The following is a 55,656-nucleotide window of genomic DNA, read 5'->3' on the forward strand; positions in this document are numbered from 1 at the left end:
GACAAGCCGGCGCATCAAGCCCTGCTGCGGCACCTGGCGTCAAGCGCGCGCGACAAGGTGGCGATCTACAACCCCAAGCTGCTGAGCTCGGGAGATGCCAGGTGATGCCAGCAGCACCGCGGCGCCGGCGCCTTTATCTGGTGCGGCATGGCCACGTCAGCTATTTCGATGCTGACGGGCGGCCCTTGCACCCGGTGCATGTCGCCTTGTCGCCGCAAGGGGTCAGCCAGGTGGAAAGCCTGGCGGCTGCGCTGAACGATGTCCGCGTTGACCGCGTCGTCTGTTCCGACCTGGAGCGAGCAAGGCAGACGGCGCAGATTTTGGCGGAGCGGATGGCGCCCAAACTTGTGCCGGAACCGAACCCGGGATTGCGGGAAATCCGTGCAGGCAGGTTGCGCGAAATCGTCGCGGAGCAGCGCGAGGCCAGGCTTGCATATGCCTATGACCACGCCGCCGACGACAATGCCGATTTTATCGGTGGCGAGCGTTTTGCCGACTTCGAGCGCCGCATACTCGACGCACTTGAGGCATTGCTCGCCGATCCGGATTGGGACAGCGCGCTGGTGGTCAGCCACGATGCCGTCAACCGGGTTTTGCTGTGCTGGGCTGCCGGGGTTGGCCGCCATGCCATGGTGGCCTTCGAGCAGGACATGGCGTGCCTCAACATCATCGATGTCGACTGGGCCGATGCCAGGGTAGTGCGGCGGCTGATCCGCACAGTCAATTTCACGGCCTACGATGCCGTGAAAGCCCGCGCCAGCCTGACCGTGATGGAACAGGTATTCCGGGCCTACCGGTCCGATGACAAATAAATCCAAGAGCCGCACTTGACGGCCATTTCATCCTTGATTCCCCGTTTGACCAATCTGCGAAGGAGACGCATCCCATGAAAAATTATTTGCTCACTGCCATCTCGATTTTCTGCTGCATCAATTCCGTCGAAGCACGGGATATCAAGATCGCCCATGTGTATGACAAGACCGGCCCGCTGGAAGCCTACGCCAGGCAAAGCCAGACTGGCCTGGTGCTGGGCCTTGAATACGCCACTGGCGGCACCATGGCGGTCAATGGCAACAAGCTGGTGCTGATTGAAAAAGACAACCAGGGCAAGCCGGATGTCGCCAAGGCGCAGCTGGCCTCCGCGTACGAGGATGACAAGGCCGATATCGCCATCGGCCCGACCTCCTCCAATGTCGCACTGGCGATGTTGCCGGTGGCTGCAGAATACAAGAAAATCCTGCTGGTCGACCCGGCTGTGTCGGATTCGATCACCGGTGAAAAATGGAATCGCTACATTTTCCGCACTGCCCGCAATTCGACCCAGGATGCGATCGCCAACGCCGTGGCGCTGGACAAGCCGGGCACGATCGTGGCGACGCTGGCGCAGGATTATGCATTCGGGCGCGATGGGGTCAAGGCATTCAATAGCGCGCTGAAAAACGCCAGGGTGGTGCATGAAGAATATCTGCCGCCCAGCACGTCGGATTTCACTGCCGGCGCCCAGCGCATCATCGAGGCGCTGAAAGACAAGCCGGGCAAGAAGATCGTGTGGATTCTGTGGGCTGGCGCGGGCAATCCCTTGAAGATCGCCGATCTCGGCCTGAAGCGCTATGACATCGAAATCGGCGCCGGCGCCAACATCCTGCCGGCCATGGTCGCCTACAAGCAGTTCGCCGGCATGGAAGGCGCCGCTTATTATTACTACGGCATCCCGAAGAACAAGGTCAACAACTGGCTGATTTCGGAGCATTACAAGCGCTTCAAGACGCCGCCTGACTTCTTTACGGCCGGCGGCATGATTGCCGGCATCGCGGTGGTGGAAGCGCTGAAGAAAACCAATGGCGACACCAGCACCGAGAAGCTGATTGAGGCGATGGAAGGCATGAGCTTCGAGACGCCCAAAGGCAAGATGACTTTCCGCAAGGAAGACCATCAGGCGCTGCAATCGATGTACCACGTGCGTTACAAAAACGATCCCGCATTCGCCTGGGCCGTGCCGGAACTGATTCGAGAAATTCCGATCGAGGAAATGAATATTCCCGTCCGTATCAAGCGATAAGGCGTAACAGGCAGCTGCGGCGCGGCTAGCCTATTGCTGGGGCTGATTCAAACGCCGCCACAGGGTCGAGCGGCTGATGCCCAGCCGCCGGGCGGTGTGCTCAAGGTTGCCGCCGCATTCGTCCAGGACCTTGCGAATGCGGATCAGTTCGGTGGTTTTTGCCAGGGACTTGAGATTGATTCCGGCGCCGTCATCGTCGGTGATCGGGATGTTCTCTTCGTCGAACAGGTCGCCCAGGATGTTGCGCAACTGGCGCGCATCGGCAGATGCATCGCCGCGCCCGTCCAGCGACAGCACGGCGCGTTCGATCACGTTTTCCAGTTCGCGGATATTGCCCGGCCAGGAATAGCTTTCCAGGTAAGGCAAGAGCGGCTGCAACACCTGTTGCGGCATTTGCGCGGTGCCGGAACGCTTTTGTACCTGGGCCAGTATGTGGCTGGCGATGGCGTGGATATCTTCCTTGCGGTCGCGCAGCGCCGGCAGCTTCAGGCGCAAGATGTTGAGCCGATAATACAGGTCTTCGCGAAAGCCGCCTTCAGCAATGCTCTGGCGCAGGTTGCGGTGGGTGGCGGCAATGATGCGCACATCGATCGGCGTCGGCTCAGTGCTGCCCAGGCGTACCACCTCGCGTTCCTGCAGCACGCGCAAGAGTCGCGTTTGCAGCGGCAGCGGCATGTCGCCGATTTCATCGAGGAAGATGGTGCCGGTATGCGCGGCTTCGAACAAGCCAGGCTTGCCGCCCTTGCGCGAGCCGGTGAATGCGCCTTCCTCGTAGCCGAACAATTCGGACTCCAGCAGGTTTTCAGGAAAGGCCGCGCAATTGACGGCCACAAAAGGCCCCTTGCGCCGGCGGCTGGCATTGTGAACGCCTTGTGCCAGCAGCTCCTTGCCGGTGCCGCTTTCCCCCTGGATGAGTATGGTGGCATCGGTTTGGGCGCAGCGCTCGGCCAGCGCCAGCAATTGCTTCATTGGGGTGGAGTCGCCGACGATGTGCGCAAGCCGGTATTTCGCGACAAAGCGTGTCTGGCGCGTGCTGCTGCGCAGCTGGCGGTCGGCACGCTGGACCGCGCCGGCATCCTGGCACGTCAGCACGGCGCCGGTTTGCTCGCCATCCTCGTAGATCGGAATGATATTGGCCAGCACCGTTTGCGTCCCCAGCCGCAGGATGCGGTTTTCCACTGCGATGCCAGTACGCAACACCTGCTCGATGTCGGGATGGGCATCCAGCTCGGCAACCGGGCGCAGCTGCGCCCATTCCGCCGAGACACCGAGCAATTGCGCCAGTGCCGGATTGATGGTTTGTACCTTGCCTGCCATGTCGACTGCCAGCACGCCATCGGTCAGATGTTGCAGCAGTGTGTTCAGGCTCTGGCGCTTGGCGGCTTCGGCCCGGGCGCTTTTGAAAATCACCAGCGCGTCGTCGAGTGCCTGGCGCGCTGCGCTGGAAGAGGTCACCAGTATGCCGGTCATGCCGGCCTGTTCTGCCAGTTCGGTCACCATCGACGAGCCGATGATGACTTCGTAGCCCTCGCTGGCGAATTGCCTGACCGCTTCTTCCGCCTGCTGCAAGGTGGTGTAGGCAGCCTGCTGCAGGGCTACGGTGAAAAGTGTCTGGACCTCTTCCAGCTTGGGATGGATATTGCGGTAGCTGAGAATGGCCACCCTGTCCGACACGCGGCGCGCGCGTTCCAGTGCATGCAGGATGTCATAGTCGGCCAGCGGCATCAGCACGACCGGTGTCGCCAGGTGCTTGCGCAGGTAAGCGCCAGTGGCGCCGGTGCAGATGAAGACATCGACCTTTTTTTCCCGCTCGAGCTCTTGTGCCTGTTGCAGGGTGTCGGAAATCGGCAAATCGATGATGCGTATATCGGCGGCGCCGGCAAATGCCGGCAGCACGCCTTGCAATTCCAGGGCAAGACGGCTCGGCGGCGACAGCATCTGCAGATGGCTTAGCAGGATGACGATGCGGGCACTGTGCTGCGCTTGCTGAAGCGGATTTGCCATGAAAGGACACAGGAAAAATGGAGTCCTGATCTTAGCATGGGTGTTTTCATTCTGAAACAGTTATGGTTCAGAACTGAATAGGGGATGCTGCGGACGTCCTGCCTTATCGCGGCGGCGGAGGCGGATAAAAATCCCGTGGCATCAGGGGCTGTTCCGCCATGAAGCCGGAGGAGAATCTCCCGCCGGAAGGAATGCGGTGCCCCTTCGCATACATGCATTGCATGAAGCCGACATCGTAACGCTGCTGCGCGCCATAGGCGGAAGCCTGTGCTGTCTGCGTCCCGCTCAGGCCTCCCATTGCCATGCCGGCGCCGGCGCCGACCCTGGCGCCATGGCCGCCATTGATCGCAGCGCCCGCCGCCGCCCCGAGGATCGTGCCCACTGCGGCGCTGCGCACGCCGCTGTCGCTGGCCATTCCGGTGGCCGTTGCCCCGCCGATTTGCTGTGAAGCAAATTGCCTGCAGAGGTGATCGTCGATACGGAATTGCTCGAAGTTTTTGCCTGTGCCTGGCAGCACCATGACACTGGGACCATCGGGCAACGATACGCAGGCGCCCAGCAGGAGAAGGGAGAGCACTGCGGCAAGCTTGCAAATGATTTTGCGCATGTATAGGCCTCACTCGGGCGGTTGTGCCGGCACGCGTTGCCAGCCACCGGGACATCGCTTGACGTAGGGGTAGTAACCTTCCGGCTTCTTGCAGTAGTACCAGTCCTGCGGCGCGGGTTGTGCCGGTTGCGTGCGTTGCCCATAATCAGGCGAGGTTTGCTCGATATAGCCGGCGGGCGCCGACGGCACGACGACCACATTTGGAGAAGACGGGTAGTAATAAGGCGGGTAAGCGTAATAGGGCGAGTAGGCGTAGGGGTTGTACGGGTAGGGCGCCACATGGTTCCAGCCCTGCAAGCTCCAGCCGAGCGCCGGTCCGACATACACGCCGACGTGAGCGCGCGAGCGGCCATGATGGTGGCCTGGGCGCGCCTGCGCGCTGTCGCATGCGCCAGCAAACATCAGCGCCAAAAACAGGTAATGGAACAGTTTCACCATGAGCCCCGCGCGAGGATGACCTGAAAATTAGACTGGCGCCGTCAGGCATCGTTCAGCCGGTGCAACTATCGAGTCGCAGGCGGGCGTGGTAAATTGTTGTGATGAAAGCATTTCTTCGTTCCAAATGACAGCCAAAAGCCATGCAAAAACGGTGTCGCTCGTGCTCGGCAGCGGCGGCGCGCGCGGCTATGCGCATATCGGCGTAATCCAGTGGCTGCTTGAAAACGGCTATGAAATCAAGTCGATTGCCGGCTCCTCGATTGGCGCGCTGGTCGGAGGCATCTACGCCACCGGCAAGCTCGAACGCTATTCCAAATGGGTGAGTGCGCTGGAAAAGATCGATGTGCTGCGCCTGCTCGATCCAGCCCTGAACCGCGCCGGCCTGATCAAGGGCGACCGCATCATGGAACAGTTGCGCAAGCTGATTGGCGACATCAATATCGAGGAGTTGCCGATCTCCTTCGTTGCAGTGGCAACCGATTTCCAGAGCGGCAAGGAAGTCTGGCTGCGCCGGGGCGACCTGTTCGATGCCATTCGCGGGTCGATTGCCATTCCCATGGTTTTCACGCCCTTCAAGGTCGGCGGGCGTTACCTGATCGACGGCGGCATCGTCAACCCTGTGCCGATAGCCCCGACCCTGAACGACCACACCGACCTGACGGTGGTGGTCGGTCTGAGCGGGCACGAAGAGAGCCAGCTTGCCCACCCGGCCACCGTGCCGCAGCACTCGCCCAAGCCGAAGCCGGCATCGCCGGCAAACCCCTATCGCCAGCGCATCCTCGGTTTCCTGGAAAACCTGGCGCCGGCTGCGGTAACGGCGCGCGTCCGCCCGCCGTTTGGCATGGTGGATGTCGCCCTGCGCGCGATGGATACCATGGAGGTAGCGATTACCCGCTTCAAGCTCGCCGCCTATTCGCCGGATGTCGTGATTGAAATTCCGCATAACGCTTGCCAACTCCATGAATTCTGGCGTGCCGAAGAATTGATTTCATTGGGCAAGGCGCGCGCCGCCCGCGCGTTCAGCCGCCAGCAGGTCGATCATGATCCGGATTACGGGCACGATGGCCCGCCGGGGAAAACGGGCAAGGCAGTCTGACCGGCTTGTGCCGGATCAACCAGGCGCCAGGCGGCAACCTTTAGGATGCATCGACCACCAATACATCTGATCGACGGGCTTACGATGGCAAAACGCATACTCCTGCTGCAAGGTCACCCCGATGCCAGCCAGCGTCACTTCGGTCACGCCCTGGCGAGCGCCTATGCCGCCGGCGCTGCCAGCGCCGGCCACGAGGTACGCAGCATCGACGTGGCGACGCTGGAGTTTCCCCTGTTGCGCAGCCAGCAGGAATGGGAGCATGGCGCCTTGCCTGCCAGCCTGCAGGAAGCGCAGGATGCAATCGCCTGGGCCGAGCATCTGGTGCTGTTTTTCCCGCTCTGGCTCGGCGACATGCCGGCGTTGTTCAAGGGCTTCCTGGAACAGGTTGCGCGTCCGGGTTTTGCCTTCAAGGGCGAGGGCAAGAATCCTTTTGCGCACAAGGGCCTGGCCGGCCGCTCGGCGCGCATCGTTGTCACCATGGGCATGCCTGCGCTGGTCTATCGCTGGTACTTTCGGGCCCACAGCGTCAAGGCGCTGGAGCGCAATATCCTTGGCTTTGTCGGCATTGCGCCGATCCATGAGACGCTGATTGGCATGGTCGGCGGCCTGTCGCCGGAAGCTGCCGGCAAATGGCTGGCCAGGCTGGAAAAACTGGGGCGGCAGGGCGCTTAGCCGCGATCCGGTTCCGGATGCGTGAATACCTGGCTTTCCGGTACGATGCCGCGGATGCTGCGTTCAATTTCATCGAGCAGGTCATGGGTCTGGACGATGGTCCAGGCCGGCGGCACCAGCACATCGAGATAAACAAAGCTTTGCGCCCCGGCGCGCCTCGTGCGCAGGTTGACGAAGCGGGCGCCACTGCCGGCTTGCTGCTGCAGGGCTGCCTCGATTTGCGCCACGGTTTCGTCCGGCAGCGCCGCATCCATCAAGCCGTCGGCGGAGGCGCGAACCAGGCGGCCGCCCTCCAGCAGTATGTGCAGGCCGACGGCAATCGCGATGACCGCATCCAGCCATAACTGACCGGTCAGCCAGACCAGAAACACGCCGACGATCACGCCGGCGGAAGTCCATACGTCCGTCATCAGGTGCTTTGCGCCACCTTCCAGCGCGATTGAACGGAATCGCACCGAGGCGCGCCGCATGGCTTGCGCCACGCCGAGGTTGACGAAGCTGCTGGCGATGGAAAACGCCAGCCCGAGGCCGACTGATTCCAGCGGCTGCGGGGCGAACAGGCGCTGCGATGCTGTCCAGATGATGGCGGCGGCCGCGCAGAAAATCATGAAGCCTTCGACGCCGCTGGAAAAATACTCGGCCTTGCTGTGGCCGAGCGGATGCTGGGCATCCGCTGGCGCGTTGGCAATCGTCACCATGGCCAGCCCAAATATCGCGGCCGCCAGATTGACGAAGGATTCCAGCGCATCCGACAGCAGTCCCATCGAACCGGTCAGCCACCAGGCGATGGTCTTGAGGGCGATGGTGAGGACAGCTGCCGCCGTCGAAAGCCAGAAATAATGGCGGACTTCCATGGTCATGGTCTGTCGGGCGCATTGAAGCGCGCTGTGGTATTACCCGGCAGTATACCTTTTGCGCAGGCCGGCTACCGCTTCATGGTTATTCGGGCACGAGCGGAGCGCCCAATTGCTTCCTGGCGGCGATGGCGCCGATGGCTTGCGCCAGGACGGCGGGCGATTCCGGCGAAGCCGGCGGAATCGCAATGGTTTGCCAGAAGCCTGGTGCCTTGTCGATTGCGTAGCCTGCACGTGCGAGCAGGTACAAAGCAAGCTTTCTTGCGCGTAGCTCCTGCTCTGGCGAGGTCGGGGCAAGAGACGCAGCGTTCGCTGCATCGCCTGGCAGCGGCGTGAGCGTATGCAGGCGGTCGATGATGGCAGCCTGGGCGGGCCGGGGTTGCGGCGCCAGGATGTTGTGGGCGATTTCGCGCGCCAGCACGTACGCGAGTTCGTCATCCGACGGCGCCGCTTCCAGCAAGCCGCGTGTGACCATGACGCGCTGGCCGTCGGCAAAGCTGCCGGCAACGTCGGCGTTGCCCAGATCGATCACCATGGCGCATGCCGGCGTCAGGGTGATGTTGTGGGCGACGCGCTCGCCGCCGCGCAAGACGGTCAGGCTGACACTGTTGCGTCCGCGTAGTTCTGTGCCGATGATCGACGCGCTGGCGCTTTCTGCATTCGGCCCCTGGGGCAGGGGCTCGATTTCCACGGCAAACAGGGCGTCGCCTTGGCGCAACCCTGCAGTTTCAGCACCGCTGCCGGGAAGCACGTTCATGACATGCAGGCGTTCTTCCAGGCCGAGCGCGCTGGAAGCCACATCAGCGAAGCCCTCGGTGTAGGAATAGCGGTTCTTGGCGGTAAAGCCGAGCAGGTTGCGCGCATGTTGCGGGCATAACTCATTGCCGTTGATTAAAAGCGGCGCGGCGACACGGTAAAGCCGCGCTTGCTGATCCACCCATGTGCGCAGGAGCGCTGCCTTGTCGATTTTTGCAATGTCCGGCGGCGCTGGCGGCGGCGCGACAGCTTGCGCCGGTGGCGCCGGGACAGCCGTGGGCGGCGTCGATGCGGCAGGCGCAGGCGCGGCTGCTGGACTGGCAGCGGGGGCGGGTGCTGAAGCCGGCGCAGGCGCCGTTGCTTGCCGCTGTCCCGGCGAGGAAACGCACGCTGCCATTAGTGCCAGTAGCGCGACTGCGGCAGGCAGTCTGGCGCATCGCAACAATCGCAACAATCTTAATGCCTGTCCGGTGCCGGTGTATGGGTTCACTGAATTTCTTTCCTGAGTTTCCATTTTGGAAATGGCAAATAAGGCATTTTAGGAGGCCCTGCTTAGTTCAGACTTAAGCCGACGCCTGGCGCCGGCCTCGCGCTCGATGACGGCATTTACCTCTGCGCCGAACAGGAATGCCGCTGCGGACAGGTAAAGGTAAAGCAGCAGCACGATCACCGCGCCGATGCTGCCGTACATGACGCTGTAGTTGCCGAAATTCTGCACGTAATAACTGAACCCCAGGGAAGCGGCAACCCAGATGACGACGGCAAGGATCGAGCCTGGCGTAATCATCCTGAAGCGATGCGCCACATTCGGCGCAGCATAATAGGCAAAAGCGATCACCAGGCTCAGCACCAGCAATGCCGCCGGCAGCCGCAGCCAGGCCCACAGGGTGACAAAAAGCTGTTCGAGGCCTGCCAGCTGCGCCAGCCATTGCATTGCTTGCGGGCCGACGATCAGCAGGCTGGCGGCAAGCAGCAACAGCAAGGCAATGCCCGTCGTATACAGGATCGAAAGCGGGTACAGCTTCCAGGCCGGACGCGACTCGGGCGTATCGTAGGCGACGTTCATGGCCGCCATGATGGCCCGGATGCCTTGTGAAGCAAGCCACAATGCCGTGATTGCCCCGAATGACAGCAAACCCTTTTGCGGCAGCTGGAGTTCATTGATGACGCGGTTGACCTGGTCCATTGCCAACGGCGGCAGAAAGGATTTGGCCTGTTGCCGCAGCCATTCGAACATCTCGGTGAGTTCGAAAAAGCCGGACAGCGCGATGAGGAACATAATGAATGGAAATAATGCAAAGAGAATGTGGTAGGCCAGCGCTGCGGCATAGGTCGCCATGTCGTCGTCGATGAAATGGCGGATCGACGAGGCGAGGACCTTGAAGGGATCGAGATCTTGAAAACCATGAATGCGCATGTCGGGCCCTCCCACGGAATCGGCAATCTTGTGGCAGCGGGAGTCTATCTTGGCCAAAGGCGGGAAGCGACGATAGCGAGTTTCGCAACATACCGGTAAATTTGCGCGCAATGCAGCGGCAAATCATGTTGCAAGCGCAAATTGCCATCAATGGCAGGCGGGCATGGCAGTTAAGCTGCAACTGAAATGGCCTCAAACCAGGCGAATGGATCGTCCTGTCTCATTCTGTCACAGCCCTGACACACATTTGAGATTTATCCGTACAATAATCCTCGTTTTGATTCAATTTTTTGGATGCCGATGCGATTGCTGCTGGTTGAGGATGATTCGATGGTAGGCGACGGCTTGCGCAAGGCATTGCGCCAGGATGGCTTTACCGTCGACTGGGTGCAGGATGGCCGCGCAGCGGAGCTGGCTGTGGAAAGCGAAAACTACGACCTCATGCTTCTGGACCTGGGCTTGCCGAAGAAGGGCGGCCTGGAAGTGCTGGCGTCTATTCGCCAGGGCGGCAACCGCTTGCCGATCATGGTGCTGACCGCGCGCGACGCCGTGTGCGAGCGCGTCAAGGGACTGGATGCCGGCGCCGACGACTACCTGGTCAAGCCCTTCGATTTCGAGGAGCTCGAGGCGCGAATCCGCGCGCTGCTGCGGCGCCGTGCCGGGCGGACCGATTCGGTGATCCGGCAGGGCGAACTGACGCTGAATCCGGCCAGCCGCGAAGTCTGTTTCAAGGGGCTGCCAGTGGCGGTGTCCGGGCGCGAGTACTCGTTGCTGGCCGCATTCCTCGACCGTCCTGGCGCCGTGCTGTCGCTGGCGCAGCTCGGCGAGAAAATCTATGGCTGGGACGACGAGGTCGGCAGCAATACGGTCGAAGTGTATATCCATTCGCTGCGCAAGAAATTCGGCGCTGATTTCATCAAGAACGTGCGCGGCGTCGGTTACATGGTGCCGCGCCAGGCATGAATTCCATCCGCAATACGCTGCTGGTGTGGCTGATGTTCGGCGTGCTGACCGCCATCGGCCTGGCTGCCGCAGTCGTCTATGAGCGCGCGCGGCGGGAAGCCAGCGAGCTGTCGGACAATCAGATGATGCAGCTGGTGGCATCGTTGCCGCAGCCGCCCGGGCCGGTGGCGACGACCCGCACCAACGAGACCAGCAAGCGCGACGATTTCGTCGTGCAGGTCTGGGATAGCGCCAACGGCTTTCGCCTCTACAATTCGCACGGCATCGTCAACCTGCCGGAGCCCCGGCTGCCGGGTTTTCACGACCAGTATGTCGAGGGCACCGAATGGCGCATCTATAACACGCGCCTCGGTGAAACTGTCGTGCAGGTGGCGCAGCTGGCCAGCGCCCGTCACGAGGTGGCGGCTTCGGTCGCCTTGCGCACCGTGGCGCCGCTGATCCTGCTGCTGCCGTTTCTGGCGCTGATGATCTGGATTGCTGTGGGCCGCAGCCTGGCCGCGGTCAAGATCGTCGCGGCGCAGGTGCAGTCGCGCGACGCCAATTCCCTCAACGATATTCCGGACTATGAATTGCCGCGCGAGATACAGCCGCTGACGCATGCATTCAATGCCTTGTTGTCGCGCCTGCGCCGCGCGTCCGCGGCGCAGGGCGCCTTCATCGCCGATGCCGCGCACGAATTCAAGACGCCGCTGACCGCGCTCAAGCTGCAGGTCCAGCTGGCCGAGCGCGCCAGCAGCGATGAAGAGCGGATCCAGGCGTTTGCCGATCTCAAGGGCGGGCTGGAGCGTACCAGTCATCTGGTGCACCAGCTCCTCACCCATGCCCGGCAAGACCCGTCTGTGCCGCGCCGCGTCAGCGACCGCATCGATCTGGCGTCTCTCGCGCGCAGCGTCGTGGCCGATTTCGCGCCGATTGCCGCCGACCGCCGCATCGACCTGGGTGTGAAGGCCGGCGACCCGGCCACCGCCTATATACACGGCAATCCCGAATCGCTGCGCATCATGCTCAACAACCTGGTCGACAATGCCATCCGCTACACCCCCGTTGGCGGCCTGGTCGATATCACGGTGCGCCAGCGTCCCGGCTGCATTGCGGTCGCGGTCGAGGATACCGGGCCCGGCATTCCCGAAGAAGAGTTGACGCGGGTTCTGGATCGCTTCTACCGGGTGCCTGGCACGCCCTCGGAAGGCAGTGGCCTCGGTCTGGCGATCGTGCGCCAGATTGCCCGTGCGCATGGTGCCAAACTCAGCTTGCGCAATGCGGCGCGGGGGTTGCATGCGGAAGTTTCATTCCAGGTGGCAACATAACGTGTGTTGAATTTTTGACACAACGTTTTCTTTTGTACAAAATTTTAAGTCTGTTTTAAATCTCCGCACCTAAGATGGGTTTGCCTGGCTTATGCATTCCTGCAGGCAAGATACGTTTTGGACTGACAGTCAGGAGCGAAGAGATCTTGCTGACGGAACACGGCGCTTAAAAAATAATCATTAATTTGGAGATAGCATGCGCAACACGATGAAAGTCATGACCGCCGCCATTTGCGGTACCCTGGCATTTGGCATTACCGCTTCCGCCTCGGCGCAGATTTCCGGCGATACCGTCAAGATCGGCCTGATCACCGACATGTCCGGCGTGTACGCCGACGTCGACGGTCCTAACGGCGCTGAAGCCGTGCGCATGGCGATTGCCGACTTTGGCGGCACCATCAACGGCAAGAAGATCGAATTCGTCTCCGCCGACCACCTGAACAAGGCCGATATCGCCGCCTCCAAGGGCCGTGAATGGATCGACCGCGAAGGCGTCGACATGATCCTGGGCGGCACCAACTCCGGCGTGAACCTGGCGCTGGCCAAGCTGGCCGCGGAAAAGAAAAAGCCCTTCATCTCGATCGGCGCAGGTTCTTCCCGCCTGACCAACGAGGATTGCACCGGCTTCACCGTGCACTATGCCTATGACACCGTGGCGCTGGCCCGCGGCACCGGCGGCGCCATCGTCAAGAACGGCGGCAAGGACTGGTTCTTCCTGACCGCCGATTATGCTTTCGGCGCATCCCTGGAAAAAGACACCGCTGAAGTTGTCAAGGCGCAGGGTGGCGTGGTCAAGGGCCAGGTCAAGCATCCGCTGAACGCATCCGACTTCTCGTCGTTCCTGTTGCAGGCGCAAGCGTCCAAGGCACAGATCCTGGGCATGGCCAATGCCGGCGGCGACACCATCAACACCATCAAGGCGGCCAACGAATTCGGCATCACCAAGACCATGAAGCTGGCCGGTCTGCTGGTGTTCATCACCGACATCCACTCGCTGGGTCTGAACCTGACGCAGGGCATGTACCTGACCGATGGCTGGTACTGGGACCTGAACAACGATACCCGCGCCTGGTCGAAGAAGTTCTTTGCCAAGACCAAGAAAGAGCCGACCATGCTGCACGCTGCCGACTACTCGGCAACGCTGCACTACCTGAACGCGGTCAAGGCCGTGGGCAGCGACGATGGCGAGAAGGTGATCGCGCAGATGAAGGCCACCAAGATCAACGACATGTTTGCCAAGAACGGCGTGATCCGCCCGGACGGCCGCATGGTGCATGACATGTACCTGATGCAGGTGAAGACGCCTGCCGAGTCGAAGTATCCGTGGGATTACTACAAGGTGGTGCAGACCATCCCGGGTGACCAGGCCTACATGAGCAAGGCCGAGTCCAAGTGCGCCCTCTGGAAGTAAGTTTGCAGTGCGCGGCGCACCGTTTCGCGGGCGCCGCTTTTTCAGTCTGTCTGTTTTAACCCAAACAAGGATATTAATAAAATGAGACGTTACGTACTTTCCGCCCTGGCCATCATGTGCGCTGCCACATCCGTGCAAGCCAAGGACATCAAGATCGCCCACATTTACTGCAAGACCGGTATCCTGGAAGCTTACGCCAAGCAAACTCAGGTCGGTCTGCAACTGGGCCTGGAATACGCTACCAAGGGCACCAACGAAGTCAGCGGCAACAAGCTCGTGCTGATCGACAAGGATGACCAGTGCAAGCCCGACGTCGGCAAGGCCCAGCTGACCGCCGCCTACCAGGATGACAAGGTCGACCTGGCTGTTGGCCCGACCCACTCGGGCGTGGCCCTGGCCATGCTGCCGATCGCTGAAGAATTCAAGAAGATCCTGCTGGTGGAGCCGGCCGTGGCCGACGCCATCACCGGTGAAAAGTGGAACAAGTACATTTTCCGTACCGGCCGCAATTCTTCGCAAGACGCCATCTCCAACGCCATCGCCATCGACAAGGCTGGCACCACCGTGGTGACCTTTGCGCCGGACTCGTCCTTCGGCCGCGACGGCATCAAGGCGTTCAAGGGCGCCATCAAGAATGCCAAGCTGGTGCATGAAGAATACGCGCCGCCAACTTCCACCGACTTCACCGCCAGCGCCCAGCGCATCATTGAAAAGCTCAAGGATGCACCAGGCCGCAAGATCATGTGGCTGGTGTGGGCAGGTGGCGGCGACCCGTTCGGCAAGTTTGCCGACATGAACCTCAAAGAGCGTTATGGCATCGAAATCTCCACCGGCGGCAACATCCTGCCGGCGATGGCTGCGTTCAAGAAGTTGCCAGGCATGGAAGGCGCGCTGTACTACTACTACGGCATCCCGAAGAACCCGGTCAACAACTGGTTGAACACCGAGCACTACAAGCGCTTCAAGACCCCGCCTGATTTCTTCACCGCTGGCGGCATGGCAGCAGGTATCGCCGTGGTTGAAGCCCTGAAGAAGACCGGTGGCGACACCAACACCGACAAGCTGATCGCCGCCATGGAAGGCATGAGCTTCGATACGCCGAAGGGCAAGATGACTTTCCGCAAGGAAGACCATCAGGCAATGCAATCGATGTACCACTTCAAGATCAAGAACGACCCGGCATTCGTCTGGGGCGTGCCTGAGCTGGTGCGCGAAATCAAGCCGGAAGAAATGGAAGTTCCTATCCGTAACAAGCGTTAATGCTTGTTCCAGGCCAGTCTGTTTCGACGGACTGGCCATTCAGGGACGAAATGACTTCGCCCCTGACTTCAAGCCTCCCAAAACGGGAGGCTTTTTATTTGAACTGCGAATTGTTGTCCGGATTGGCGATCGCACGCATTGCGTCAATCAGCCAGTATGCCTGCCGCGCCGCTCGCCGAATGCATCCCCAGTTCGCCTGAGCGTCCGGGAATCTCCCCCCACGCAAACGGACAGACTGGCAATGCGTCCTGGCTTACTTTCTGATAGTAGTCGGCCATCGCTACCAGTTGATAGCCTTGCGCCAGCCATCCCCGTAACAATTCCTCAAACGCGTTGGCCAGCTTCTGCCCTTCTAGTTCCGCATGCAAGGTGAATACATGGTCGCGTGGCGCGGCCGTAAGCGCGAGTATTCTGGCGGCGACGTTGGATGCATCGACCAGGACGCCATCGATGCGGCGTCCGAGCAATTCATCCAGGGTCGGCAGCGTGGTGGGCAACTGAACGCAATCCAGTGTCTTGCCGGCGACGCTTAAGCGATGCGGCCCGGCATCGGTATCGGCCAGCGCACCCTCTTCGGTCAGACGGCAACGGCCGTCGGAGGCGTAGCGGATGCCGAGCGCATCGAGCTGCGCCAGTGCGTGCACATTCATTTGCCAGCCAGCTGCGCCATGGGTGCGCGGTGCTGCTCCGAAAATCTGCGTGAAACGCGCTATCGACTTTTGCATCTGTCCGATGGTCCATTCGGCATCGCGTCCGCGCACATGGTCTTGCCAGACCACGTGGTCCCAGGTATGGATGCCGCATTCAAAACCGGCATCCCTGACCGCACGCATCTCGGCCGCGCAGGCTTTGCCGATATCGGGCGCCGGCAGCAGTACCCCATACATCAGGGTTTTGATGCCGTAATGCTCAACCACGGAAGTGCGCGCCACTTTCTGGAAAAAGCCGGGACGGAAGGCTCGCCGTAAGGCCCAGCCGGTATGGTCGGGACCGAGCGAGAACAGGAAGGTTGCGTGCGCCCCGTGCGTGCGCAGCATGCGCACGAGGTTGGGAACACCTTCGCGGGTGCCGCGGAAGGTGTCGACGTCGATCTTGAGCGTAAGTAACGGGCCCAAGCGCTTAGTCCACCAGTGCTTTAGCTTCGCCGACCTGGGTGCGGTAGGCGTCGAAGATATGGCGCAATGCGTCTTGCATCGTGGTGGTTGGCGACCAGCTCAGTTCGTCGCCCGTATTGGTGATCTTCGGCACGCGGTTTTGCACGTCCTGGTAGCCCTGGCCGTAGTAGGCACCCGAGGTGGTCTCGACGATCTTCACCTGTTTTGCGCCATCGGCGTATTCCGGGTAGCTGGCCGCCAGATCGAGCATCATGTGCGCCAGCTCGCGGATCGAGTAGTTGTTTGCCGGGTTGCCGACGTTGTAGATCTTGCCGGTCGCGTTGCCATTCTTGTTTTCAATGATGCGCATCAGCGCGTCGATGCCGTCGTCGACATAGGTGAACGAGCGTTTTTGCGCGCCGCCGTCGACCAGCTGGATATTTTCACCGCGGGCGATATGTCCCAGGAACTGCGTCAGCACGCGCGACGAACCTTCTTTCGGGGTATGGATCGAGTCCAGACCTGCACCGATCCAGTTGAACGGACGGAACAGCGTGAAGTTCAGGCCTTCCATGCCGTAGCCCCAGATCACGCGGTCCATCAGCTGTTTGGAGCAAGCGTAGATCCAGCGCGGCTTGTTGATCGGCCCGTAGACCAGTTCCGACGCTTCCGGGTCAAACTCGGCATCCCGGCTCATGCCATACACTTCCGAGGTCGATGGAAACACAAGGTGCTTGCCATACTTGGCGGCGGAGCGCACGATCGGCAGGTTGGCTTCGAAGTCCAGTTCGAACACGCGCAGGGGCTCGCTGACATAGGTTGCCGGCGTGGCAATGGCGACCAGCGGCAGTACCACGTCGCACTTCTTGACATGGTATTCGACCCACTCCTTGTTGATCGTGATGTCGCCTTCGAAGAAGTGTATGCGCGACTTGTAGGCGTCGTTTTCGAGCAGTCCTTCGATGCGGTTGGACTGCATATCCATGCCGTACACATGCCAGTCGGTGGTTTCCAGGATGCGTGTGGACAGGTGATGGCCGATAAAGCCGTTGACGCCGAGTATCAAAACCTTTTTCATTGTATTTCGACTCCTTTTTTCGGGGGAATTGGCAAGGCAGGGTGGGTTGCCAGCGCATGTTGCAGATCAATCGGTGAAACCGCCCGGCCGCCGTTCAGCAAGGCATGGATATGGAGTACGCGGCCATCGCCGCCGATGCCGAGAATCCGGCCGTCCGCCACGGCCAGGCCGGGCGCCAGGTTCTGGGCGAAATCGCGTGCGGAGCGTACCTCCAGGCGTGCCTTGGCGATGGTATAAGTCTCTTCCCCGATCACGGTCCAGGCGCCGGGGTAGGGTGGTGCGACGGCACGATGCAGGTTGTAGATGACTTGTGCCGGCTGGCGCCAGTCGATGCGGCCATCGGCCGGCGTGCGGCCGCCGAAGTAACTGCCGCTGGCAAGCGCATTCGGCAACCTTGGCGCGCTGCCGGCCAGCAGCGCCGGCAACACCTGCCACAGGGCTTGCTCGGCGGCGACCGTGACCTTGCCGAAGACCTCGTGCGCGGTATCGTCCGGCAGGATCGGCACCGCTACTTGCGCAATGATCGCGCCGGCATCCGGCTTGGCCGTCATTTCATGCAGGGTGGCACCGGTTTCGGTTTCACCGTGCAAAACTGCCCAGTTCACCGGCGCGCGGCCACGGTACTTGGGCAGCAGGGAACCATGCATGTTGTAGGCGCCGCGCGGCGCCAGCGCCAGCAGGGCGGCGGGAAGCATGTGCCGGTAGTAAAAGCTGAACAGGTAATCCGGCGCTGCGGCACGGACTTGCGCGAACAGTTCCGGCGAGGCGGGATCGGTCGGCGTGATATAGGGAATGCCGCGTTCTGCGCAGAGTGCCGCCACCGAATCGAACCAGATTGCCTCGGCCGGATTGTCGGCATGGGTGACGACGAGCGCGACATCGACGCCGCGCGCCAGCAATACCTGCAGGCAGCGCACGCCGACATTATGATAGGCAAACACCACCGCCCGCATCATCGCTTGCCCTGCGCCATCGCCTGCGCTGCGAGCGCCTTATGTTCATTGTCTTGTTCCAGGATCGCCTCCACCACGTAACGGGGACGTCCGCGCACCTGCTGGTAGATGCGGCCGACATATTCACCCACCACGCCGATGCCGAACAGGATCACGCCCATCAGGAAAAATTCGATTGCAAACAGAGTGAACAGGCCTTGCACTTCCGAGCCCAGCACAAAGCGGCGCACCATCAGCACGACAAACAGCGCTGCCGAAAAAAACGCCAGCACCACGCCCAGCATCGAGAGGAATTGCAGCGGCACCAGTGAAAAGCCCGTGACCAGGTCGAAGTTCAGGCGGATCAGGCTGTACAGCGAATACTTCGATTCGCCCGCTGCACGTGCTTCATGCTCGACCTCGACCTCGACCGGGTTGCGAGCGAACGAATAGGCCAGCGCCGGTACGAAGGTGTTGACTTCAGTGCATTGGTTGACCAGGTTGATCACGTCGCGACCGTAGGCGCGCAGCATGTTGCCCTGGTCGGTCATCTTGATGCGGGTGATTTTTTCGCGCAATAAATTGGTCAGCCGCGATGCCCAGGCGCGCCAGGCCGTATCCTGGCGCGCACGCCGGATCGAACCGACATAGTCGTGCCCTTCGGCCATTTTCGCCAGCAGCTTGCCGATTTCTTCCGGCGGATTCTGCAAGTCGGCATCCAGCGTGACGATGATGTCGCCACGGGTTTCGCGGAAGCCGGCGAGAATCGCCATGTGCTGGCCGTAGTTGCCGTTGAACAGGATCACGCGCGTCACATCGGGGCGCTGCCGGTACTGGTCGGCCAGCAGCGCCGCGGAGCGATCCCTGCTGCCGTCGTTGACGAACAGGATTTCATAAGCCATCCCCAGCGCATCCAGCGCCGGATAGAGCCGCGCAAACAATTTGGCCAGGCTGGCTTCTTCGTTGTAGACCGGGATCACGACCGATAGCATGGGTTTCATCGGTGGCGCCCCTTATCGCACGAGTACCGACTTGACCGCGTCCACGACGCGTTCGACATCCTGCTTGCCCATTGTCCGAAACAGCGGCAGCGTCACGATTCGCCGTCCCACCCGTTCGGCAACCGGGAACATGCCCTCCCGGAAACCCAGCCGGCGATACAGTGAAAACAGGTGAATCGGCGGATAGTGATAGCCGATGCCGATGTTTTTTTCCTTCATGGCTGCCATGAAATCAGACCTTGTCATATGCTCTGGCAGCACGATCTCGAACAGGTGCCAGTTGGTCGTGGTGAAATCGGCGGGCGGCAACTGGACGCCGTACTGCGCTTCGAATTCTGTCCCGAAAGCGGCGAAATAGTGGCGCGCCAGTGCGTGCCGCGCGCTAGTGATTGTCTGTAATTGCGCGAACTGGCCGATGCCGATGGCAGCCGCAATGTCGGTCATGTTGAACTTGCCGCCCAGGACATCGACGTCGATGCCGTCGAAGCCGCTGCGGGTGACCCCTTGCAGCCGGTATTTTTCCGCGAGGGCCGCTTCTTCCGCATTGTTCAGCACCAGGCAGCCGCCTTCGCCGGTCGTGACGTTCTTGTTGGCCTGGAAACTGAAGGACACCAGATCGCCGAAGCTGCCGATCGGCTTGCCCTGCCAGGTTGAACCGAGCGCCTGGGCGGCATCTTCGATCACGCGCAGCTGGTGCTTTTTCGCAATCGCGTACAGCCTGTCCATGTCGACCGGCAAGCCGGCCAGGAAGACCGGGATGATGGCCCGGGTGCGCGGCGTAATGGCGGCTTCCAGCAAATCGAGGTCGATATTGCGCGAAGCCGGATCGATATCGACGAACACCGGCGTGGCGCCGACGGTCAGGATCACGTTGGCAGTGGCCACCCAGGAAATCGGCGTGGTGATCACTTCATCGCCGGCGCCGACGCCGGCGATGCGCAAGGCGATTTCCATCGTGCCGGTGCCGGAATTGAACGTGCGTACCGGGCGGCCGCCGAAGTATTCCGACAGCTGCGCTTCGAATTGCGCGACCTTGGGGCCGCTGGTGATCCAGCCCGAGCGCAATACTTCCGCTACTGCGGCGATGGTGGCTTCGTCGATCGACGGTTTGGCAAATGGCAAAAAGGGTTCGGTCATGGAGAAATTTTTGAAAAAATTAGCTTCGCACCAGCAAGGCGACGCCGACGATGATGATGCCGATGGCGAGCAGGCGCTGGATCGATACCGCTTCCCCCAGGAAGTACCAGGCACCCACTGCATTGATGATGTAACCCAGCGACAGCATCGGATAAGCGATGGTGACATCGACTCGTGACAGGCCGATGACCCAGACCAGCACTGACACTACATAGCAGGTCAGGCCGGCGATCACCGGCCACTGGCAGGCCACGCTGATGCCGGTCGAAAGCCAGTTTTCGGCAGTCAAATGAATGGCGCCGACCGCATTGGTGCCGGCCTTGAGCAGCAGCTGTGCGAGTGCATTCAGGCAGATGCCGGTCAGGATGAAGCCAAAAGTGGATACGGTCATGGATGGCCTGGTTTCCCGATATCATTGGTGACGATGATGCGGCGCGGGTCTTGTGCAATGATGTGCATCGGCACGCCCTTTCCTTGCAAGTCAGTGTAGATGTTCGTCCGCAGGATCGCGACTGCCTGCTTGCCGCGCGCGTGATCCGCGCGCCAGCGGGCAACGAAATCATCCTGGTTCGGCAGCCACAAACCGGGTTCCAGCTGCAGGCCGAATGCCATTTCATCGGCGTACCCGACCAGCATCATGGTCCGTTGCAGGTAGAACGGCAGCGCCTGTTCATACAGGCCGACGGTATATAGCGGCGTGTCCGGCGTCAGCGCGGCCTGGATGGCCGGCACATGGGCGATTCCCGCCTTGTAACGCCCGAGCGGTTCATGGCCGAGCATGGCCAGCTGGCCGGCGAGAAAGCCGCCGGCTGCCAATGCCAGCAGCGCCCAGTCGCGCTGGCGCCGCGCCAGCCATACGGCGAGCAAGCCGCCTGCCAGGCCGACTCCCAGCGCCGCCGCGATCCAGGGAGCGTTTTGCTGGTACAACGGCAGTTCATAAGCGTTTTTGGCCATCGCCGGCACCTTCGATACCAAGACCAATCCGAGCGCGCAGCATGCACTGAACAATCCTGCCGTCCACGCCAGGGTCTTGCCGGACGCGCGATCGAGGTGGTGTGCGATCAGCAGCGCCAGCGCCGGAAAGATCGGCAGGATATAGGAGGGCAGCTTGGAGCCGGACAGGCTGAAAAAGGCAAAGATGAATATGCTCCAGATCAGCAGCAATCTGCCCGGCTGGAAGCGGGTCGGCGCCGGGCGCCAGCCGTGCCACAGGCCCTGCGCCAGCGTACCCAGCCAGGGCATGCTGCCGGCCAGCAGGATCGGGATGAAGTAATGCCAGTTCCCCTCGCGGCGATGCACATTGCTGGTGAAGCGCTGGAAGTGCTCGTGAATGAAGAAGAAATGCGGAAATTCCGGATTCTTGATCGACACCAGCACGAACCAGGGGGCGGTGATCGCAAGAAACAGGGTCAGGCCTCCGCCGGCATGCAATCGTCGCCACAAATTGAAGTCGCGCTGCAGCAGCGCATAGAGAACCAGCACCGCGCCCGGCAGTACGATGCCGATCAATCCCTTCGATAATACCGACAAGGCCATGCCGGCCCAGCACAGCAGCATCCAGTTGCGGCGCGCGCGCGGCGGCGTGTCATCCTGTTGGGCCAGCAGGAACGAGCACAACGCCAGCGCCATCATTGCCGCCAGTCCCATGTCGAGCGAATTGAGATGGCCGGACATCGACCAGTACAAACTCGAGGCCAGCACCACGCCGGCAGCAAGGCCGGTGCGCGCATTGAAGATGCGGCGTCCGGTATAGCTGACCAGCGCGATACCGAACAAGCCGCACAGGCCGGTCCACAAGCGGGCTTGCCATTCGCCCAGGCCGAATGCCTGGAAGGTCAGCGCATTGATCCAGGTCTGGAGCGGCGGTTTTTCGAAATACTTGATGCCGTTCAGGCGCGGGGTGATGAAGTTGCCGCTGGCCGCCATTTCACGGGCCATTTCAGCGTAGCGGCCTTCATCGGTTGGCACCAGCGTGCGCGCCTGCAAGGTATAAAACCAGATAATGCAAAACAGGAGAAAAAGTAGCCAGAAAACGACGGTCGATTGGGGTAGCTCCGCCGTTGCCGGTCTTTCCTTTGCGCTGAAGCCATTGGTGAAGAATGAATTGGTCGGCATTTTTTCCATGAGAAAAATGAGAGGCAAATTGTATGCATCGTGTGGTTTCAATTTCCTGACGCCACTGATGCCGATCATCGATTCAAGTCATCTCACCCTGAGTTGCCCGGCATATTTTAAAAAGGCAGTGCCTCCTCGTACATGCGCGCTGACATTTTATTGTCAAATTATTATACTAAATGAACTGTCTCAGTGTCCGGGAGGCTATAAATTTTTGTCGCCTCGCCGCAGCTGCGACGCCTGTGGCCGGCAGTCAGCCGTCTAGCGTGGCCACCACCGGGGTATGGTCGGAGGGCTGCTCCCACTTGCGCGGCGCCTTGTCGATCACGCAGGCGCTGCAGCGCGCCGCCAGCGGGGCCGACAGCAGGATATGGTCGATGCGCAGGCCCATGTTGCGGCGGAAGGCCATCTGCCGGTAATCCCACCAGCTGAAGAGCTTATCGGGCTGTTCGAACAGGCGGAATGCATCCTTCAGGTCCATGTCCTGCAACTGGCGGAACGCTGCGCGCTCGGGTGGCGACACCAGCACATTGCCTTCCCAGGCTGCCGGGTCGTGGACGTCGCGGTCTTCCGGCGCGATGTTGTAGTCGCCCAGGATGGCCAGCTTGTCGTGCGCCGCCAGTTCCTCGGCCAGCCAGTGGCGCAGGCCGTCGAGCCAGCGCAGCTTGTAGCCGTACTTGTCGGAGTCGAGCGCCTGGCCATTCGGCACATACGCGCAGATGACGCGCATGCCGTCGATGCTGGCGGCGATCAGGCGCTGTTGTTCATCCTCGAAATGCGGATTGCCCCTGACGACTTCGGTCATCGGGTGACGCGACAGGATTGCCACGCCGTTGTAGGTCTTTTGTCCGGTGAAGGCGACCTGGTAACCCGCCGCCTCGATCTCGGCCACCGGGAATTTGTCGTCGGTGAGCTTGGTCTCCTGCAGGCAGAGCACATCCACCGGGTTCTCCGCCAGCCATTGCAGCACTTGCGGCAGGCGCACCTTCAGCGAGTTGACGTTCCAGGTGGCCAGCTTCATGCGGTTTTCTTGCCTTTGCCCGCCAATGCCTGCGCCTCTGCGCGCCGGATCAGGAACGTGGTCAGGAGCGGCACCGGGCGTCCGGTGGCGCCCTTGGCCGCGCCGCTTTTCCAGGCGGTGCCGGCGATGTCGAGATGCGCCCAGGTATATTTTTTCGTGTAGCGCGCGAGGAAGCAGGCGGCGGTAATGCTGCCGGCCGGGGCGCCGCCGATATTGGCCATGTCGGCAAAGTTGGATTTGAGCTGTTCCTGGTAGCTGTCCTCGATCGGCAGGCGCCACGCGGTATCGCCGCTGGCGCGGCCCGCGGCCAGCAATTCATCGGCAAGGGCGTCGTGGGCGGCGTCGTGGCGGCTGAACAGGCCGGAATTGTGGTGGCCGAGCGCGGTGATGCAGGCGCCGGTCAGGGTGGCGATATCCACCACCGCGGCCGGCTTGAAGCGCTCTGCATACGTCAGCGCATCGCACAGGATCAGGCGGCCCTCGGCATCGGTGTTGAGCACTTCGATGGTCTGGCCGGACATCGAGGTAATGACGTCGCCCGGCCTGGTGGCGCTGCCGGAAGGCATGTTTTCGGTCGACGGGATGACGCCGATGACATTCAGCTTCAGGCCCAGTTCGGCGATGGTGCGGATAGTGCCCAGCACCGAGGCGGCGCCGCACATGTCGTACTTCATTTCATCCATGCTGCCGCCCGGCTTGAGCGAAATGCCGCCGGAATCGAAGGTGATGCCCTTGCCGACCAGGACCACTGGTGCCTCCTTGGCCTTGCCGCCTTCGTGCTTCAGGACGATGAACTTGGGGGGCTCGACGGTGCCGTGGGTGACGGACAGGAAGCTGCCCATTTTCAGGGCCTGCATCTGCTTGCGGTCGAGCACTTCGACGCCGAGCTTGTATTCGCGTGCCAGTTTTTTGGCCGTGTTGGCGAGATAGGTCGGGGTGCAGACATTGGGAGGCAGGTTGCCGAGGTTGCGCGCCAGGTCCATGCCATTGGCCACTGCGACGCCTTCGGCCAGGGCCGCCTTTGCCGGCGCCAGCGCCTGCGAAGCAATGGCGAAGGCGATTTTCTTCACGCCCTGCGTCACCGGCTCCTTCTTGCTTTTCATGGCGTCGAAGCGGTAGGCCTGCTCGCGCAAGGCAAGGGCGCCGCCGCGGATCGCCCAGAACAGGTCGCGCTCCTTGACTTGCTCCCACGGCAGGGCGATGACGGCATCGCCGCCGCCCAGGCTTGCCAGCACGCGTGCAGTTGCTTGCAGCGCGCTGTTGAAATTCTTGTCTGTGATGGCATCCTGCTTGCCCAGGCCAACCAGCAGGATACGTTCGGCCGTGCTGCCATTGGCGCCGGCGTTACGCAGGAGCAGCGTGGTGCCGGGCTTGCCGTTGATGTCGCCGGATTTGACGGCCGCGCTCAGTTCGCCTTTGCGGTCGGCTTGCCGGGCGGCGTCGGACAGTTTCCCGTCTTCAAAGACACCGACCACCAGGCAAGCGGTTTTCAGCGTCGCTGCCGGGTTTTTTGCGTCGAATGATTTTATGCTAAAGTCCATGCCATTCTCCCTTGTTGATCCCCCAATTATATAGTCAATGATTTTCGAGCGCGCTCTCCGACGCGAATTGATCAGCATAGCAGGCGCGGTTTTCACGACGCTGTTTACGATCACCGTCACCATCCTTTTGATCAAGATCCTCGGCCAGGCGGCCGGCGGCAAGATTGCCTCGGCGGATGTGGTTGCCATGCTGGGCTTCGCTGCCTTGTCCTACTCGCCGTACATCCTGATCCTGACCGGCTTCATTTCGGTGCTGCTGGTGGTCACGCGCAGCTACCAGGATTCAGAAATGGTGGTCTGGTTCGCGGCCGGCCTCGGCCTGACGCGCTGGATCAAGCCAGTCTTGTCGTTCGGCTTGCCGGTGGTGTTCCTGACGGGTTTGCTGAGTTTTGTCGTCACGCCCTGGGCCAACGAGCAAAGCGCCGAATTCCGCGAGCGTTTCGCCAAGCGCGAGGATATCGCCCGTGTTTCGCCGGGCCGTTTCCAGGAATCCGCGTCGCAGGACCGGGTGTTCTTTGTCGAAGGCATTTCCGGCGCGGCTGACAAGGTCCGCAACATCTTCGTCAATACGCGCGAGCCCAACGGCAAGACCAGCATCGTGGTGGCAAAGGAAGGGACGACCGAGCTCGACCGCAATGGCGACAAGTTTCTGGTCCTCCACCAGGGCCGGCGCTACGACGGCATGCCGACCCAGTCGGATTTCCAGTTGATGGAGTTTGAACGCTACGGTCTGTTGATCTCGCGGCAGTCGCAGGCGCTGGCCGGCAATACCTCGGCGGGCGCCTTGCCGACGATGGCGTTGCTGGCTGCGCCCGACGGATTCAACCTGGGAGAATTGCTCTGGCGCATAGCGACGCCCTTGATGGCCCTGCTGCTGATGCTGCTGGCCATCCCGCTCGGTTTCGTCAATCCGCGCGGCGGGCGGTCCGCCAATATGCTGATCGCCCTGATGCTCGCGGTTGTCTACAGTAATCTGATCAGCGTGGTGCGGGTGGCGGTGATACAGGGAAAGCTGTCATTTGCGATGGGCTGGTGGCCTGTGCATGCGGTGGTGCTGCTGATGGCAGTGTTCCTGTTTTCCTGGCGCATTAATGTCAACAGCCCATACCATCCGTTGACGCTGTGGGCCCGTTTCAAGCGCAGCGCGATTCTCCGTCAGGCCCAAGCATGAAGACCTTGCAAAAATACGTGTTGTCGGAAGTCTTCAAGTCGGTCCTGTTCGTGCTGGTGGCCTTCCTGGCGCTGTTCGCCTTTTTTGACATGATGGGCGAGTTGTCGTCGGTGGGGCGTGGCAGCTATACCTTGCAGGGCGCGCTGGTGTACGTCCTGCTGGGCTTGCCGGGCTATGCCTACGAGTTGATGCCGATTGCGGCATTGATCGGCACGATCTATACCTTGGCGCAGTTGGCGTCCCGCTCTGAATTCACCATCATGCGGGTGTCGGGCATGTCGACCTGGCGCGCCGGCATGATGCTGGGCAAGATTGGCCTGGTCTTCGCCGCGCTCACTATCCTGTTTGGTGAATTGGTCGCGCCCAAGTCCAGCGAAATGGCCGAGAAGTGGAAGTTGCGCGCGCAGGGCGCGAGCCTTTCCCAGGAATTCCGTTCCGGCCTGTGGGCCAAGGATACCGTCAAGGCCGAGGATGGCAGCGGCGCCGTGATTGGCTCGCGTTTCATCAATGTGCGCCAGGTGCAGCCGGACGGCTTGCTCAATGGCGTGCGCGTCTACGAATTCGACCGGGACTTCCGTCTGAAGACAATGTTGAGCGCCGCCAGTGCCAGCTACCTCGGCAACCAGGCCTGGCAACTGCGGCAGGTGGTGCAGACGCAGTTTGCCGCCGATGCCTTTGTCCAGCCCGGGACGGAGGCGGGGCGCCCTGAAGGCATCGCCATGCGCCAGCTGGATGCCTATCGCATGGTGTCCGAAATCACTCCTGACATCCTGTCAGTGGTGTTCGCCGATCCGGACCGCATGTCAGCCAAGGATCTGGCGGCGTATACGCGCCACCTGGAGGAAAACCGCCAGGCCACCAGCCGTTACGAAATCGCCTTCTGGAAAAAGGTGGTCTATCCCTTCGCCGTCTTCGTGATGCTGGCGCTGGCGCTGCCATTCGCCTACATGCATTTCCGTTCCGGCGGGGTGAGCCTGAAGATTTTTTCCGGCATCATGATCGGCGTGTCTTTTCAACTCTTGAACAACCTGTTTTCCCACCTCGGCCTGATCAATACCTGGCCGCCGCTTGCCACGGCGGTTTTGCCAAGCAGCTTGTTCCTGCTGATGGCGATCGGCGCGCTGTGGTGGGTGGAGCGGCACTAGCATGGCGACCCGGGCCCTGATCCTGTTTGCCCATGGCGCGCGCGATGCGCGATGGGCGGCGCCGTTCGAGCGCCTGCGCGAGATGCTGCGCGGGCAGTTGCACGGGATTGCGGTGGAGCTGGCTTTTCTGGAATTGATGTCGCCGCGCCTGCCGGAACTGGTGCAGACGCTGGCCGCGCAAGGCTGCGACGATGTCACGCTGGTGCCGGTGTTCTTCGGCCAGGGCGGGCATGTGTTGCGCGATCTGCCGCCGATGGTGGAAGCACTGCGGCAAACTTATCCGGCAATCCGTTTTCAGGTCGCCAACGCAGTCGGCGAGGAGGCGAGCGTGCTGCAGGCGATCGCCGCATACTGCATGTCCAGCCTGGACAACCCGCATGCCTGAGGCCTTGATGGGCTGACGGTGGCTAGAGGGGCTGGCGGGTTTCCTGGCGGCGCGGCGCCAGCGCCTGGCCGATCATCACCAGCACCGGACCCTGGCATGCCTCCAGGCCCCGTTCCAGCTCACTTAGATCCAGATGCATGATGCGCTCGTTGGCGCGGCTGCAGTTTTCCACCACCACCACCGGCAGGCCTGGCGCTTCGCCGCGCGCCAGCAGGTTGCGCGCAGTGGCGATGGCTTCCTTGCCGCCCATGTATTGCACCAGGGTGTCGCAATCGGGCAGGGTGGTTTCCCCAGATTCGCCGGGAGCCGTGCTGGAGGTAAAGAAAGCGACGCTGCGGGCGATGCCGCGGCGGGTCAGCGGCAGTTTGGCGGAAGCCGCGGCAGCCAGCGCGGCCGTGATGCCGGGGATGATTTCCACGTCGATGCCGGCTTTTTCCAGCGCGCGCAACTCTTCGTCGGCGCGGCCGAACATCATCGGGTCGCCACCTTTCAGGCGCACGACGCGCTGGTATTGCGCGGCGCATTCGACCAGTTGCCGGTTGATTTCCGCCTGTGCCGTGGAGCGCTGGCCGGAGCGTTTTCCTACTGAAATCTTGACTGCCTGCGGGCACAGTTGCAGCATCTCGTCGGTGACGAGTGCATCGTGCAATACAACCTCGGCTTGCGCCAGGATGCGTGCGCCGCGTACCGTAATCAGGTCGGCGGCGCCGGGACCCGCTCCCAGCAGCCAGACCTTGCCATGGCGCGCAGGGTGCTGGCCTGCTGGAGCGGTGTTCATCTCGCGGCGCTTCAGGCGAGGCGGATCATGCCGGCGGCGACCGTCTGGTGCGTGACTTCATCGATCAGGATGAAGCTGCCGGTGGCGCGGATGGCGTCGTAGGAGTCGGCTGCCAGCGGCTGCTGCACGTTGATCGAGACACGGGCGATATCGTTCAGTTTCAGGGCGTCGGCAGTGCGGCGTTCCTGGGTATTGATATCGAGCAGGGTATCGATTTTCGTGACGCGCGCGCTCACTTGCTTGGTGGTGTGCTTGAGCCAGTACTTGCGGCGCAGGTCCAGCGGCTCTTCCGACAGCCAGCAGACGTCGGCTTCCACGGTTTTCAGCAGGGTGGCGGGCTGGGCGGCAGCCGCCAGCATGTCGCCGCGCGAGATGTCCACATATTCTTCCAGCAGCAGCGTGACGGACTGGCCGGCGCGCGCTGTCTCAAGCGAACCGTCCAGGGTATGGATATCCTTGACCGTGGCAGTCAGGCCGGTTGGCTGCACCACCAGCTTGTCGCCCTTGCTGACCTTGCCGGATTCAATGCGGCCCATGTAGCCGCGGAAGTCGTCGGCCAGGTGGCCGCCGTGGCGCGCCACCAGCTGCACCGGGAAGCGCAATGGCTCTTCGTGGGCGTCGTCATATACCGAGAGCGACTCCAGCAGCTCGATCAGGGTCGGGCCTTCATACCAGGTCATGTTGTCGCCGCGCTCGACGACGTTGTCGCCGGCCAGCGCCGACAGCGGGATCGCATGCACGTCGGCCAGGCCAAGCTGTTGCGCAAACTTCTGGTATTCGCCGACGATGCGCTCGTACACGGTGCGGTCGTAATTGACCAGGTCCATCTTGTTGACGGCGACGATCACGTGCTCGATGCGCAGGAGATGCGCAATGGTCGAGTGGCGCTTGGTCTGCGTCAGCAGCTCGACGCTGCCGTCATCGCCCAGCTTGACCTTGGAAACGTCGACCAGGATGATGACGGCGTCGGCGGTCGATGCGCCGGTGACCATGTTGCGGGTGTATTGCTCGTGGCCCGGGGTGTCGGCGATGATGAACTTGCGCTTGGGCGTGGCGAAGTAGCGGTAGGCCACGTCGATGGTGATGCCCTGCTCGCGTTCGGCTTCGAGGCCATCGGTCAGGAGCGACAGGTCGACGATGTCGCCGACGGTGCGCTTGTGCTTCGAGCGCGAAATCGAGGCCAGCTGGTCGGCAAAAATGCCCTTGCTGTCAAACAGCAGGCGGCCGATCAGCGTGCTCTTGCCATCGTCGACGGAGCCGGCGGTGATGAAGCGCAGCAGGCCGCGTTCATTCGAACCTGCACCGGACTTGGATTGATCTGCAACCACGGCGTTCATTTAGAAATATCCTTCTTTTTTACGTTTTTCCATCGAGGCTTCGGATGTCTGGTCATCCATGCGGGTCGCGCCGCGCTCGGTAATTTGCGTGACCGCCGTTTCGGCGATGATGGCATCCACATCGGCAGCGTCAGAGGCGACCGGGCAGGTGCAGGAAATGTCGCCGACGGTGCGGAAACGCACGATGCGTTTTTCGACATGCTCGCCTTCCTTCGGCGGGGTCAGGTCGGTCAGGGGCACCAGCAAGCCATTGCGCGGGATAACTTCGCGCTCGTGGGCGAAGTAGATCGGCGGCAGTTCCAGCTTTTCGCGGGCGATGTATTGCCAGACGTCGAGCTCGGTCCAGTTCGAGATCGGGAATACGCGCATGTTTTCGCCCGGATGCACGCGGGTGTTATACAGGTCCCACAGTTCCGGGCGCTGCGCCTTCGGGTTCCACTGGCCGAATTCGTCGCGGAAGGAAAAGATGCGTTCCTTGGCTCGGGCCTTTTCTTCATCGCGGCGGGCGCCGCCGATGCAGGCGTCGAACTTGTGTTCGGCGATGGTTTCCAGCAGGGTGACCGCTTGCGCGGCATTGCGCGAATCCGTTTGCGGGTTGCGCAGGCGCACGGTGCCGCGCTTGATCGAATCCTCGACCGAGCCGACGATCAGGCGCTCGCCCAGTTCGGCCACGCGCTTGTCGCGGAAGGTGATGACTTCCGGGAAGTTGTGGCCGGTATCGACGTGCACCAGCGGGAAGGGGAATTTGCCGGGGCGGAAAGCCTTTTCTGCGATGCGCAGCAAGACTACCGAGTCCTTGCCGCCCGAGAACAGCAGGGCAGGGTTGGTGCACTCGGCGGCGACTTCGCGCATGATGTGGATGGCTTCGGATTCGAGCCAGTCCAGGTGGCGGTTGCTGGCCGCGTCCAGGAATAATTTATCGACTGCTGTGTTCATGATGTCCGGGGTGTATTGAAATGTCTCTTTTGTGATCTGACCAGGGCTAGACCGGCTTGATTCGCACCAGCTTGCCGTCAACGACATGCAGGCCGCATTCCTTGGAGTCGGGCTGTTCCCACCACCAGCGGCCGGCGCGGATATCCTCGCCAGGCTGGATGGCGCGGGTGCAGGGTTCGCAGCCGATCGACGGATAACCCTTGTCGTGCAACGGGTTGTAGGGCACGTCGTTGTCGCGGATATAACGCCAGACGTCTTCCTCCGACCAGTCGGCCAGGGGATTGAACTTCACCATGCCGTGGGCCGGGTCGTCTTCCTGCACGTGCAGCTCGGCGCGGGTGGCGGCCTGGGCACGGCGCTGGCCGGTGATCCAGGCCTTCTTGCCGGCGAGGGCGCGGCCGAGCGGCTCGACCTTGCGGATGCGGCAGCATTCCTTGCGCATCTCGACGCTGTCGTAAAAGGCATTCAGGCCATGCGTGGCGACGTAGGCATCCACTGCCTCTGGCTGCGGCTTGTACAGTGCAACTTCATAGGCGTAGCTTTGCTTGATGCGATCGATCATGCCCAGCGTCTCGGCGTGCAGGCGGCCGGTTTCCAGGCTGAAGATGCCGATCGGCAGGCCGCTGCGCAAAATCAGGTCGGTCAGCACCATGTCTTCGGCCGCGAGGCTCGATGCCAGCACGGCCGGCGTGAAGTCGCTGGCGATGCGACCCAGCGTCAGCTTGGTGTCGGCGACAAGCTTGTCGTAGACGCTCAGGGAATCACTCACGCCGACGCCCCGTTGCGATGCACACGGCGGAACAGCGGTGCGCGGATATCCGTGGAATTCTGGTAAGGCTGGGTAAAATCGCCCAAGCCCTTCAGCGCATCATTGATGTCCTTGTCTTCACGCACGGCAAAGGCATTGAAGCCGGCGCGCTGCATGTAGAACAGCTGGTCGCGCAGGACGTCGCCAATGGCACGCAACTCACCCGTGTACTTCAGGCGCGAGCGCAGGTTATAGGCGATCGAATAGCCGCGGCCATCGGCGAATTTCGGGAAATTCACGGCGATCAGCGGCAGCTTCGCTGCGTCGTCCTTCAGGTCTTCGGCGCGCTCGTGACTGTCGATCCAGACGCCGACATCGCTGCGCGCGGCGAGGGTGGCGCGCTGGGCCAGCCATACCGTCAGCGGCACCAGGACCTTGCCGGGGGCAACCGTTGCGCTTTCCGGCGCCTGGCCTTCTTCCAGCTTCAGGACAGTCCAGTCATCCGCCACGATCTGGCGGTCCTTGATGATGTTACGCATACGCATCTTCTCCGTGCTGCAGTTCGGTTTTGATCGGGGTGGCATAGACATATTCCTTGAAAGGCGTAATGCCGATGCGGCGCACCGTGTCGATGAATTTTTCGTCTTCGGTGCGGTCGCGCACGTAGACTTGCAGGATGCGGTCGATCACTTCCGGCATCTGGCCGGCAGAGAACGACGGCCCGATGATCTTGCCGACGGCGATGTCGTTGCCCTGGGCGCCGCCCAGCGACACCTGGTACCACTCGCTGCCATCCTTGTCGACGCCGAGGATGCCGATGTTGCCGATGTGGTGGTGGCCGCAGGCATTGATGCAACCCGAAATGTTCAGTTCGATCTCGCCGATGTCATGCAGGAAGTCGAGGTTGTCGAAACGCTCGGCGATGGCGCCGGCGATCGGGATCGACTTGGCATTGGCCAGCGAGCAGAAGTCGCCGCCAGGGCAGCAGATCATGTCGGTCAACAGACCGATATTCGGCGTGGCCAGGCCATGGGCCTTGGCTTCCTTCCACAGCGAAACCAGGTCGGCCTGGCGCACATCGGCCAGGATCAGGTTTTGCTCATGGGCGGAACGCAATTCGCCGAAGCTGTAGCGGTCGGCCAGGTCGGCGACGAATTCCATCTGGTCAGCGGTAATGTCGCCCGGCGGCACGCCGGTTTTCTTCAGCGACAGGACCACGGCGGCATAGCCCGGCACCTTATGCGCCTTGACGTTGCGCAGGACCCAGTTGGCGAAAGCCTTGTTGGTGGCTTTTTCCTGTTCGAAGGCAGCGTCGGAAGCGGGCAGCGTCAGGTAAGCCGGCGCCGTGAAGTAGGCAGCGACGCGCTGCAGTTCCTCGACTGTCAGGGTGGCTTCGCTATCCTTCAGGTCGACCCATTCGGCTTCAGTCTGGCGGGCGAATTCTTCCGCGCCCAGGGCTTTCAGCAGGATCTTGATGCGGGCCTTGTAGATATTGTCGCGGCGGCCATGCTGGTTGTAGACCCGCAGGATCGCTTCGATATAGGTCAGCGCGTGCTGCCAGGGCAGGAATTCGCGGATCGTGGCGCCGACCAGCGGGGTCCGGCCGAGGCCGCCGCCGACCATGACGCGGAAACCGATCTCGCCCTGGTCATTCCTGACGACGGTCAGGCCGATGTCGTGCATGCCGATGGCGGCGCGGTCTTCGACGGCGCCATTGATGGCGATCTTGAACTTGCGCGGCAGGTAGGCGAATTCGGGGTGGAAAGTGCTCCACTGGCGCAGGATTTCGCAATACGGGCGCGGATCGATGAGCTCGTCGGCGGCAACGCCGGCAAACTGGTCGGAACTGATGTTGCGCACGCAATTGCCGGAAGTCTGGATCGCATGCATTTCAACGGTGGCCAGATCCGCCAGGATGGCAGGCGCGTCTTCCAGGTTGATCCAGTTGAACTGGATATTCTGGCGCGTGGTGAAGTGACCGTAGCCGCGGTCGTACTTGCGGGCGATATGCGCGAGCATGCGCATCTGCTTCGACGACAGCATGCCGTAAGGCACGGCAATGCGATGCATATAGGCGTGCCGCTGCATGTACAGGCCATTTTGCAGGCGCAGGATGCGGAATTCATCTTCGGTCAGTTCGTCCGAGATGCGGCGGCGCACCTGGTCGCGGAACTGCGCAACGCGTTCCTGGATGATCTGGTGATCGTATTGGTCGTAGCGATACATCTTCAATCCTTTATACGGCTTGATTATTATGTCTAGGTACTCAGTAACTTCACGGCGACGCCGGTCAGCGTGGTGGCCAGCAATGCACGCAACACCTTTTCCGGAATGGCACGGGATCCCATTGCACCAAGCGTGATTCCGGGGACCGAACCGATCAGGAGCATCAGCAGCAAGCTCCAGTTGATCGAGCCGAGCCACCAGTGGCCGATGGCGGCAATGGCAGTCAGCGGGACGGCGTAAGCGATGTCGGTGCCGGCAATTTCGGCGGGCGACAGGCGAGGATACATCAGAACCAGCAGGGTCGCGCCGATCGCGCCGGCGCCAATCGATGAGATGGTCACCAGCGCGCCGAGTACGGCGCCAGCCGTAATTGTAGCAATAGTTAGATTGCTGCCTTGTAGCTGTTTTTCAGGATGGTGTTTCAACCACTTCAACATGCGGCCACGGAACAACAGGGCAACCACGGTCAAGAGCACCGAGCAGCCGATCGAGTAGCGGATGAACTGGTTGATCTGGGCGTCGAAACCGCCTAAATATTTCAGCGCCAGCGTGGCAATCAGGGCAGCCGGAAGGGCGCCCAGGCAAAGCTTTTTGACAATATCCCAGTGGACATTGCCTTTGTAGCGGTGCGCAATAGTACCGGCGCCTTTGGTAATCGAGGCGAACGCCAGGTCGGTACCTACCGCGGTCGTGGGCGCGACGCCAAACAGCAAAGTCAGGAGCGGCGTCATCAGGGAACCGCCGCCCACGCCAGTCAGCCCTACCAGGATGCCGACGGCGAACCCCGACACTATATAAGAAAAATCCATAACACCTCGCGCAAAGTAACCCGAATGGTAATAAACTTGGGCAATATTCCAAACTACATAGTATTTATTTGCTTATATGCGAATTCGGCATAAACAAATGCGCAAAATAAGCAGGCAAGTAAAGGAACACCCATGAATCTTCATCAGTTACGCTTTGTGCGGGAAGCGGTCCGGCAGAATTTCAGCCTGACCGAGGCAGCCAGGGCATTGTTTACCTCCCAGCCAGGTGTTTCCAAAGCGATTATCGAGCTGGAAGAAGAATTGGGGATCGACATTTTCTTGCGCCACGGCAAGCGAATTCGCGGCCTGACCGAGCCAGGACGTGCCGTGCTGAAGTCCGTGGAACTGATTATGCAGGAAATCGATGGCCTGAAACAGATTGGCAAGGAATTCGCCGCGCAGGATAGCGGCGGTTTTACCATTGCGACCACGCACACCCAGGCGCGCTACGCCTTGCCCAAGGTCGTGCAAGCCTTTACCCAAAAATATCCCAAGGTGAGGTTGTCTTTAATACAAGGCAATCCCAGGCAAATTGCTGAAATGGTCTTGAAAGACCAGGCCGACCTGGCAATTGCCACCGAAGCCATTGCCACCCAGGACGGGTTGGTGACGTTGCCATGCTATCAATGGGAACATATCGTGGTAGTCCCGCAAGAACACCCCTTGCTGAAGTCCGACGACATCACGCTGGAAGAAATCGCGGCCTATCCGGTCATTACCTATGACAGTGCGTTTACCGGACGTAACAAGATCGACCATGCCTTTGCCCTCCGTAACCTGAAGCCCGATATCCTGCTCGAAGCGATTGACGCCGATGTCATCAAGACTTACGTGGAATTGAACATGGGGGTTGGCATCATCGCCGGCATGGCGTTTGACCCGGAGCGCGACCGCAATTTGCGGGCGATTCCCGTCGGCCACCTGTTCGGCACCAATGTCTCGCGCGTTGCGGTCAAGCAGGGCGCTTACCTGCGCAGCTATGTCTATACCTTCATCGAATTGCTGGCGCCGGTACTGAACCGCAAGATGATCGAACGGGCCATGAACGGCGAAAAGGATCACTACGACCTGTAACGCGGCGGATAGCCTCATGAAAGAGAATTACGTCACGCGCGGCGAAATCATCCGGATGCTGCAATCCTGGCAAGCGGGTGAGCTGGCCACGCAACAGCTCTGGGACTGGGCTAGCCATCGCTTCCAGTCGGGCGCGGCGGACTATGATGACTGGGATGGCGACGATTCCGTGGCCCGCGAAGTGCTGGCGGCGCTCGACAGCCTTGATTTGCACCTGATGCTGGCGGACGATGTGCCGCTGTACTTGGCGTTTTTAACTACGCCCATCGGGGCGTTCGAGGATGCGCGTAAGGCGTGGCGCGCCGCCTTGGCCGGTCTGGACTACGCATCGCGCAAGCAGCAGCTCAGGAACGACCCGGTGTACGCGCTTTATTGCGATTGAGTGAAGCCACTGTTCAGGGTAATTCTCGAGCACGGTTGGCGGTGATGGCGCTGTCAATCTGAACCTGAGCTTCTGATTTATACGACTGAGTTGCCGCGCTTTGGCGGCAAAGTTCTCCGATAGCTTAGCGCATCAACCAACAGGGAAAAGGCGGGTGTCTTTTGGCGACGGCTCGGATAATACAAGTGATATCCGGACATCGGCGACGACCAATCCGCCAAGACCCGCACCAGTCGACCGGTCGATAAATGTTCGCTCACTACATCCTCCGGCAAGTATCCCAGGCCTAGCCCCGAAAGAGCGCTATCCAGCTGAAGCGTAATTGTGTTGAACGACAATTGCCCTCCAGGCCGCACTTTGAGCTCCTGTCCATTTTTTACAAACGGCCACGACCAGTAACCGCCGGAAGACGGAAGGCGTAACGCAATACAGTGATGCCCGGTCAGGTCGTGTGGCGTATTCGGTATGCCCCGCTTCTCGAAATACGAAGGGGCACCGACCACGAATTGTTTGAAGTCCGGTCCTATACGCACAGCAATCATATCTTGCGCGACCTGTTCGCCTAAGCGTATACCCGCGTCGAATCGATCAGCCACGATGTCTGCAAGGCCGTAGTCATTGATGATTTCGACCGTAATATCAGGATAGTCAGGCAGGAGCTTCGCAAGCGCCGGCGCCAGGATAGTCTGGGACGCATGTTCGACCGAAGTGATACGCAAGCTACCGGCCGGCTTGTCCCGCAGTTCGCTTAAAGCAGCCAATCCCGATTCGATACCCTCGAAATGCGGGCCAATCGATTGTAATAGGCGTTCGCCAGCCTCAGTCGTGGAGACGCTACGCGTCGTTCTGGTGAGTAATCGGACCCCCAATCGCGCTTCAAGCGCAGTGATCTTCGCACTCAGCGCGGGTTGTGAAACGCCAAGCTGGGCCGCTGCCCGCGTAAAGCTTTTCTCCCGTGCAACTGCCAGGAACGCGACAAGATCATCCATGCTCGCCTGTGCCATTCATAACTCATAGTTATAAGACTAAGATAATTATGACATCTAATCATATGGATCGCCGACTGATATCTTGCATACATCAACAATCCATTTGGCACTCACGAGAGGCACAACCATGGCAATTAATGACGACGATCTGGACCTGGCGAGGCAATCAGTTGAACGCCCAACTTCCAAAGAGCACGGCCGACGCGAATTTCTGAAGACGTCAGCTTTGTTCGGCGCCGCCGCAGCGGCAGGATCAGTTCTTGGAATCGGGTCAGCTTATGCACAGGCTGACAAAAACATCAAACTTACGCGAGGTAAAACCATGAAACAGCGGAAACTTGGAACGTTGCAGGTCTCGGAAATTGGCGCCGGCTGCATGAACATGAGCGGCAATTACAATGTGCCGGTGTCCAAGGATCAGGGCATTAAGACGATCCGGAAGGCATTCGAGAACGGCGTCACTTTCTTCGATACTGCAGAGGTTTACGGGCCGTACATCAATGAAGAACTGGTTGGTGAAGCGCTCCAGCCTTTCCGTGATCAAGTAAAGATCGCCACAAAGTTTGGCTTCGCCATTGACGGCACGATTGCAACAAATAGTCGCCCAGAACATATCCGCAAGGTCGTCGAAGAATCGCTGAAGCGCCTGCGCACCGATCACATCGACCTTTATTACCAGCACCGTATTGATCCAAACGTGCCGGTCGAAGAAGTCGCCGGAGCCATTAAAGATCTTATCCAACAAGGCAAAGTGCTGCATTTTGGCCTTTCAGAGGCGAGTGCGAAGTCGATCCGGCGCGCGCATGCGGTCCAGCCCGTATCTGCAGTCCAGTCGGAATACTCATTGTGGACTCGCAACGTTGAATTGAATGGCGTACTCGCCACTTGCAACGAGTTAGGCATTGGCTTTGTACCTTGGGCGCCTGTTGGTGAGGGATTCCTGACAGGGAAGATCGATACGAATACCAAGTTTGATCAGAAGAACGACTTCCGCGCAGGTTTCCCTCGGTTCTCAAAGGAATTCCTGCCGTTGAACATGCCGATCATCGAATGGATTAAAGCTTACGCAGCCAGGAAAGGCGCGACGCCATCGCAGATCTCGTTGGCATGGCTGCTGGCGAAAGGTTCCAATATCGTTCCGATCCCAGGCACACGAAGCGAGGACCATCTGCTCGAAAACCTCGGTGCCCGGCGCTTTCAGCTTACCGCAGCCGACGTGCAAGAGATCGAGACGTCGCTGTCCAAATTCCCGGTCTACGGAGACCGCATGGGCAAAGAACACATGAGCCAGATCGATTACACGGTCTAGTACAACAAGTCCAGTCATGCGGTTGGCCGGTTGATCCAGCCGTACCGGACGCAGGCCGCGATTTAACGTTATTGAGGGTAATCCTTGTGAAACACAGCAATTTATTCGAGCAATCGGCTCTGACGGCCGGTATCGTCCTTCGCAATCGTATCGTGATGGCACCGATGACAACATGGGCCAGCAACGACGATGGTACGGTCTCTGATGAGGAGGAGGCGTATTATCGTCGCCGGGCTAAAGACGTAGGTTTAGTCATTACCGGCTGCACGCACGTGCAGCCGAATGGCATCGGCTTCACGGGTGAGTTCGCCGCCCATGATGATCGATTTATCCCCAGCCTGAAGAGGCTCGCGACTGCGGCGAAAAGTGGCGGTGCGCCTGCTATTCTGCAAATCTTTCACGCCGGTGCGAAAACATTGCCGGCACTGGTCTCAGACGTCGTGGCGGCGAGCGCAGTTGAAGGCGAGGCTGGGCCGTTTGCGCCAGCCTTGGTTCCGCGCGCTCTTCGAGACGAGGAAATTCTGGAAGTTATTCAAGCATTCGCGGATGCGACGCGCAGGGCTATCGTTGCTGGCTTCGATGGCGTCGAACTTCATGGCGCACACGGTTTCTTGATCCAAAACTTCTTCTCCCCCCATTCCAACCGTCGCACGGACCGGTGGGGTGGTTCACTTGAAAACCGCATGCGGTTTCCTCTTGCTGTGGTCGAAGCGGTTAAAGGCGCAATTAAAGAACATGCTGACAGGCCGTTTGCACTCGGCTATAGAATTTCGGTTGAGGAGGGCGTTGACAATGGACTGCGGATCGCCGATTCGCTCCAGCTAATCAGCCGTCTTATTGCCAATGGAATCACCTATATTCATGCATCGCTCGGCAGTGCCTTGGATCAAAAACCTCTGCATGGCCCGTTTGGATCTCCGATCGTCAGCATCTTGCGCAACCACATTGACGGTCAAGTGCCCTTGATTGCGGCAGGACGCGTCAAGACGCCTGAACAAGCTACACAGGCCATTGAAATGGGGCTTTCACTTGTCGCTGTCGGTCAGAGTCTCGTCATCAATCCTGACTGGATGGCGCTTGCGCATGCGGGCCGCGACGGGGAGATTCACCATTCGATATCGATGGATCAGGTTTCTCGCGTCAGCATTCCTTCGAAGTTATGGGCCGTCATCGATGCAACGCCTGGATGGTTTGACGTCATTAAAAAGAAATCTGAACACCAAACAGAGTGAGTCCAAAATGAGCCCAACCTATGATTTGCAGGTCGAGTGGCGCTTGTAAAAGGGGCAAGTTCCGTAATCGGTCTGGCCGCTGCCCGACTTATTCCTGCATTCGCTTTGCCCGTGTACTGGGCGCTTGCCAGTGAAACCGCGGTCAGCCTTATGGGCTCAGATCGTGCGGGAAATGCGTTGTCATTGATCATTTTTGGATTCGTCTGCGCCACCGTGTTCGGCATACCGATCGGTGCATTGATCGCCCGCTTTGATGGCAGCGACGCCTTGTTCAGCCTCGGCTAGCGCAATTCCTTTTTCTATCCAACTTCGCTTTAGTTTTGCTGAAAGTTTTTTGAATTCGTATTCGGCCTTGGAGGCAATGGATCGGTTCGGATAGCGTACGGCCAGCAGCAAATCACGCGGCTTGTGTGCTCTTGTGTACTTTGCTCCCTTTCCAGATGCATGTGCCTGGAAGCGGCTTTCCACATTGGTCGCAATGCCGGTATAAATGCTTCCGTCATCGCATTCGATCATATAAAGAAACCAGGGAGTCTGTGCCGTTTGGATCATCAGCCGATTTTACCCCACCGCGAAGCTAAACCTTCGGCGGGAACTAACTAACGCGCGATTGTTTCCGATCCAAAGCAGACGATCGCCGCAGCCGTTCTATATACTATTCAGTCACCGTTGAATGTAAAAACATCATGCAATTAGCCACGTTAGAAAAGCAGTTAAATTTTCTAAGAGAAATCGACCGACTGAAGAGCGTTATACGGCAATCACCGCTGCTTGACAGAAGTCGGAAAGAAAATTCTGCAGAGCATTCCTGGCACTTGGCGATGTATGCCTTGTTACTCAATGAGTATGCCAGTGGGCCTGTGAATACACATCGGGTTATACAGATGCTTTTGCTGCATGACGTCGTCGAGATAGACGTCGGCGATTTTCCCATCCATGGTGGGTTTTCAAGCGAAGTGCAGGCTGAACAAGAATCCAGGGCAGCGGCGCGATTGTTTGGCTTATTGCCACAGCAACAAGGCGACGAACTTCTGGCTTTATGGCAGGAATTTGAGCGTGCAGAGACAGAGGATGCGAAGTTTGCGAAGGCGCTCGACCGCTTTCAACCGCTCCTTGTCAATGTATTCACCGGTGGCGGAACCTGGACAGAAAACAGCGTTTCACTTGAACAGGTCTTCTCCCGCTATGGGCCCGTTATTGAAAGAGGGGCGCCGCTGCTATGGACCGTATGCGAGCAATGGGTAACCCAACATTTTGCAACGCAGGCTTAATCCTCGGTTTCTTCCGGGGTGAAGCTCCACCTGGGGCTGAGAAGCAACGCCGCCACCGAGGCAATCGCAACGGCGACTGACAGCCACAGCGTGATCGGTGCATCCGCAATGCGTTGCGGATAGATCTTGAGGACGGCACCTAAACCGACCGTATTGCCGCCAGCAACCAGGACAGCCGCTGCATAGTCATGAAATCGGCGCGCTTTATTGGCGCCCATGGCCCATTTGGGATGCGTGTTGTAACTCGGCAGGCTTTCATGCGCATTATCCAGGCGCTCCAGCGCCGACATGAACCGGCGAAGATTGGTGATGGCGCGCTCGGCTTTGAAGTTGAGAAACGCCAGGCACACGGATGCGACTGGAAAACCCAGTAGCAGCCATTCAACGGGAACAGCGCTTTTGCCTTCGCTTGGCTTGAGCGCAACCAGGGCAGCCAGCAGGCTGACCACCAGGGTGACGTACAAGGCCAGCGCATGCTGGCGTTGATTGATCCGCGCGTTGACTTCCTGACTCGCTGCGATGAAGCGGTAGTTTGCATCAACTGAGGATTTGTGTGCCATCTGCCGGATACACGCAAGTTCAGGCGGCCAGGCGCGCTGTCGTGCGGCAGCCATCCAGAAGGAAGGACAGGTCCAGCACCAGTACCAGTTCGCCCTCGGCGGAACGTGCCGTGCCGGTGATGCCGGACACGCTCATCGCGGTCAATGGCTTGATCACCATTTCTGCAGTGCCTTCGACCCGGTCCACCGCCAGGATATAGGGCTGCGGTGCGGCAATGACGATGCCGATGCGCTCTTCGGATTTTTCGTAACCCAGTGTCTGGCCGAGCGAGCGCACTGGCAGCGGCCGGCCCTGGTCACGCATGACCGGGGCGCCGCCGACGGCTTCGAATTCAGCGGGTAACTGCACCACGCGTTCCACCACGCTCATCGGGATCGCCAGCGCCGCGCCGGCCGTGCGCACCAGCATGGTCGGCACGATCGACAGTTCGATCGGCAGGCGGATCGAGAAGCAGGTCCCGGCGCCCAGGGTAGAGTCGATGGTGATGGCGCCGCGATGCTTTTCCACCGCGGTTTTTACCACGTCCATGCCGACGCCGCGGCCCGAGACGCTGGAGGCAACCTCCTTGGTGGAAAATCCGGGCAGAAATACCAGTTGCAGCGCCTCTTCGACGGTTTGCGCCGCCGAGTCACTGATCAGGCCCTTGGCCAGCGCCTTGGCGCGCAGTACTTGCGCATCCATGCCCTTGCCATCGTCGCCAATCTGGATCATGACACTGTTGGCTTGCTGCCAGGCCTTGAGCAAGATGGTCGCCTTGGCTGGCTTGCCCGCGGCAACGCGCGCGTCGGCGTTTTCAATGCCATGATCGAGCGAGTTGCGCAGCATGTGGACCAGCGGGTCGTACAGGCTGTCGACCACGACCCGGTCGACTTCGGTTTCAGCGCCTTCAATGACCAATTCCACTTCCTTGCCCAGGTCGCGCGCCAGTTCGCGCACCATGCGGGGGAACTTCTGGAACAGGCGGCCGACCGGCTGCATGCGGGTCGAAAGGGTGGCGCGCTGCAATTCCGTCGAGTAGCGCGATGCTCGTCCCAGGGTTTCCGCCAGGGTCGTCATCAGGCTGGCGGCATCGCCTTCGAACTTGAATTGCATGAGTTTTTCGAGCAGCACGCTGGCCTGGTTGGCTGCCTGCACGGATTCGCCTGCCACTTCCAGGAGCGCATCGAGCTTGACTGCATCAATGCGGATGCTTTCATCCTTGGCCGAGGTCTGCTTGCCTTCGGCTGCGGCGGCTGGCTTTGCGGTCCGGCCTGCGGCGGCCGGGCTGGCAGCCGGCGCTGAGGCGCCGGCGTCGGCGAAAGTTGCCGGTGCCGCTGGCGCGGCGGGGCGCTGTGCGGCCAGTTCAGCGGGCACTACGGCGTAATAAAGCGCTTCCCAGTCCGGGCCATCGGCGGGCGCGTCGGCTGCGGCGGCGCCTGCATCCGCCGGAACGCTCGCCTGCGGCGCGCTTGCTGGCGCGGCGCTCCTGGCGGCGGGTGTGGCGCCGGCCTTGCCTTCGATGGCCTGGTTGAGCAAATCCTTGAGATCTTCCGGCATGCCCGAAAGCGCGGCCGGCTCGGTGCCGTTGGACAGCGCCTGCAGCTGGTCGGCGACAAAGCCGCTGGCTTGCAGCGCCGCTTCGATCGCCAGCGGCGTGACCGGCACCTTGCCGGTGCGCAGGCCGTCGAACAGGTTTTCAGTCAGGTGGCAGGCGGCAACCATTGCCGGCAGGTTCATGAAGCCGGCGCCGCCCTTGATCGTATGGAAGGAACGGAACAGGGCGTTCAGCGTGTCGGCATCGTCGGGATGCTTTTCCAGGCTGAGCAGGTGTTCTTCCACGTTCGTCGCAAGGTCAAGCGCCTCGACGACGAACTCCTTGAGCATTTCATCCATCAGAAGCCGAGACCTTCCAGCAGGCTATCCACGTCGTCTTGGCCCAGTGCGCTGGTGGACGGGCCCTGCATGAGCGATTCCGGCGCTTCCTTCAGGCTCTGCACGACTTCGGGGGGCGCATTGTCCAGCAAAAGTTGGGCGAGCTCGTTCTCGACCTTTTGCGTGACGGCGACAATTTTCTTGATCAACTGGCCAGTAATGTCCTGGAAGTCCTGCGCCATCATGATGTCGAGCAGGCGCGCCTTTTCGGTTTCGGTGGCGCTGGCGACCTGCAGGGCAAATTCTTTTGAATCGGTGGCCAGCAGGCGGAATTCTTCCACGCTCAGCTTGCCTTCAAACAGGCTGGTCCAGCGGCTATCCATCGCCTGTGCGCTTTTCAGCACGGCTTCCTGCTCCGGGATGCCCTGGTCGATCGTGTTGAGGACGCGGTTGGCGGCCTGTTCGGTCAGCGAGGCGATGTGCTCCAGGCGCCCCTGGGCATCGGTGATCTGCGAGGCGACGTCGGACAGGGTGCGGTCGTAACCGAGTTCGCGCAGCGAGTCATGCAGCAGGCGCACGATGCCGCCGAGGCGTTCGTACATTGGCTTGGCTTGCTGGTCCTGGCTATCGTAAATGTCCGACGCCAGCTTGCCATCGATCTCCGCCGGCGGGGCTGGCACGGCTTGCGTCACCACATTTGCCTGGGCGCGTTGCGCCGACACTTCTTCAAAGAGTGCGTCAAGGTCGTCAGTCATAGCAAGTGCTTCTCCAGTGTGCGGGGAGCCGTCCAGCAGGCCAGTCGGCCAGACGGCAATATATCGTCGATTATTGCGTTGATTACTGGCAATAATACCGAAGAATTTCTCGGCATGGGCAAAGGAATTGTCAAATCGTCGCAAATGCGCAAGGCATCCGCGATCATGTTGCCGAATTGACTGGTGCATGGGTTCAAGCGTAGACTTGCGGGGTTTTGGTGCCCGCGCGTCTTTCCTGGCGCGCAGTTAAACGGGAAACACGATGCCTTGTTGATTCGCGCTGTATCCAGGCGACTCCAGGCGGCGTGTGCTGCCCCCGCAACGGTAAGCAAGCGTACGGCAATGCCGTACTGGCTGTGTCTCGATACCACTGTGCTCGTCTGGCATGGGAAGGTGGCACGGTTTGTCTTGTCAGCCCGGATACCGGCCAGAACAGGTGAAAGTGCTGCGAACGGGGAATTTCGCGAACTCGAAATGACTCTGCTGCACCGTTGGCAACCTCATTCCGTTTTTCGTTTTCCTCCCCCGTTTCCGACTTTTGTTAAGCCCAGCCTGCGGGGACGCCGGCCGGGAGCTTTTCTTGAAAACGAAATCATGTCCAAGCATAGTCATTCCCGCCCAGCCAGGGCGGCCTCCATTAATTCCTTGCCGGCGTTTGGCCGATTGCAGCCCGTTGCGGCTTTGTTGCCGCTCCTGTTTGCCAATAACCTGTATGCCCAGCAGGCGTTAGCCCCGGTCGTGGTTACCGCGACACGCTTTCAGTCCGATGCGGCAAATGCGCCAATTGCTGCCCAGGTCATCACTGCAGATGAAATACGCAACAGTTCGGCCACCACGGTTTCCGAGGTGCTCAGCAAGGTCGGCGGGGTGCATACCCGCATCAACTTCACCGGTGTGTCGGACCTGCCTCTGGATCTGCGCGGCTTCGGCATGTCAGGCGACCAAAACACCCTGGTCCTGCTGAACGGCCAGCGCATTTCCGAGAACGAGGGTGCTGCGGCCCGTCTGTCGGCAATTCCCCTCGACTCCATCGAACGCATTGAAATCCTGCGCGGCAGCGGCGCCGTGCTGTACGGCGGCGGGGCGACGGGCGGCACCATCAATATCATCACGCGGTCGCCGGTGATTGACGGTGTGGCGGGCAATGTCAAGGTATTGGCCGGCAGCCACAAGCTGCGGGAATCGCGCGGCGGGGTGCAAGCCGGCAATGGCCAGTGGGGGCTGAGCTTGAATGCGCAGCATTACGAGAATGATAACTACCGCGCCAACAACCGGGCAGAACAGCAGGCTGTCAGCGGCGAATTGCGTTTCGGCGGGCGTGACGAATTCATTGCATTCAATTTCAGTGCCGATGACCAGAAAACCCGCTTGCCTGGCGCACGTACCGAGGCGCAGCTCGCCACTGATCCGCGCGGGGCGTCGACACCGGATGATTACTTGAACAGCGATAGCCAGGTGTTTTCCCTTCGCGGGGAAAAACGCCTGGGCGACGTGACTCTCGCCATCGACATCGGGCGGCGCAACAAGGATACGCGCCTATTCAACAGTGCCGCCTGGGGGACAAGCCAGATGGATACGGATGTGGATGTCACGACGGTGTCCCCGCGCCTGTTGTGGAAGACCCGCCTGGCCGGCATGGATAACCGCCTGACGGTGGGCCTGGACTGGAGCGAATGGACGTATGTGAACAAATCCGTCGGCACCGGTTTCATGTCCAGCCTTGACGAGTCTGGCAGCCAGGATAACCGCGCGATCTATTTCCGCGACGAATTGACGCTGTCGACCGGCACGCGCCTCAGCATTGGCGCGCGCCGCGAAAATGTGACCCAGGAGCATGCGGAAAGCATCGTGCCGCGCCCAAGCTCGACTGTCGAACACCATTTGTCTGCCCATGAGCTGGCGGTACAGCAGGAACTGGGTGCAGGGTACTCCGCCTATGGACGCGTGGGCCGGAGTTTCCGCGTCGCGAACATCGACGAGAATCGCTGCTGGTTCGCGCCATGTCCGCCCCTGCTCATGCCGCAACGCTCCAGCGATCGCGAACTGGGCCTGGAGTGGAGCGGCAAGGGCGCAAGCCTGCGGGCCGGGCTGTTCGAAATGGATATCAGCGATGAAATCCACTACAACTCCCTTACCTTTACCAACATGAACCTGTCGCCAACGCGGCGTCGCGGCCTTGAACTGGAAGGCAAGCTGCCTGTCGGTAAAGCGGTGGACCTGTCGGCGCGTTACACCCGGACCCAGGCACGCTTTCGTCAAGGCGTCTATGGCGGCGTCAATGTTGCGGGCAATGATGTCCCGCTGGTACCCAAGGATCGCGTCAGCCTGAACCTCGGCTGGCAGGCGGCGGCGGCAACGCGCCTGACGGTGCATGTCAATTATGTCGGCAGCCAGCGCTACGACAATGACCAGGCCAACCTCTTCCGCAACATGCCAGCCTACACGGTGACCGACATCAAGGTCAGCCATGACCTGGGCGCATGGCGGCTGGCCGCGGGCATCAATAACCTGTTCGACAAGGCATATTATTCGTATGGAATCGTCAACGGTACCTATACTTCGTTTAATGCCTATCCGGAAGTGCGGCGCAATGGTTATGTAAGCGCGGAGTATCGTTTCTGAATCGTGCCGTGGCGCCATCGTCCTGCCTGCACGGAGACGTTGGCGCCACGGCATTTTCCCGTCACCATGAATAAATTGGTTTCCAGTCTGCTTCTGTCGACAATGGTATTGCTGCCGTTGACGGGCGTGGCCGAGCCTGCCAGGCGGATTGTCTCGCTCGACCTGTGCACCGACTGGATGCTGGCGCGGTATGCCGATCCCGCAAGGGTCGCAGCCCTGTCGCCGCTGAATCGGCAATATGCAGCTCCCTGGCCGGACGCCGGCTGGCCGGTGCATGACGGTACCCTGGAGCGGATACTCCAGCTCAAGCCCGACCTCGTCGTCACTGGTGAATATAATGCCCTGCTGTTGCGCGGGCGCTTGCAAACGCTTGGCGTGAAAGTCGAGATACTGCCATTGCCGAAAAGCCTGAAGGACGTCACCGCCTATGAAAAACGCTTGCTGGAATTGCTCGACATTCCCGCCGACAGGGCCAGCCAGGCTGTGCCGGCACCGAGTCAGGCTGGCCCGAGCAAGCGCCTGCTGCTCCTTGGCCCCAATGGCATCGGCACCGGACAATCGACGTTCGAAAACGACATCCTGGAGCGCGCCGGCTGGACAAACTATTTGCGCGGCGAAGGCTATATCCGGCTCGACCTCGAACGCATCGTCGCCGATCCGCCGGATGCGATCCTGGCGTCCACCTCCGCCAGCAGGGCGCTGGCCAGCAGGTTCGCGGAACATCCGGTCCTGCAGCGCGCCGTTCCCCGAGAGCACTGGCTCACCACCGATTACTGGCGCTGGCAATGTCCCGGTCCCTGGACCTGGGATCTGGTACGGCAATTGCATCAATGGCTAAACTGATCAATCCCTTTTTTATTGCATTGCTGCTGTTGACGGCAATGCTCTCTCTGGCAACGGGCTCGACCCCGGTGCCGGTGCTGTCCGGGCTGTTCGACTGGATCACGGCGCAGGAAAGCGCCGGCGCCATCATCGTCGGCGAGATCCGCCTGCCGCGCACGCTGCTGGCAATCGCCGTAGGCGCCGCACTGGGCATGAGCGGGGCGGCATTGCAGGGCCTGCTGCGCAACCCGCTGGCCGACCCCGGCCTGACGGGCGCCAGCCAGGGGGCGGCGCTGGGCGCGGCCGGGGTGTTTTATTTCGGCCTGTTTCCGGGTGCGGGCGCGGTCGCGCCGGCGATTGCCGGCCTGATCGGCGCAGGCTTGGCGCTGGCGCTGATGCTTGGCCTCGCAGGCTCATCCAGGCCGTCCATGGTCATCATGGCCGGCCTGGCGATTTCGACGCTGACCGGCGCGGCGCTGGCCGCGGTGCTGAATTTTGCCCCCAATCCCTATGCCATGCAGGAGCTGGTGTTCTGGTTGCTGGGCTCGGTTTCGGAGCGCGGTCTCGACAGCCTGTGGCTGCTGTTGCCGGCCTTGCTGGTTGGGGGTGTCCTGATCTGGCGCCAGCGCCGCCTGCTTTACGGGCTCAGTCTCGGCGAACAGGTGGCCGAGAGCATGGGCCTTGCCAGCAGTCGCGGCAGCCGGCTCGTCGTCCTCGGGGCGGCCCTCCTGGTCGGCGCCTCGGTATCGGTTGCGGGCAGCATCGGCTTTGTCGGCCTGCTGGTGCCGCACCTTGTCCGCCCCCTGGTGGGCCATCGCCCTGATCGCCTGTTGCTGCCTTCGGCCCTGGCAGGCGCCTCGCTCGTCTGTCTGGCCGATATCTGCGTGCGCCTGCTGCCGCCAGGCCGGGATCTCAAGCTGGGCGTGTTGACTTCCCTGATCGGCGCGCCGTTTTTCATCTGGCTTGTATGGAAGGACCGCAAACGATGGCTCTGATCAGCGTTCGCCAGTTGCATGTCGAGGGCCGCGTCGCCGAGGTTTCCTTTGCCCTCGAGCGGGGCGAGATGCTTGGGGTCATCGGCCCCAACGGCTCGGGAAAATCGACCTTGCTGCAAACTCTGGCCGGCATTCTGCCGGTGCAGGGCGACATCGTGTTCGAGGGGCATGCGCTCGGCGCGATATCGCCGCGTCACCGGGCCCAGGGCATCGGCCTGTTGCCGCAGTCTTGCGAGAGCGCGTGGTCATTGAGCGTGGAAGATGTCGTGGCGCTCGGGCGCCTGGCCTGGGACGACGAGGATGCCGCTGCAATCGAGGCGGCCATCGATCAGGCCGGGGTGCGCGAGTTGCTCGGCAGGAAAGTGGATCAGCTTTCCGGTGGCGAGCGCGCGCGCGTCTGGCTGGCCCGCGTTCTGGCAGGCCAGCCCCGCCTGTTGCTGGCCGATGAGCCGATTGCCAGCCTCGACCTGTTTTATCAGCGCAGTGTCATGAATGTGCTGCGGCACTATGCCAGCGCAGGGCAGGGCGTCATCGTGGCCATTCATGATCTCGGCCTTGCGGCACGTTATTGCGACAAGCTTTGCCTCATGCAGCGCGGCAGGGTTTACGCGTCGGGCACACCGGAGGCCGTGCTGACGGAAGCGAATTTGTCGGAGGTTTTCAAGGTTCCGGTCCATGTGGATTTGCATTCCACGCCGCCGGTGATCGCAGCAATGTGAAAGGATGCGCTTCCATGAGACCCGGCAAGAATCTGGATGAACTGTGTTATCCCTTCATTTACGAGACATCGTCCCTGTGTGATTTCGAGGTGGTCACGGATGAACTTTGCGGGCATATCGGCGCCGTGCTGTCGCTGCTGCCGGCGGAGATGACGGACATCGCCCGGGACCTGGACCACCTGCAACCCCTGGCATTTCACGTCAATGGCTCCATTCGCGGGCGTCTCGCCATAGACGAGGCTGACCTGGCGTGGCTGCAGGGTCGCCTCGCCCATTACCGCAGCGAGATCGGTGAACGGATCAATGGTTTCGTGCTGCCGCGCGGCGCCGTGCCGGTGCCGCAATTGCATCTGGCCCGGTCGGCGGCAAAAAAAGCGATCCGCCTGTTGGTACGGGTGGAACAGGAAGGAAAAATCGTACCGATGGTGTTGCCCAGAATGTGCAACATGATGTGCAATTTCTTCTTTACCCTGACACTGGTGATCAACCAGCGACGCGGCTTCACGGAAATTCCCTTCGTCAGCAAAAGCTATGGGTAATCTTCAGGTCAGTTGATAGTCCACCGGTACAAGGGAACGCAGGGAACTTTCCTCTCCCAGAGATTCCCGCAGATTGATTTCAATGGCGCGGCAGATCGCATCAAGCGGCAGGTCGTTGGCTGAAACCCCGAACGGTTCTTCAATTTCATCGCCAAGCGCATCCAGGCCGAAAAACGTGTAGGCAACGATGCCGACGACAAACGGCGTCATGAAGCCGATCAAGTCCACCAGCCCGAAGGGCAGCAGGAAGCAATACAGGTATGCGGTGCGGTGCAGCAGCAGCGTGTATGAAAAAGGGATGGGCGTATTCCTGATCCGTTCGCACGAAGCCGCGGCTGACACCAGCGCCGACATCGTGGCATCGATCGCGGCGACCAGGCAGCTGTCGATGCGGCCGTCATCGATGCAGCGCCGCAGGTCTTCGCCCATGCGGTTCATCAGGAAGTTGGGTTTGTTGGATGCCTTCGCAAGCAGCCGCCACTCGTCTTTTTCCAGCAAGTGCTGCAATTCAGCGGTGCTGTCCGAGTCGCGCAGATGGTGGCGCAGCGCGTGCGCAAAGGCGATGGCACGGTGGATCATGCGCGTGCGGAGATCCGTCGAGCCAGGCGGTTGCAGTGATGCGGGGCCGATCAGGCTGAGGCACTGACGCGCAAAGTTGTTACTTCTAAGGACCACTTCACCCCAGAGCTTGCGTCCCTCCCAGTAGCGGTCGTACGCTGAATTGTTGCGAAAGCCGAGGAAGATTGCCAGCGGCAAGCCGATCAGGGTAAAGGGAATCGTGGTCAGCGTGATCTTGTGGTGCAGGAGCGCGCCATCGGTGTATGTCACCAGGATGGCGAGGAGGGTGGTCACTGCCAGGCTCTTCCAGATCCGCGACAGGATCGATCCCCGCATCGTCAGAAACAGCCGCAGGCCTGAAGGCCGGTCACGCACGATCATGGCTGGACCTCATGATCAGTAAAACACAACAGCAAATGAAACGGTGGTGCACAAAGCCTCGTTGTCTGGAGGATAAAAGATAAAGCTGCATTCAAACAAAGCCGATTTTACGGTTTTATTGAAGAGGCAGCTTTTTTGCTCGGGTGTTAGCCGGGGCGCGCAATCCGGTTTTTGTCGATGACAGTAAGCGGTTTTGCAATTGTGCGCGGTGGAATTGCAAATGACCAATTCTCGATTGTTATGGCACTTATGCCTTTCGTGAATATTGGACGCCTGGTGCCGATACAAATGTAAAACGCCCCGGCAAGCCGGGGCGTTTTGCATGTCAAGCTCTGCCTGAAGGCGATTACTGCTTGCGTTGCCGAGCAAAACCCAAGCCCAGCAAGCCCAGGCCAAAAATTGCGAGCGTCACCGGTTCCGGTACGTTGTTCTGCGCGCTGGTATCTACGTAAGTTGTGTAGCCAAGGGCGTAATTGCCGCCATAGTTATAGCCGTTATAGCCGACTTGGGGCCAGTTAAGGTAGAGGTCGCCGACGGCGTTGGTATAGGTGCCCTGCAGCGAGCCTGCGAGGTTCAGCACATCGATGACGAAGGTATCGCCGGCGTTGACAAAAATATTGTAAGCACTGAGGTTAATGACCGAACCGTTGACAGCAGCACCGGTAATGTCCGCAACCCAGGGGCCGGAATAAAAGCCGCTACCCAGGCCAATCCGGACCTGTCCCGTGCCCGAGCCATAGAGCGTCACGCCAGTCAATTGCCCAGTCAGGCCGGCAGTGATGGATTGCTGCCATTCACAGTTACCAGTGCAGTAACTCACATAGAGAGGCGTATTGTTTTGTTGGTCGATCACGGCAACTGCATGCGCGTTGGTGGCGACAAAGAACAGGGTTGCCAGGCTTAAAGCAGCCGATTGAGTAATCCTGGAAAAAAACATTTTCATGTTTGAAGACTTCATTTTTGCTTTCCTTGATAGTGAGCGTTACTGTGAATTCAAATGAGCAGGAAGTTGAATTTCTTTTCTCATTGTTTCTATCTGTCAACAAGCACTAATTGTGCCTGCAGGAAATTATTGTTTTAAATCAATCATCTATATATTTTTGTTTGCCTGACGATTCGGCTGGTGTAAAGTTTTTCGACACTTATTTCAAGGCAGGGCGCTGGGGTTGATCCTGCTGGGGGCGGGTGCTAGCCTATAATTGGATCATTTCCACGTACGGTGTTGCACCATGCGCTACTGGCAGCTCGACCGCCCCACGCCCAAGGGGCAACTTGACCTTTCCCGTGCCACCAGGCTAGTAGCGGCAATCGGTTCTGCCGATGCAACTTCGTTTGCTGCCGAGGTACTTAATTCGCTGGGAGACGCTGCAAAAATTTCGCAGTGCACCATTTTTGCTTATGAATTTGGCAATCGCCCCCGCACAGTGTCCGTCGCGGACCGCAGGGGAGGGCGTTTTCTGCGCGATGTCGCCGATGTTTATTCCAAACTTTTTTATGTCCTCGATGGCAATCAGGGGATCGTTTCGAGCGCGCCGGCGGCAAAGCCCGGCGGGGCAATCGTGATGCACCAGCAGGCCAGCAAGGATATTGCACACGAAGGCTATCGCCTGGCTTGTTACAGCGACCCCAAGGTCTGCGACAGGCTGTCGTTGCTGGTGCAGCCGGCCAATGACATCTGGCTCTCGGTTAACCTTTACCGGGATAGCGCCTATGCCAATTTTCAGCCAGGCGAGATTGCGCTGGTCGAGGCGCTGGCGCCGTTTATCGGGCATGCAGCCAGACACCACTATGCATTGCACGGTCAGAGCCAGTCGGGTATCCCCCAGCTGATGCTGGCACGCTTGCGTAACTTGTGCCCGACGCTGGCCAAACGCGAACTCGATGTGATCCGTGGCGTGCTGGAAGGGCGCACCGCGGCCGAAATTGCCGAGGTTTTGGGCATCAAGCCGGCAAGCGTCATCACCTATCAGAAACGCGCCTACCAGCGCCTGGGCATTTCAAGCCAGCGCCAGCTTTTCGCGCTTTGCCTCTCGACTGAAAAAGTCTGAATTGCCTTTCTGTTGTACCCAAAATGGGGACAGCAGGAGGATCGCAGCTTCCTATACTCATCGCTTATGTATTTTGCCGCCCATGCTTGGTGGGCGGTCAAATCCATCGCGCCGACAACAATAATAAGCGGCGATGACTGGCCGGCCTGCAACGGATGCCGGCTGTGCTTTCATAAGTTCAGGAGACAAGTATCATGCTGCAATCCATCCCTGCAGGGGCCCAATCTCTCGCCGGCGGCGACGCCGAGGCCGCGCACGCATTCGAAGCAGAAAAACGCGTTGTCGGCAAAGTATCCGGCCGCCTGCTCTGGTTTATCTTTCTGTTATTCGTCTTTTCCTTTCTTGATCGCATCAATATCGGCTTTGCCGGTTTGACCATGATGAAGGACCTGGGTTTGACGACGACCCAGTTTGGCCTGGCAACGACGCTGTTCTATGTCGCCTACATCGCTTGCGGCATTCCAAGCAACATAGTGCTGGCGCGGATCGGTGCGCGGATCTGGATCGGCTCGATCATGATTGCCTGGGGCCTGGCCTCCACCGCAACGATGTTTGCGACCGATGCAAACACGCTCTATATCCTGCGCATTTTGGTCGGCATCTCCGAGGCTGGTTTCTTGCCAGGCATGCTGTTGTATATGACGCTGTGGTTTCCGCCGGCTTACCGCGCCCGCGCCAATGCCTTGTTCATGATTGCCATGCCGGTGACGGCCGCCCTGGGTTCGGCAGTGTCGGGCTATATTCTCGGCCTGGACGGTTCGCTGGGGCTGAAGGGGTGGCAATGGCTGTTCATGCTGGAAGGCTTGCCATCGGCCATCCTTGGCCTGGTCGTGTTTGCCTATCTGGATGACAAGCCGGAAGATGCAAAGTGGTTGTCTGCGGAAGACAAGGCCGTGCTGGCGCGCAGCCTGCAAGCCAACCGCGCACCGGCAGCAGGCAAGGCCGGCGCAGCCGTTGAGACTTCTGGTGGCCGCAGCCTGTTTGCCGAACTGACTTCGCTGACGGTCATCAAGTTCGCCATTGCCTACTTCTGCCTCGTCAATACGCTGGCCATGGTTGCCGTCTGGGCGCCGCTCATCGTCAAGAGTTTCAGCGCCAATGCCAGCAATACAACGATCGGCTTGCTGGCCGCGATCCCGCAGGTAGTGACCATCATTGCCATGATCTGGTGGGGCCGTCATTCCGACCGCAAGCAGGAGCGCCGCTGGCACCTGGTGCTGCCAATGCTGGCGGCGGCTGCAGGCTGGATGTTTACGGCCATGTCCGGCAACCCGGTTATCCAGATGCTGGGCGTATGCATGGCTTCGGCCGGTTCCTATACCGCCATGTCGATCTTCTGGACCACACCGGACCAGGCGCTGAGCCTGAAGGCGCAGGTCATCGGTATCGCCGTGATCAATGCGATGGGCAATATCAGCTCGGCGCTCAATCCGCTCGTGGTTGGCTGGCTCAAGGATGCAACGCAAAGCTTCAAGGCTGGCCTGATCTATTCGGCCGTGCTGATGGTGATCGGCGTCGTGATCGTCCTGCTGCTGCCTATTGCCCGTCGAAAGAAAGCGGCTGCGGCAACCCCCGCGTAAACGCCAGCGCCTGCACGAGGTTATCGCCGGAAGAGATACTTTTTTCTTCAGTCATTCACTGAATTTAGGGATTTATCATGCATCAACCAACCACAGAGCCGCGTCCGTCGATCTATTACAATTATCAGGTATTCAAGCCGTGGCTGCCTTCGGCGCATCCGGTACAGGAACGCAAGAAAGTCGTCATCGCCGGTTCGGGGCCTGCCGGCATGGTCGCGGCGCTGGAGCTTGCCCGGCATGGCGTGCCCAGCGTCGTCGTGACTTCGGAACTGCAAGTGTCGCAAGGCAGCCGCGCCATCGTGTTTACCCGCCGCTCCATGGAGATCCTGCAGCAGGTGGGCGTGGCCGAGCGCATGACGGAAAATGGCTTGCCCTGGCTGTACGGTAATTCCTTCTATCGTGGCCAGCGCGTGTTCCGCATGGAATCCGCGCGCGAGGACGACGACCGCTTCTTCCCGATGATCAACATCCAGCAGCAGTACATGGAGGAATATCTGCTGGACGCCTGCAAGGCGAATCCCCTGATCGATTTCCGCTGGGGTAACAAGGTTGTCAAGGTCGAGCAGGAAGCGGACTTTGCCCGCGTGACTCTGGATACGCCCGAAGGCGAGTACACGATGGAATCCGAGTGGGTTGTCGCCGCCGACGGTGGCCGCTCCACCATCCGCACCAACATGGACCTGATGATGGAAGGCGCTTCCTACGAAGGCTTCTTCGTGATCGCCGACATCAAGATCGATCTGCCGTTGCCGACCGAGCGCCTGGCCTATTTCGATCCGGACTGGAACCCCGGCAATACCATCCTGATGCACCGCGAGCCGCATGGCATCTGGCGCGTGGATTACCAGTTGCCCGCCGGCGAGACCCCGGAAGAGGCGCTCAAGCCCGAATCGCTAAAAAAGCGCATCGATGCCCAGCTGGCCATGATCGGCCATGCCGGCGCCAAGTGGGAAATGGACTGGAATTCCGTATATTCCGCCCGCACCCTGACGCTGCCCGACTACGTGCACGGCCGCGTGATCTTCACCGGTGACGCAGCCCACCTGCTGCCGATCTTCGGCGTGCGCGGCGCCAATACCGGCTTCCAGGATGCGCAATCGCTGGCATGGCACCTGGCCTTCGTGGTCAAGGGACTGGCAAGCGAAAAGCTGCTGGCCAACCACAGCGCCGAGCGAGTGGGTGCCGCCCGCGAAATCATCGACGAAGCCGGCAAGAGCACGCGCTTCATGGCGCCGCCGAGCCAAGGCTTCCGCCTGTTGCGCGACGCCGTGCTGTCGCTGTCGCTGACCGAGGAATTCGTGCGCCCGCTGTACCACTGGCGCACCTCGCGTCCGCACGAGTACAGCCACTCGGCGCTCAACAGCACCGGTGACGATAATGCCTTGTTCAAGTCCGGCCCCGCCCACGGCGCGCCGCCGCAGAACGTTCGCCTCGGCGCCGACGACTTCCTGCTGGATCACCTCGGCGGCGGTTTCGATCTGCTGTACTTCACGCAAGCAGCCGCCATCCCCGAGGCCCTGCAAAAGGTAGTGGCGGGTACCCGCGCACGCGGCGTACCGCTGAAGGTCATCGCGGTGGGGGCGTCCCAGCCCGTGGCCGGCGCCGACCAGACCCTGGCTGATGCCGATGGTCATTTCCGCCAGCGCTACGGCGTGCTGGCCAGCGGCGGC

At 60.4% G+C, this 55,656-nt stretch carries 55 protein-coding genes and 1 riboswitch (2 of these 56 cut by a window edge); of the genes, 26 read left to right on the top strand and 29 right to left on the bottom strand.

The features are described from left to right. From EKL02_RS08025 to EKL02_RS08035, 3 genes are all read left to right on the top strand, one after another. Positions 1-105: the final stretch of a DUF6285 domain-containing protein gene (locus EKL02_RS08025; protein ID WP_128901565.1), read on the top strand. It extends 306 nt beyond the left edge of the window; 105 of the gene's 411 nt are visible here — the last part of the coding sequence; the start codon falls outside the window, past its left edge; its stop codon occupies positions 103-105. Next, positions 105-812 (top strand): histidine phosphatase family protein, encoded by a 708-nt coding sequence (locus tag EKL02_RS08030; protein WP_128901566.1) that lies wholly within the window; start codon positions 105-107, stop codon positions 810-812. The genes EKL02_RS08025 and EKL02_RS08030 overlap by 1 nt, the downstream gene beginning before the upstream one ends. Positions 813-886: 74 nt before the next feature. Then, positions 887-2,059 carry a substrate-binding domain-containing protein gene (locus EKL02_RS08035; RefSeq protein ID WP_128901567.1) on the top strand — a complete coding sequence of 391 codons (1,173 nt, stop codon included), beginning with the start codon at positions 887-889 and terminating at the stop codon, positions 2,057-2,059. Positions 2,060-2,089: 30 nt separating this feature from the next. On the opposite strand, the gene prpR is transcribed toward EKL02_RS08035, so the two are convergent. From prpR to EKL02_RS08050, 3 genes are all read right to left on the bottom strand, one after another. Then, on the bottom strand, positions 2,090-4,063 hold the full coding sequence (prpR, locus tag EKL02_RS08040; RefSeq protein WP_128901568.1) for a propionate catabolism operon regulatory protein PrpR: 1,974 nt from the start codon (positions 4,061-4,063) through the stop codon (positions 2,090-2,092). 103 nt (positions 4,064-4,166) lie between these two features. Then, the gene (locus EKL02_RS08045; RefSeq protein WP_128901569.1) at positions 4,167-4,670 is read right to left on the bottom strand and encodes a YMGG-like glycine zipper-containing protein; all 504 of its coding nucleotides are present in this window, start codon (positions 4,668-4,670) and stop codon (positions 4,167-4,169) included. A 9-nt stretch (positions 4,671-4,679) separates the two neighbouring features. Further along, entirely contained in the window at positions 4,680-5,108 is a 429-nt protein-coding gene (locus EKL02_RS08050; RefSeq protein ID WP_128901570.1) for a hypothetical protein, read from the bottom strand. 124 nt (positions 5,109-5,232) lie between these two features. Between EKL02_RS08050 and EKL02_RS08055 the strand changes: the two genes are divergently transcribed. Further along, entirely contained in the window at positions 5,233-6,204 is a 972-nt protein-coding gene (locus tag EKL02_RS08055; protein WP_128901571.1) for a patatin-like phospholipase family protein, read from the top strand. An 84-nt stretch (positions 6,205-6,288) separates the two neighbouring features. Then, positions 6,289-6,876, top strand: a complete 588-nt coding sequence (locus EKL02_RS08060) for an NAD(P)H-dependent oxidoreductase (protein WP_128901572.1) — start codon at positions 6,289-6,291, stop codon at positions 6,874-6,876. Here EKL02_RS08060 and EKL02_RS08065 read toward each other — a convergent pair. Further along, on the bottom strand, positions 6,873-7,736 hold the full coding sequence (locus EKL02_RS08065) for a cation diffusion facilitator family transporter (protein WP_241687832.1): 864 nt from the start codon (positions 7,734-7,736) through the stop codon (positions 6,873-6,875). The genes EKL02_RS08060 and EKL02_RS08065 overlap by 4 nt on opposite strands. A gap of 79 nt (positions 7,737-7,815) precedes the next feature. Next, the gene (locus EKL02_RS08070; protein ID WP_128901573.1) at positions 7,816-8,667 is read right to left on the bottom strand and encodes a M48 family metalloprotease; all 852 of its coding nucleotides are present in this window, start codon (positions 8,665-8,667) and stop codon (positions 7,816-7,818) included. 22 nt (positions 8,668-8,689) lie between these two features. Between EKL02_RS08070 and EKL02_RS08075 the strand changes: the two genes are divergently transcribed. Further along, a complete protein-coding gene (locus EKL02_RS08075) occupies positions 8,690-8,992 on the top strand; it encodes a hypothetical protein (protein WP_128901574.1) in 303 nt (100 codons plus the stop codon). Positions 8,993-9,024: 32 nt separating this feature from the next. On the opposite strand, the gene EKL02_RS08080 is transcribed toward EKL02_RS08075, so the two are convergent. Next, positions 9,025-9,903 carry a YihY/virulence factor BrkB family protein gene (locus EKL02_RS08080; protein ID WP_128901575.1) on the bottom strand — a complete coding sequence of 293 codons (879 nt, stop codon included), beginning with the start codon at positions 9,901-9,903 and terminating at the stop codon, positions 9,025-9,027. Between the two features lie 300 nt (positions 9,904-10,203). Here EKL02_RS08080 and EKL02_RS08085 point away from each other — a divergent pair, with 300 nt between their 5' ends. From EKL02_RS08085 to EKL02_RS08100, 4 genes are all read left to right on the top strand, one after another. Continuing rightward, positions 10,204-10,866, top strand: coding sequence for a response regulator transcription factor (locus tag EKL02_RS08085; RefSeq protein ID WP_128901576.1), 663 nt, complete (start codon positions 10,204-10,206; stop codon positions 10,864-10,866). Further along, positions 10,863-12,173 carry an ATP-binding protein gene (locus EKL02_RS08090; RefSeq protein WP_128901577.1) on the top strand — a complete coding sequence of 437 codons (1,311 nt, stop codon included), beginning with the start codon at positions 10,863-10,865 and terminating at the stop codon, positions 12,171-12,173. The genes EKL02_RS08085 and EKL02_RS08090 overlap by 4 nt, the downstream gene beginning before the upstream one ends. A 208-nt stretch (positions 12,174-12,381) precedes the next feature. Then, positions 12,382-13,584 (top strand): ABC transporter substrate-binding protein, encoded by a 1,203-nt coding sequence (locus EKL02_RS08095; RefSeq protein WP_128903430.1) that lies wholly within the window; start codon positions 12,382-12,384, stop codon positions 13,582-13,584. 81 nt (positions 13,585-13,665) lie between these two features. Continuing rightward, the gene (locus EKL02_RS08100) at positions 13,666-14,844 is read left to right on the top strand and encodes a substrate-binding domain-containing protein (RefSeq protein ID WP_128901578.1); all 1,179 of its coding nucleotides are present in this window, start codon (positions 13,666-13,668) and stop codon (positions 14,842-14,844) included. A 143-nt stretch (positions 14,845-14,987) separates the two neighbouring features. Here the strand turns inward: EKL02_RS08100 and EKL02_RS08105 are convergent, their stop codons facing one another. The 9 genes from EKL02_RS08105 to EKL02_RS08145 form a co-directional block, all read right to left on the bottom strand. Next, entirely contained in the window at positions 14,988-15,959 is a 972-nt protein-coding gene (locus tag EKL02_RS08105) for a polysaccharide deacetylase family protein (protein WP_241687833.1), read from the bottom strand. 4 nt (positions 15,960-15,963) lie between these two features. Continuing rightward, entirely contained in the window at positions 15,964-17,016 is a 1,053-nt protein-coding gene (locus tag EKL02_RS08110; RefSeq protein ID WP_128901579.1) for a bifunctional UDP-4-keto-pentose/UDP-xylose synthase, read from the bottom strand. Beyond that, complete coding sequence (locus EKL02_RS08115) at positions 17,013-17,969, bottom strand: formyltransferase (RefSeq protein ID WP_128903432.1); 957 nt, start codon at positions 17,967-17,969, stop codon at positions 17,013-17,015. Before EKL02_RS08115 ends, EKL02_RS08110 begins: the two co-directional genes overlap by 4 nt. Further along, positions 17,969-18,949 carry a glycosyltransferase gene (locus EKL02_RS08120; protein ID WP_128901580.1) on the bottom strand — a complete coding sequence of 327 codons (981 nt, stop codon included), beginning with the start codon at positions 18,947-18,949 and terminating at the stop codon, positions 17,969-17,971. Before EKL02_RS08120 ends, EKL02_RS08115 begins: the two co-directional genes overlap by 1 nt. A gap of 12 nt (positions 18,950-18,961) precedes the next feature. After that, complete coding sequence (locus EKL02_RS08125; protein ID WP_128901581.1) at positions 18,962-20,086, bottom strand: DegT/DnrJ/EryC1/StrS aminotransferase family protein; 1,125 nt, start codon at positions 20,084-20,086, stop codon at positions 18,962-18,964. Between the two features lie 19 nt (positions 20,087-20,105). Continuing rightward, complete coding sequence (locus EKL02_RS08130) at positions 20,106-20,477, bottom strand: EamA family transporter (protein ID WP_128901582.1); 372 nt, start codon at positions 20,475-20,477, stop codon at positions 20,106-20,108. Continuing rightward, positions 20,474-22,201 carry a glycosyltransferase family 39 protein gene (locus tag EKL02_RS08135; protein ID WP_128901583.1) on the bottom strand — a complete coding sequence of 576 codons (1,728 nt, stop codon included), beginning with the start codon at positions 22,199-22,201 and terminating at the stop codon, positions 20,474-20,476. Before EKL02_RS08135 ends, EKL02_RS08130 begins: the two co-directional genes overlap by 4 nt. Positions 22,202-22,454: 253 nt before the next feature. Continuing rightward, positions 22,455-23,222 (bottom strand): exodeoxyribonuclease III, encoded by a 768-nt coding sequence (xth, locus tag EKL02_RS08140; RefSeq protein ID WP_128901584.1) that lies wholly within the window; start codon positions 23,220-23,222, stop codon positions 22,455-22,457. Further along, a complete protein-coding gene (locus EKL02_RS08145) occupies positions 23,219-24,763 on the bottom strand; it encodes a leucyl aminopeptidase (RefSeq protein WP_128901585.1) in 1,545 nt (514 codons plus the stop codon). Before EKL02_RS08145 ends, xth begins: the two co-directional genes overlap by 4 nt. 37 nt (positions 24,764-24,800) lie before the next feature. Here EKL02_RS08145 and lptF point away from each other — a divergent pair, with 37 nt between their 5' ends. From lptF to EKL02_RS08160, 3 genes are read left to right on the top strand one after another with little or no spacing between them, the layout of a single operon-like run. Beyond that, the gene (gene lptF / locus EKL02_RS08150; protein WP_128901586.1) at positions 24,801-25,934 is read left to right on the top strand and encodes an LPS export ABC transporter permease LptF; all 1,134 of its coding nucleotides are present in this window, start codon (positions 24,801-24,803) and stop codon (positions 25,932-25,934) included. Next, positions 25,931-27,079: an LPS export ABC transporter permease LptG gene (lptG, locus tag EKL02_RS08155; RefSeq protein ID WP_128901587.1), complete on the top strand. Its 1,149-nt coding sequence runs from the start codon at positions 25,931-25,933 to the stop codon at positions 27,077-27,079. The genes lptF and lptG overlap by 4 nt, the downstream gene beginning before the upstream one ends. Position 27,080: 1 nt before the next feature. Next, positions 27,081-27,464, top strand: a complete 384-nt coding sequence (locus EKL02_RS08160; protein WP_128901588.1) for a CbiX/SirB N-terminal domain-containing protein — start codon at positions 27,081-27,083, stop codon at positions 27,462-27,464. 22 nt (positions 27,465-27,486) lie between these two features. Here the strand turns inward: EKL02_RS08160 and cobA are convergent, their stop codons facing one another. From cobA to EKL02_RS08195, 7 genes are read right to left on the bottom strand one after another with little or no spacing between them, the layout of a single operon-like run. Continuing rightward, the gene (gene cobA / locus EKL02_RS08165) at positions 27,487-28,242 is read right to left on the bottom strand and encodes a uroporphyrinogen-III C-methyltransferase (protein WP_128901589.1); all 756 of its coding nucleotides are present in this window, start codon (positions 28,240-28,242) and stop codon (positions 27,487-27,489) included. Between the two features lie 11 nt (positions 28,243-28,253). After that, a complete protein-coding gene (locus EKL02_RS08170; protein WP_128901590.1) occupies positions 28,254-29,579 on the bottom strand; it encodes a GTP-binding protein in 1,326 nt (441 codons plus the stop codon). Beyond that, a complete protein-coding gene (gene cysD / locus EKL02_RS08175; protein WP_128901591.1) occupies positions 29,580-30,515 on the bottom strand; it encodes a sulfate adenylyltransferase subunit CysD in 936 nt (311 codons plus the stop codon). A 46-nt stretch (positions 30,516-30,561) separates the two neighbouring features. Then, positions 30,562-31,272 carry a phosphoadenylyl-sulfate reductase gene (locus EKL02_RS08180; protein ID WP_128903433.1) on the bottom strand — a complete coding sequence of 237 codons (711 nt, stop codon included), beginning with the start codon at positions 31,270-31,272 and terminating at the stop codon, positions 30,562-30,564. 8 nt (positions 31,273-31,280) lie between these two features. Further along, complete coding sequence (locus EKL02_RS08185) at positions 31,281-31,802, bottom strand: DUF934 domain-containing protein (protein WP_128901592.1); 522 nt, start codon at positions 31,800-31,802, stop codon at positions 31,281-31,283. Beyond that, a complete protein-coding gene (locus EKL02_RS08190) occupies positions 31,795-33,489 on the bottom strand; it encodes a nitrite/sulfite reductase (RefSeq protein ID WP_128901593.1) in 1,695 nt (564 codons plus the stop codon). The genes EKL02_RS08185 and EKL02_RS08190 overlap by 8 nt, the downstream gene beginning before the upstream one ends. Positions 33,490-33,521: 32 nt before the next feature. Continuing rightward, positions 33,522-34,298 carry a sulfite exporter TauE/SafE family protein gene (locus EKL02_RS08195; protein ID WP_128901594.1) on the bottom strand — a complete coding sequence of 259 codons (777 nt, stop codon included), beginning with the start codon at positions 34,296-34,298 and terminating at the stop codon, positions 33,522-33,524. Between the two features lie 132 nt (positions 34,299-34,430). On the opposite strand from EKL02_RS08195, the gene EKL02_RS08200 reads away from it, so the two are divergent. Beyond that, positions 34,431-35,372, top strand: a complete 942-nt coding sequence (locus EKL02_RS08200; RefSeq protein ID WP_128901595.1) for a CysB family HTH-type transcriptional regulator — start codon at positions 34,431-34,433, stop codon at positions 35,370-35,372. Between the two features lie 16 nt (positions 35,373-35,388). Continuing rightward, a complete protein-coding gene (locus EKL02_RS08205; protein ID WP_128901596.1) occupies positions 35,389-35,754 on the top strand; it encodes a hypothetical protein in 366 nt (121 codons plus the stop codon). A gap of 77 nt (positions 35,755-35,831) precedes the next feature. On the opposite strand, the gene EKL02_RS08210 is transcribed toward EKL02_RS08205, so the two are convergent. Then, complete coding sequence (locus EKL02_RS08210) at positions 35,832-36,758, bottom strand: LysR family transcriptional regulator (protein WP_128901597.1); 927 nt, start codon at positions 36,756-36,758, stop codon at positions 35,832-35,834. Between the two features lie 307 nt (positions 36,759-37,065). Here EKL02_RS08210 and EKL02_RS08215 point away from each other — a divergent pair, with 307 nt between their 5' ends. Both EKL02_RS08215 and EKL02_RS08220 read left to right on the top strand, forming a co-directional pair. Next, positions 37,066-38,052, top strand: a complete 987-nt coding sequence (locus EKL02_RS08215; RefSeq protein ID WP_128903434.1) for an aldo/keto reductase — start codon at positions 37,066-37,068, stop codon at positions 38,050-38,052. Positions 38,053-38,138: 86 nt separating this feature from the next. Beyond that, positions 38,139-39,284 carry an NADH-dependent flavin oxidoreductase gene (locus EKL02_RS08220; protein ID WP_128901598.1) on the top strand — a complete coding sequence of 382 codons (1,146 nt, stop codon included), beginning with the start codon at positions 38,139-38,141 and terminating at the stop codon, positions 39,282-39,284. A gap of 180 nt (positions 39,285-39,464) precedes the next feature. Here the strand turns inward: EKL02_RS08220 and EKL02_RS08225 are convergent, their stop codons facing one another. Further along, positions 39,465-39,836 (bottom strand): GIY-YIG nuclease family protein, encoded by a 372-nt coding sequence (locus tag EKL02_RS08225; RefSeq protein ID WP_128901599.1) that lies wholly within the window; start codon positions 39,834-39,836, stop codon positions 39,465-39,467. Positions 39,837-39,970: 134 nt separating this feature from the next. On the opposite strand from EKL02_RS08225, the gene EKL02_RS08230 reads away from it, so the two are divergent. Beyond that, positions 39,971-40,555 (top strand): HD domain-containing protein, encoded by a 585-nt coding sequence (locus tag EKL02_RS08230; RefSeq protein ID WP_128901600.1) that lies wholly within the window; start codon positions 39,971-39,973, stop codon positions 40,553-40,555. Here EKL02_RS08230 and EKL02_RS08235 read toward each other — a convergent pair. Genes EKL02_RS08235 through EKL02_RS08245 form a run of 3 tightly spaced genes read right to left on the bottom strand, consistent with a single transcriptional unit; the run spans position 40,552 to position 43,722 of the window. Beyond that, a complete protein-coding gene (locus EKL02_RS08235; protein ID WP_128901601.1) occupies positions 40,552-41,115 on the bottom strand; it encodes a hypothetical protein in 564 nt (187 codons plus the stop codon). The genes EKL02_RS08230 and EKL02_RS08235 overlap by 4 nt on opposite strands. Before the next feature lie 19 nt (positions 41,116-41,134). Next, positions 41,135-42,988: a chemotaxis protein CheA gene (locus tag EKL02_RS08240; protein ID WP_206732469.1), complete on the bottom strand. Its 1,854-nt coding sequence runs from the start codon at positions 42,986-42,988 to the stop codon at positions 41,135-41,137. Next, positions 42,988-43,722 (bottom strand): protein phosphatase CheZ, encoded by a 735-nt coding sequence (locus EKL02_RS08245; RefSeq protein ID WP_128901603.1) that lies wholly within the window; start codon positions 43,720-43,722, stop codon positions 42,988-42,990. The genes EKL02_RS08240 and EKL02_RS08245 overlap by 1 nt, the downstream gene beginning before the upstream one ends. Before the next feature lie 199 nt (positions 43,723-43,921). Further along, a riboswitch (cobalamin riboswitch) is annotated at positions 43,922-44,169 on the top strand. A 147-nt stretch (positions 44,170-44,316) separates the two neighbouring features. On the opposite strand from EKL02_RS08245, the gene EKL02_RS08250 reads away from it, so the two are divergent. From EKL02_RS08250 to EKL02_RS08270, 5 genes are all read left to right on the top strand, one after another. Next, positions 44,317-46,344 carry a TonB-dependent receptor gene (locus EKL02_RS08250; RefSeq protein ID WP_164931986.1) on the top strand — a complete coding sequence of 676 codons (2,028 nt, stop codon included), beginning with the start codon at positions 44,317-44,319 and terminating at the stop codon, positions 46,342-46,344. 66 nt (positions 46,345-46,410) lie between these two features. Next, complete coding sequence (locus tag EKL02_RS08255) at positions 46,411-47,187, top strand: ABC transporter substrate-binding protein (RefSeq protein ID WP_128901605.1); 777 nt, start codon at positions 46,411-46,413, stop codon at positions 47,185-47,187. Next, complete coding sequence (locus EKL02_RS08260) at positions 47,175-48,161, top strand: iron ABC transporter permease (protein ID WP_128901606.1); 987 nt, start codon at positions 47,175-47,177, stop codon at positions 48,159-48,161. Before EKL02_RS08255 ends, EKL02_RS08260 begins: the two co-directional genes overlap by 13 nt. Then, positions 48,152-48,880 (top strand): ABC transporter ATP-binding protein, encoded by a 729-nt coding sequence (locus EKL02_RS08265; protein ID WP_128901607.1) that lies wholly within the window; start codon positions 48,152-48,154, stop codon positions 48,878-48,880. Before EKL02_RS08260 ends, EKL02_RS08265 begins: the two co-directional genes overlap by 10 nt. Before the next feature lie 14 nt (positions 48,881-48,894). Beyond that, positions 48,895-49,419 carry an ATP--cob(I)alamin adenosyltransferase gene (locus EKL02_RS08270; RefSeq protein WP_128901608.1) on the top strand — a complete coding sequence of 175 codons (525 nt, stop codon included), beginning with the start codon at positions 48,895-48,897 and terminating at the stop codon, positions 49,417-49,419. A gap of 3 nt (positions 49,420-49,422) precedes the next feature. Here EKL02_RS08270 and EKL02_RS08275 read toward each other — a convergent pair whose 3' ends face one another. Further along, a complete protein-coding gene (locus EKL02_RS08275; RefSeq protein ID WP_128901609.1) occupies positions 49,423-50,358 on the bottom strand; it encodes a bestrophin family protein in 936 nt (311 codons plus the stop codon). A 346-nt stretch (positions 50,359-50,704) separates the two neighbouring features. Continuing rightward, the gene (locus tag EKL02_RS08280; RefSeq protein WP_128901610.1) at positions 50,705-51,316 is read right to left on the bottom strand and encodes a PEP-CTERM sorting domain-containing protein; all 612 of its coding nucleotides are present in this window, start codon (positions 51,314-51,316) and stop codon (positions 50,705-50,707) included. 271 nt (positions 51,317-51,587) lie between these two features. Between EKL02_RS08280 and EKL02_RS08285 the strand changes: the two genes are divergently transcribed. From EKL02_RS08285 to EKL02_RS08295, 3 genes are all read left to right on the top strand, one after another. After that, on the top strand, positions 51,588-52,406 hold the full coding sequence (locus tag EKL02_RS08285) for a helix-turn-helix transcriptional regulator (RefSeq protein ID WP_128901611.1): 819 nt from the start codon (positions 51,588-51,590) through the stop codon (positions 52,404-52,406). Positions 52,407-52,600: 194 nt separating this feature from the next. Then, on the top strand, positions 52,601-53,986 hold the full coding sequence (locus EKL02_RS08290; protein WP_128901612.1) for an MFS transporter: 1,386 nt from the start codon (positions 52,601-52,603) through the stop codon (positions 53,984-53,986). A 77-nt stretch (positions 53,987-54,063) separates the two neighbouring features. Further along, positions 54,064-55,656, top strand: the 5' portion of a protein-coding gene (locus tag EKL02_RS08295) for an FAD-dependent monooxygenase (protein WP_128901613.1). Its footprint extends 99 nt past the window's final position; the window shows 1,593 of its 1,692 coding nt (coding positions 1-1,593); the start codon lies at positions 54,064-54,066; the stop codon falls past the right edge of the window.

Source organism: Janthinobacterium sp. 17J80-10 (genome assembly GCF_004114795.1).
Lineage (GTDB): Bacteria > Pseudomonadota > Gammaproteobacteria > Burkholderiales > Burkholderiaceae_D > Paucimonas.

Bases quoted from the DNA above. Each gene is read 5' to 3' on its own strand.
- EKL02_RS08030 (WP_128901566.1), top strand. From the start codon at position 105: ATGCCAGCAGCACCGCGGCGCCGGCGCCTTTATCTGGTGCGGCATGGC.
- EKL02_RS08035 (WP_128901567.1), top strand. From the start codon at position 887: ATGAAAAATTATTTGCTCACTGCCATCTCGATTTTCTGCTGCATCAAT.
- prpR (WP_128901568.1), bottom strand. From the start codon at position 4,063: ATGGCAAATCCGCTTCAGCAAGCGCAGCACAGTGCCCGCATCGTCATC.
- EKL02_RS08045 (WP_128901569.1), bottom strand. From the start codon at position 4,670: ATGCGCAAAATCATTTGCAAGCTTGCCGCAGTGCTCTCCCTTCTCCTG.
- EKL02_RS08050 (WP_128901570.1), bottom strand. From the start codon at position 5,108: ATGGTGAAACTGTTCCATTACCTGTTTTTGGCGCTGATGTTTGCTGGC.
- EKL02_RS08055 (WP_128901571.1), top strand. From the start codon at position 5,233: ATGACAGCCAAAAGCCATGCAAAAACGGTGTCGCTCGTGCTCGGCAGC.
- EKL02_RS08060 (WP_128901572.1), top strand. From the start codon at position 6,289: ATGGCAAAACGCATACTCCTGCTGCAAGGTCACCCCGATGCCAGCCAG.
- EKL02_RS08065 (WP_241687832.1), bottom strand. From the start codon at position 7,736: ATGACCATGGAAGTCCGCCATTATTTCTGGCTTTCGACGGCGGCAGCT.
- EKL02_RS08080 (WP_128901575.1), bottom strand. From the start codon at position 9,903: ATGCGCATTCATGGTTTTCAAGATCTCGATCCCTTCAAGGTCCTCGCC.
- EKL02_RS08085 (WP_128901576.1), top strand. From the start codon at position 10,204: ATGCGATTGCTGCTGGTTGAGGATGATTCGATGGTAGGCGACGGCTTG.
- EKL02_RS08090 (WP_128901577.1), top strand. From the start codon at position 10,863: ATGAATTCCATCCGCAATACGCTGCTGGTGTGGCTGATGTTCGGCGTG.
- EKL02_RS08095 (WP_128903430.1), top strand. From the start codon at position 12,382: ATGAAAGTCATGACCGCCGCCATTTGCGGTACCCTGGCATTTGGCATT.
- EKL02_RS08100 (WP_128901578.1), top strand. From the start codon at position 13,666: ATGAGACGTTACGTACTTTCCGCCCTGGCCATCATGTGCGCTGCCACA.
- EKL02_RS08110 (WP_128901579.1), bottom strand. From the start codon at position 17,016: ATGAAAAAGGTTTTGATACTCGGCGTCAACGGCTTTATCGGCCATCAC.
- EKL02_RS08115 (WP_128903432.1), bottom strand. From the start codon at position 17,969: ATGCGGGCGGTGGTGTTTGCCTATCATAATGTCGGCGTGCGCTGCCTG.
- EKL02_RS08120 (WP_128901580.1), bottom strand. From the start codon at position 18,949: ATGAAACCCATGCTATCGGTCGTGATCCCGGTCTACAACGAAGAAGCC.
- EKL02_RS08125 (WP_128901581.1), bottom strand. From the start codon at position 20,086: ATGACCGAACCCTTTTTGCCATTTGCCAAACCGTCGATCGACGAAGCC.
- EKL02_RS08130 (WP_128901582.1), bottom strand. From the start codon at position 20,477: ATGACCGTATCCACTTTTGGCTTCATCCTGACCGGCATCTGCCTGAAT.
- EKL02_RS08135 (WP_128901583.1), bottom strand. From the start codon at position 22,201: ATGCCGACCAATTCATTCTTCACCAATGGCTTCAGCGCAAAGGAAAGA.
- xth (WP_128901584.1), bottom strand. From the start codon at position 23,222: ATGAAGCTGGCCACCTGGAACGTCAACTCGCTGAAGGTGCGCCTGCCG.
- EKL02_RS08145 (WP_128901585.1), bottom strand. From the start codon at position 24,763: ATGGACTTTAGCATAAAATCATTCGACGCAAAAAACCCGGCAGCGACG.
- lptF (WP_128901586.1), top strand. From the start codon at position 24,801: ATGATTTTCGAGCGCGCTCTCCGACGCGAATTGATCAGCATAGCAGGC.
- lptG (WP_128901587.1), top strand. From the start codon at position 25,931: ATGAAGACCTTGCAAAAATACGTGTTGTCGGAAGTCTTCAAGTCGGTC.
- EKL02_RS08160 (WP_128901588.1), top strand. From the start codon at position 27,081: ATGGCGACCCGGGCCCTGATCCTGTTTGCCCATGGCGCGCGCGATGCG.
- cobA (WP_128901589.1), bottom strand. From the start codon at position 28,242: ATGAACACCGCTCCAGCAGGCCAGCACCCTGCGCGCCATGGCAAGGTC.
- EKL02_RS08170 (WP_128901590.1), bottom strand. From the start codon at position 29,579: ATGAACGCCGTGGTTGCAGATCAATCCAAGTCCGGTGCAGGTTCGAAT.
- cysD (WP_128901591.1), bottom strand. From the start codon at position 30,515: ATGAACACAGCAGTCGATAAATTATTCCTGGACGCGGCCAGCAACCGC.
- EKL02_RS08185 (WP_128901592.1), bottom strand. From the start codon at position 31,802: ATGCGTAACATCATCAAGGACCGCCAGATCGTGGCGGATGACTGGACT.
- EKL02_RS08190 (WP_128901593.1), bottom strand. From the start codon at position 33,489: ATGTATCGCTACGACCAATACGATCACCAGATCATCCAGGAACGCGTT.
- EKL02_RS08195 (WP_128901594.1), bottom strand. From the start codon at position 34,298: ATGGATTTTTCTTATATAGTGTCGGGGTTCGCCGTCGGCATCCTGGTA.
- EKL02_RS08200 (WP_128901595.1), top strand. From the start codon at position 34,431: ATGAATCTTCATCAGTTACGCTTTGTGCGGGAAGCGGTCCGGCAGAAT.
- EKL02_RS08205 (WP_128901596.1), top strand. From the start codon at position 35,389: ATGAAAGAGAATTACGTCACGCGCGGCGAAATCATCCGGATGCTGCAA.
- EKL02_RS08210 (WP_128901597.1), bottom strand. From the start codon at position 36,758: ATGGCACAGGCGAGCATGGATGATCTTGTCGCGTTCCTGGCAGTTGCA.
- EKL02_RS08215 (WP_128903434.1), top strand. From the start codon at position 37,066: ATGAAACAGCGGAAACTTGGAACGTTGCAGGTCTCGGAAATTGGCGCC.
- EKL02_RS08225 (WP_128901599.1), bottom strand. From the start codon at position 39,836: ATGATCCAAACGGCACAGACTCCCTGGTTTCTTTATATGATCGAATGC.
- EKL02_RS08230 (WP_128901600.1), top strand. From the start codon at position 39,971: ATGCAATTAGCCACGTTAGAAAAGCAGTTAAATTTTCTAAGAGAAATC.
- EKL02_RS08235 (WP_128901601.1), bottom strand. From the start codon at position 41,115: ATGGCACACAAATCCTCAGTTGATGCAAACTACCGCTTCATCGCAGCG.
- EKL02_RS08240 (WP_206732469.1), bottom strand. From the start codon at position 42,988: ATGGATGAAATGCTCAAGGAGTTCGTCGTCGAGGCGCTTGACCTTGCG.
- EKL02_RS08245 (WP_128901603.1), bottom strand. From the start codon at position 43,722: ATGACTGACGACCTTGACGCACTCTTTGAAGAAGTGTCGGCGCAACGC.
- EKL02_RS08250 (WP_164931986.1), top strand. From the start codon at position 44,317: ATGTCCAAGCATAGTCATTCCCGCCCAGCCAGGGCGGCCTCCATTAAT.
- EKL02_RS08255 (WP_128901605.1), top strand. From the start codon at position 46,411: ATGAATAAATTGGTTTCCAGTCTGCTTCTGTCGACAATGGTATTGCTG.
- EKL02_RS08260 (WP_128901606.1), top strand. From the start codon at position 47,175: ATGGCTAAACTGATCAATCCCTTTTTTATTGCATTGCTGCTGTTGACG.
- EKL02_RS08265 (WP_128901607.1), top strand. From the start codon at position 48,152: ATGGCTCTGATCAGCGTTCGCCAGTTGCATGTCGAGGGCCGCGTCGCC.
- EKL02_RS08270 (WP_128901608.1), top strand. From the start codon at position 48,895: ATGAGACCCGGCAAGAATCTGGATGAACTGTGTTATCCCTTCATTTAC.
- EKL02_RS08275 (WP_128901609.1), bottom strand. From the start codon at position 50,358: ATGATCGTGCGTGACCGGCCTTCAGGCCTGCGGCTGTTTCTGACGATG.
- EKL02_RS08280 (WP_128901610.1), bottom strand. From the start codon at position 51,316: ATGAAGTCTTCAAACATGAAAATGTTTTTTTCCAGGATTACTCAATCG.
- EKL02_RS08285 (WP_128901611.1), top strand. From the start codon at position 51,588: ATGCGCTACTGGCAGCTCGACCGCCCCACGCCCAAGGGGCAACTTGAC.
- EKL02_RS08290 (WP_128901612.1), top strand. From the start codon at position 52,601: ATGCTGCAATCCATCCCTGCAGGGGCCCAATCTCTCGCCGGCGGCGAC.